Genomic DNA, 57,671 nt, shown 5'->3' on the forward strand with positions numbered 1-57,671 from the left:
GATAGAGTTACGGCGGTCATAGCGTCAGGGAAACGCCCGGTCCCATTCCGAACCCGGAAGCTAAGCCTGACAGCGCCGATGGTACTGCACTGGAGACGGTGTGGGAGAGTAGGACGCCGCCGGACAAACATTGTGGGGAAGCCCCGGACCATCAGGTCCGGGGCTTTTCTGCGTTCTGTGGGGTTGTCGCCTAGGGTGGGCTGCATGCCGTTGAACTACCAGATCGCGGAGCGCACCCTGACCAACGGGCTGCGCGTCATCGTCAACGAGGACAGGTCCATCACGACGGTGACGGTCAACCTGTGGGTGGGGGTCGGGTCCCGCCATGAAGTGGCCGGCCGGACCGGGTTCGCGCACCTCTTCGAGCATCTGATGTTCCAGGGTTCGGAGAACGTCGCCTCGGGTGAGCACTTCTCGGAGCTGATGGCCCGGGGGGGCCGGCTCAACGCGACCACGTGGTTCGACCGCACGAACTACTTCGAGACCGTGCCTCGCGGGGCCTACGAGCTCGCCCTGTGGCTCGAGGCGGACCGTCATGGCCGGCTCCTGCCCGCCGTGACCCAGGCCAACCTCGACAACCAGCGTGACGTGGTCAAGGAGGAGAAGCGCCAGCGGTACGACAATCAGCCGTACGGATTCGCCCTGCCCGACATGTACGCCCTGGTGTTCCCCGAGGGCCACCCCTACCACCACCCCACCATCGGCTCCATGGAGGACCTGGACCGGGCGAGCCTCCAGGACGTGCACGCGTTCTTCGAGCGTTACTACGGGCCCAACAACACCACCCTCACCCTGGTGGGTGACCTCACGGCCGAGGAGGGGTTCGCTGCGGCCGAGACCTACTTCGGTCAGCTGCCGCCGAGCGCGGCGGCCGGTCGCGCGCCCGTGCCTGCGTTGCCCCCGCTCTCGCACCCACTGCGGTTCGAGCGTCGGTCGGACGTCCCGAGCGACCGTCTGTTCGTCGCCTTCCGCCTGCCGGTCGACGACACCGACGAGTTCTACGCCGCCTCGGCCGCCCTGGACGCCCTCGCAGGCATGGCTTCGTCTCGGACCTATCGACGACTGGTGCGGCGGGAGCAGCTGGCCAACAGCGTGCAGGGGATGGCCTGGGGCCTGGTCGACGGGGTCTCGCTGGGGTTCGTCTCCGTGGACGTCGCGGACGGCGTCGACCCGGACGCCGCGGAGGACGTCCTGTGCGAGGAGCTGGAGCGGTTCGCTGAGGAGGGGCCGACCGACGTCGAGATGGAGGCGGTGATGGCGCAGAGCGAACGAGCCTGGCTGCACGCCCTCGCGGCCGCGGACGAACGGGCTGACATCATCTGCGGCCACGCTGCCCTGCACGGGGACGCCCAGCACGCCAACACCTTCCTGGACCGTTTGTCGACGATCACATCCGACCAGGTGCGGGCCGCGGCTGCGGCATACCTGCAGCCGGCCAACCGGGCCGTCGTGGCCTACCTCAAGACCGAGACCGGCGAAGGAGACCCGGCATGACCGTCACCCCGACCCCCGCCCGTCCCGAGGTGGCGCCGCCGGGCCCGTGGTCCTTCCCGGAGCCCACGACCACCCGGCTGGCGAACGGCCTCACGCTCCAGACCTTCCACACCCCGGGGCAGTACGTCGCGTCCGTCCGCCTGGCCGTCCCGGTCGTGCCGGCGCAGGAGGCGCGCGAGCTCGAGGGGATCCTGGCGTTGATGTCCCGGACCTTCGACGAGGGCACCGAGGACCACTCGGCGGAGGAGTTCGCCGAGCTCCTGGAGCGGGCCGGGGTCGCCCTGGGCTCCTCCACCAGCGAGTTCGGCCTCATGCTCGACCTGGACGTCCCCGTCAGGCGGCTCGACCGTGGCCTGGAGCTGCTCGCCGAGTGCGTCCAGCGACCCGCCTATCCCGACGACGAGGTCGACCGTGCCCGCCGCAAGCGACTGGCCGACATCGAGCAGGAGAACGCCGACCCACGTAGCAGGGCCGTGCGCGAGTTCGCCGCCACGTTCTACACCCCGGGCTCGCGCGCGTCGCGCCCGTCGGGTGGCAGCCCTGAGACCGTGCGCTCCATCACCGCTCCCGCGGTGCGCGACTTCCATCGCCGCCACGTCGGGCCGACCGGCACCGTCATGGTCGTTGCAGGTGACCTGTCCTCCCTGGGGGCCGAGCCAGCGCGGGCGCTGCACGACCTGGTGGAGGGCGCCTTCGGCGCGTGGCGTCCGCAGCCGGTGGCGCCGACCGGGGCCCAGGCCCCCGCGCGCAGGGAGGATGCCGGCCGCATCGTCGTCGTCGACCGACCCGGGTCCGTGCAGTCGGAGCTCTACATCGGCTGCCTCGGCCCTGACAGGCGGAACGGGTGGGGTGCCTACCCTGTGCTGAGCTTCCTCGTCGGCGGTGCGCCACAGGCCCGGGTCGACGCGGTGCTGCGCGAGGACAAGGGCTACACCTACGGGTTGCGGACCGCCTTCGTGCCGCGCGCCGATGGCGGGTTGTTCGTCGCCAGCGGCTCCGTGCGGGCGGACGTGACGGGGGAGTCCGTCGGACTGCTCCTGGACATCCTGGAGAAGGCCCGCGAGGGCTTCACCCCGGCGGAGGTGCGTGCCGGGGTCGACTTCGTCAGCCAGACCGCTCCTGCGCGGTACGCGACCGCGGACGCCGTCGCGGACGAGGCGGCCGGGCTCGCCCTAGAGAAGCTGCCGCCCCGGTGGGTGACGGAGATGTTCGACGAGACGAGGTCGCTCACGAGGGAGGCCCTGGCCGAGGCCTACGCCCGGGCCGACGTGGGGCGATGGACGATCGTCGTCGTCGGTGACGCCGACCAGGTCGCCGACCAGGTGCGGGTGCTCGGTCGTGGGGACGTCGAGGTGCGTCGGCGGAGCAGCTGAGGCGCGGGCCCCTGTGTCGGTCGGCTGGCGCGGGCGAGGCCAAGGACGTGGCTCCCCGCCCGCGCTGGGTAGTGCAGGAGTCGACGGGCGAGGCCGTCGCTCCCGCGACACGGTGGAGGCGTTGGCTGCGTCAGCCGAGCCGGCCGAGGACCTCGTCGTGCAGGAGGCCGTTGGTGGCGACGGCGTTGCCGCCCCAGGGGGCCGGTGACCCGTCGAGCGAGGTCATGCGCCCGCCTGCCTCCGTGACGATCGGGACGAGCGCCGCCATGTCGTGCACCGCCAGCTCCGGCTCGGCCGCGAGGTCGCAGGCGCCCTCGGCGACGAGCATGTAGGACCAGAAGTCGCCGAATCCCCGGGTGCGCCAGCAGTCGTCCATCAGGGCCAGGAACTGGTCGCGGCGGCCGATGTCGCGCCATCCGCCGAGCGACGCGTAGGACAACGACGCGTCGCTGATGGAGGAGACGCCGGAGACCTGGATCCGCTTGGCCGAGTAGAGGTTTCGGCCGGTGTAGGCGCCTGATCCGGCCGCGGCCCACCAGCGGCGGTTGAGGGCCGGCGCGGACACGAGACCGACGACGGGCTGGTCGCCGTCGACCAGCCCGATGAGGGTGGCCCAGACGGGCAGACCCCGGACATAGTTCTTGGTTCCGTCGATGGGGTCGATGATCCAGCGCCGTGAGCCGTGCCCGGTGGTGCCGAACTCCTCGCCCTGGACCGCGTCGCGGGGCCGGGTGCGCTTGAGCTGTCCGCGGATGAGCTCCTCGGCGTCCCGGTCGGCGTCGGTGACCGGGGTCAGGTCGGGCTTGGTGTCGATCCGCAGGTCGTCCGCCTTGAACCTGGTCATCGTCACGCGCTCGACCGAGTCAGCCAGCACGTGGGCGAGTCGGACGTCGTCGTCGTAGGAGGGGCTCACCCGCCCAAACTACCCGCACGGCGAACCCCCGACGCGGCGGGCGCGCGGGGCGAGGGTGGTGGGCCGCCCGAGCGACGGCGGCGGCGCCTAGGATGCCGACGCCGACGCCGACGGCGGGTGCGCCGTCGTGCTGCGGCGGTGCCTGCGCACGGTCAGCCAGAGACGGTGGCACAGCACCAGCGCGAGGACCCACGCCAGCCCGAGCAGCCACCCGGTCACGACATCCGTCAGCCAGTGGTGACCGAGGAGCACCCTGGACAGACCCATCGCCACGACCCAGCAGCAGGCCAGGACCACGGCGACGATCCGCGTGCGTCGGCGGCGCAGGCGCGTGAGGAGCAGATAGGTGAGGACCCCGACGACGATGGTGGTGTTGAGGGTGTGGCCGCTCGGGAAGCTGGGGGAGGTCTCGAACGGGGGGACGGCATCGACGAGCGGCGGCCGGACACGGCCGATCAGCTGCTTGCCCACCACCGTCATGGCGAGCGAGCCCGCGGCGGCGAGGGTCGTGAGGACGGCGGGGGACCACGAGCGCCACGCCCAGCTCGCCAGGACGACGAGGGCCAGCGAGAGGATCGGCATACCGACCGGACCACCGATGTCCGTGAAGGCCGTCAGCGCGTGGGCCAGGGTCGGGGTGCGGTGCTGGACGGCGAGATCGAGGACGGGGTGGTCGAGAGCCGCCACCCCGTCGCCCTCGACCACGGCCTCGTAGGTCTCGGTCGCCGCTGCCGTGAGCCCGACGATCCCCACGAAGCACGCCAGCACCGTGGCGACCAGCAGCCAGGTGGCCGCCGTCCAGCTCGAGGTCCGCGTCACGACGCGGGCGAGGGCGCGGCCGGCGGGGGTGCGCCACTGGGTCAGGTCTCGCTCGCCGATGGTCTCCTCGACGGGACGTCGCTGCTGGTCCATCCGGAGAGTCTGCGCCGTGGGGAGGCCCGGCCCCGGTGCGACGCGCTGAGCAGGCGATGTCGCCGCACGGCATCCCTGCTGGCGCACCGGGGCGAGCAGGATCGCTGGGCCCGCTGCGCGAGATGTCGACGAGCATGTTGCGGCAGGGTCGGGAGGCGCGTCGCCGGAGCCGGGTGATGCCGCGCAAGAAAAGGCTAGGCGTCCTCGCTCGCGGAGCGAGCCCGCAGCAGACGGCGCAGGCTGTCCAGCCGAGCGGCACCCGCGGGACCCGCCCGACCCGAGTCGACCCAGGCGTCGAGCCCGCACTCCTCCTCGTCGTGCGTACACCCTCGGGGGCAGTCGGCCGTGCCCGGCTCGAGGTCCGGGAAGTGGGCGACGATCCCGTCCAGCCGGACGTGGGCGAGACCGAAGCTGCGGACACCCGGGGTGTCGACGACCCAGCCCGACGCGTCCGGGAGCCGGAGCGCGATGGCGGACGTGCTCGTGTGCCTCCCGCGGCCCGTGACGTCGTTGACGTGCCCGGTCGCCCGCATCGCGTCCGGCACCAGGAGGTTGACCAGCGTCGACTTGCCGACGCCGCTGTGGCCGACCAGGACGCTGACGTGGCCGGTGAGGGCGTCCCGCAGCTCGTCGAGCCCGGACGTGTGCGCCAGCACGTCCTCGACCGTGGCACCGGCCGGCACGTCGGTGTCCGAAGGCGTGGACGTGGCGATGCACCGTGCCCCCAGCGGCGCGTAGGCCTCGATCAACGGGGTGGGGTCGACCAGGTCGGCCTTGGTCAGCACGAGGATCGGCTCGAGGCCCGCGTCATAGGCCGCCACGAGGCAGCGGTCGATCATGCGTGGGCGAGGCTCCGGGTTGGCCAGCGCGGTGACGACCACGAGCTGGTCGACGTTGGCGACGATGACCCGCTCGACCGGGTCCGTGTCGTCGGCCGTGCGCCGCAGCACCGAGCGCCGCTCGTGCTGACGGACGATCCGGGCGAGGTGGTCGGGCCCACCCTGCAGGTCTCCGACGAGCCCGACGCGGTCCCCGACGACGATGCCCTTGCGGCCGAGCTCGCGGGCCTTCATCGCGGTGACGACGCGCTCCGAGGACGTGCCCTCGCCGACGAGGGTGGTGTAGCGGCCGCGGTCGACGGCGGTGACGAGGGCCTCCACCGCGTCCTCGTGCGCCGGGCGGTCCTTGGTGCGGGGCCGTGACCCGCGGCGGTTGGGGCGGACGCGGACGTCGCTCTCGTCATACGACCGTCGGGTCACCGGCGCCCCCCACGAGGGGTGGCCCCCGCACGGGCCGGGCGCTCGGTGGAGGCCACGTCACCCGACAGGAAGGAGGTCCACCGCCGGGTGAAGTCCGGCAGGGTCTTGGCCGTGGTGGCGACGTCTTCGATGACGACCCCGGGCACCCGCAGCCCCAGGACGGCGGCCGCCATGGCCATCCGGTGGTCCGCGTAGGTGTGGAACAGTCCGGCGTGCAGCGGGCGCGGGCGGATCACGAGCCCGTCGTCGGTCTCGTCCACGTCACCGCCCAGCCGGTTGATCTCGGTCGCGAGCGCCGCGATGCGGTCCGTCTCGTGCCGGCGGATGTGCCCGACGCCGCGGATCCACGTGGGGGACTCGGCGAGGGCGGCCAGCGCCGCGACGACGGGCGTGAGCTCGCTCGCGTCGTGCAGGTCCACGTCGATGCCGTGCAGCCCACGACCGGTGACGGTCAGACCGGCACGATCCAGCTGGACCTCGGCCCCAATCTGCGCGAGGACGTCACGGATGCGGTCGCCCGCCTGCGTGGTCACCGCCGGCCAGGCCGGCACGTGCACGACGCCGCGCGTCACGAGGGCCGCAGCCAGGAAGACGGCGGCGTTGGACAGGTCCGGCTCGACCGTGACGTCGAGGGCGTTGATCTCGCTGGGCTCGACGCGCCAGGTGTCGGGCTCGGCGTCGTCGACGACGACGCCGGCGTCCCGCAGCGTCTCCACGGTCATCTGGATGTGGGGCAGGCTTGGCAGGGGCTTGCCGACGTGGTGGATCGTCACCCCCTCCTCGAAGCGCGCACCGGACAGCAGCAGCGCCGAGATGAACTGGCTGCTGCCCGAGGCGTCCACCGTCACCGTCCCGCCGCGCAGACCACCGCGCCCGTCGATCGTGAACGGCATCGCCCCCCGCCCACCGTCGTCGATCGAGGCGCCAAGGGCGCGGAGGGCGTCGAGGACGGGCCCGACGGGCCGGGTGCGGGCATGCAGGTCACCGTCGAACACGACCGGGCCGTCGGCGAGCGTGGCGAGCGGCGGCAGGAAGCGCATGATCGTCCCGGCGAGACCGCAGTCGATCGTCGCCGGTCCCCGCGGCGGCGCCGGCTCGACGATCCAGTCATGGCAGCCGGCGTCCTCGCCCTCGTGGTCCCGCACCACGACACCGAGGTCCCGCAGCGCCTGGGCCATCAGGAGGGTGTCGCGCGAGCGCAGCGGTCGCCGGATCCGCGAGGTGTCGTTGGCGAGTGCAGCCAGCACGAGGAACCGGTTGGTGATCGACTTGCTGCCCGGCAGGGCGGCCGTGGCGTCGACCGGGGCGGCCAGCGTCGGGGCCGGCCAGTCGGCCGGCCCAGCAGGGTGGGCGGGGAGAGGCGTGTGACCGACCGGATGGTCGGGGTCCGCGAGAGTCAACGGGACTCCGTTCGCTGGGGTGCAGGTGCTGCCGCCCAGCGTAGTCAATGGCGCCTACGCTGTCGGCATGTGCGGACGGTACGCAGCTAGCAAGGACATGGCGGAGCTGGTCGAGGTCCTGGAGGTCGACGAGGACCGGACCGCCGAGCCCGTGCGCACGATCGCAGCGCTGGAGCGTGGGCAGGGGGGTGGGCCCGCGGCCGACTACAACGTGGCCCCCACCAAGGCCGCTCCCGTCGTGCTCACGAGACGGCCCAAGGGTGAGCCCGAGCAGCAGCCCAGCCGCCAGCTGCGGCTGCTGACCTGGGGACTCGTCCCGTCCTGGGCCAAGGACCTCAAGGTCGGCACGCGGATGATCAACGCGCGCGCCGAGACGCTGCTGGACAAGCCGGCCTATGCGCGGGCTGCCGCGGCTCGCCGGTGCCTGGTGCCGGCGGACGGCTACTACGAGTGGCAGCGATCGCCCTCCCTGATGGACGGCAGGGGCAAGCCGAGCAAGCAGCCCTTCTACATCCACCGCGCCGACGGAGAGCCCCTGGTCATGGCCGGGCTCTACGAGTTCTGGCGCGACCGGTCCCTGCCCGACGACCACCCGGACGCCTGGCTCGCGACCTACTGCGTGATCACCACACACGCCGACCCCGACCTGGCCACCATCCACGACCGCCAGCCGCTGATCCTCGAGCCGGAGCACTGGGCGGGCTGGCTCGACCCGGACGCGACCTCGCCCGAGCACGTCCAGCCGTACCTCGACCTGTCCCTGCCCGGTCGCTTCGACGCGTACGCCGTGAGCACCGCGGTCAACAGCACCCGCAACAACGGCCCGCGCCTGCTCGACCCCGCGCCGGCCGACCAGCTGGCGGGCGTGGTCGACCCGGGCACCGGCGAAGTGCTCTGACCCCCGGTGGCGCCGGGCCTGCGGCATACGGGAATGCCACCCGCCAGGGGACCGTTGACCCTGGTGCCCGTCCCGATGTAGGAGTCGCCCCGTGCTCGTCACCCCTGTCCTGCCGACTGCCGACCATCCGGCGCTGGACATGCACCCCCAGGTGGGGTCCCCCGGACTAGGCTTGGCCCCGATGACTGAGATCGACGTGGCCACCGAGAGCCCGACCGACCGGCAGGCCCGCTTCGAGGCGGACGCCCTGCCATTCCTGGACCAGCTCTACAGCGCGTCCCTGCGGATGACGCGCAACCCCTCCGACGCCGAGGACCTGGTCCAGGAGACCTTCGCCAAGGCCTACGCCGCGTTCCACCAGTACAAGCCCGGGACCAATCTCAAGGCCTGGCTGTACCGCATCATGACGAACGCCTACATCAACACCTACCGCAAGAAGCAGCGTGAGCCCCAGCAGTCCGACGCCTCGGACATCGAGGACTACCAGCTCGCGAGAGCCGGGTCGCACTCCTCCATGGGCAACCGCAGCGCCGAGATGGAGGCGCTCGACCACCTGCCGGACAGCGACGTCAAGCGCGCTCTGCAGGAGATCCCGGAGGACTTCCGCCTGGCGGTCTACCTCGCGGACGTGGAGGGCTTCGCCTACAAGGAGATCGCGGAGATCATGGGCACGCCCATCGGCACCGTGATGTCCCGCTTGCACCGCGGGCGCCGCCAGCTGCGGGACCTGCTCACCGACTATGCCGTCGAGCGTGGGTTCGCCGCGCCCGCCCAGCAGACGCAGCAGGACGGGGGTGCGAAGTGATGGGTGAGCACATGGACTGCTCGAACTTCATGGAGCACGTCTTCGAGTACCTCGACGGCGAGATGACCGAGAGCGACTGCGAGATCTTCGCCCGTCACCTGCAGGAGTGTCCGCCCTGCCTCGACGAGTACCAGCGCGACCAGGCCCTCAAGGCCCTGATCCGGCGATCCTGCGGCTGCGAGGAAGCACCCGTCCAGCTGCGCACCCAGATCATCGCCAGCTTCACCAGCATCACCGTGGAGTACGGTCGGTAGGAGCCTCACTCCCGACCCCAGGAACGAGGGCTGCCCCGCCACCGGGTGCGGCCCTCGACCCATGTCGGGGGTAGGTGCCGTCCTGGCGGGCCGGTACGGCGTCCCAGTGGCAGAGGTCGACGACACGAGGGAAGGCATGACGAAGGCCCCCGTCCCGCATGTGCGGGGTGGGGGCCTGTCGCTGCCGCGGCCCGGTCTCAGGCGTTGGGCTTGCGGCCGTGGTTGGCGCCGTTCTTCTTGCGGGCACGACGCTTGCGAGCGCGCTTGCTCATGAGGACTCCTCGTGTCGGACGGGTCGGACGTCGCCGGTAAGGGCGCCGGTCCGCTGGCCCGGGACGGGCCTCAACGTCCCATTGTCGCACAGGGCGGCGGCCCAGCAGAAACGCCGGCGCGGGCGGCATACGGGCTCGGGTCCCCGAGCAGGCTGACGGCCCCGCGCGGGGGGGTGCGGGGCCGTCAGGACTGGGGAGGGCGAGCGGGGCTCAGCCCTTCTTGGTCTCGGCGAAGATCGCGGCGATCTCGTCGATCTTGGCGAGCAGCTCGTCGGCCTTGGCGACGTCCCACTCACCCTTGGTGCCCGAGGCCCCGGCCAGCTTGGTGGCCTCGTTCACGAGGGTGTGCAGCTGCGGGAACTTCTCGAAGTGCGGCGGCTTGAAGTAGTCGGTCCACAGCACCCACAGGTGCTCCTTGACCAGCTGGGAGCGCTGCTCCTTGATGATCGTCGCGCGGACCTTGAAGTCGGGGTCGTCGTTGTCCGCGACCTTCTCGATGATGGCCTTGACGGACTGGGCCTCGATGCGGGCCTGGGCGGGGTCGTAGACACCGCACGGGAGGTCGCAGTGGGCGTGGACCTCGACCGGGGCGAACGTGAACATCGCAAGTTCCTTTCGCGGAAGATTCGAAGCGTGACCGGACGTCACGTAGATGCCTAACCTAACCCGACGGGGGAGGCCAGGGCGATCCTGCACCTGTCTTGCAACAAGTCGCGTCGCTACGGCCGGGCGGCCTACGGCGCCGCTCGCAGCAGGGTCACGAGCCGGAGGGGCGGGTGAAGCGAGGCAGGCGGAGCAGCGGGGTGGGGACCCGCTTGAGCACCAGACCCTCGATGTCGTCGTCGCCCAGGGCGCCCACGTGCCAGGAGTCGACGCCCTCACGCGGGTTGTCCCGCTCGACCCACCAGCCCTCGCGGGTCTTGGGATCGCGGCCGGTCACGCGCTTGACCGACAACGGGCGCGGTCCGCTGTCGCCGTCGGGGAGCCGCACCACCGCGAGCCGACCGATCCGGGGACGGGCACCGAACGCCACCAGCAACCAGTCGCCCTCGTGCAGCGTCGGCTCCATCGAGCGACCGCGCACGACTGCGAAGCCGAGGTGCTTGCGGGGCATGGGACCTACCTTCGGGCGGGGGACGGGCCGGCGACCAGCCTACGCTCGCGAGAGCCGTGATCCCGGCCACGAACGCGTCACCGCGCCCGGCCCGCCGGCTGCGGCCACGACCCCGGTGCCATAGGCTCGACGACATGCTCGCCGTGTATGCCGCCCGCCAGTCCGCCGACGACCCGCTGTCCGGGCTCGAGGTGGGGGAGCAGCCGGATCCCCGGCCCCAGCAGGGGTGGACGACCGTGACGCTGCGAACCTCCGGCCTCAACCACCACGACCTCTGGTCGCTCAAGGGGGTCGGCCTGGCGTCGGAACGCCTGCCCATGATCCTGGGGTGCGACGGTGCCGGCACCACCGAGGACGGGCGCGAGGTCATCGTCCACGCCGTCGTCGCCTCGCCGGGGTGGCTCGGGGACGAGACCCTGGACCCGCGCCGGACGTTGCTGTCGGAGCTGCACCCCGGCACGATGGCCGAGCGCGTGGCGGTGCCCGAGCGCAACGTGGTGCCCAAGCCGGCCGGGATGTCCTGGGAGCACGCCGCCTGCCTGTCCACCGCCTGGCTCACGGCCTACCGGATGCTGTTCACCAACGCCGCGGTCCAACCCGGGGCCACCGTGCTCGTGCAGGGTGCGGGGGGCGGGGTCGCCACCGCGCTCGTGCAGCTGGGAGCGGCTGCGGGGCTGCGGGTCTGGGCCACCTCGCGGGACGAGGGCAAGCGCGCCAGGGCGCTCGAGCTCGGTGCGGCCGAGACCTTCGAGTCGGGAGCACGGCTGCCCGAGCGCGTCGACGCCGTCCTCGACACCGTGGGGGCGGCCGTGTGGCGGCACTCCGTCAAGTCGCTGGTGCCGGGCGGCACGCTCGTGACGGCGGGCGCCACGTCCGGGGACCCTTCGCGGACGGAGCTCGCCGACATCTTCTTTCGCCAGCTGCGGGTGGTCGGGTCGACCATGGGCAACCGAGCCGAGCTCGAGCGGCTCGCGAGTTTCGTGGCCGAGCGAGGCATCGAGCCAGCGATCGACTCGACCCACGCGTTGTCGCAGGCGCGTGCGGGCTTCGAGCGGCTGGCCGGCGAGGAGCTCTTCGGGAAGGTCGTGCTGACCCACTGAGGCCGACGGGCGTGGGCCGCCCGGGAGAACCCCTCGGGCGGCCCACGCGCGCAGCTCGTCAGGTCGAGCGGACGGTCACTTCGCGAGGGTGCCGATCCGGAACGAGGCCAGGCGCTTCTGGGGCAGGTCCGCGCCCTGGTGCTGGCCGGTGAACTGAGCGGTGCCGTCCTGCCCGCACAGGCCCTTGATGCGCTCGGGCCCACCAGGGTGCTGGCCGATCCACGAGGTCACGTCGTAGACCTGGTCGTTGATGACGGTCCAGCAGGACGTCTCGTTGTCGTGGTCGTTGACGACGGCCATGGTGTAGGTCTTGCCGGCGTCCGAGGTGCCGGTCGACGTCCCCGTGGCGGTGGAGGTGGCGGAGTCGGACGAGGTGGTGCCGGAGGCGGAGCCGGCGCTGCTCGCGGCGGACGAGGTCGCGCCAGCCGAGGTGGTCGCGGACTGGGTGGTCTCGGTGGTCGACGCGCCGCAGGCCGAGACGGTGGCGGCGAGGGCGAGGCCGATCGCGACCGGGAGGCCTACGCGGGCGGAGCGGGTCATCGTGGATCCTTCCGGGGCGGGAGACGGGGTGCCGCCCACCAACCTACGACCCGGTCCCGGGCGGCTCGGGGAGGCGCGGCGTCAGGCGGGCGCCCGGCTCAGCGCGCCAGGCGCATCCAGGCGTCCCAGCCGCCGTGGAGGACCAACCAGGCGATGAGACCGTAGCCGGCCTGTCCCGGGTGGAAGCCGTCGCCGGTGGCGGCCAGGTCGGCGGTCCACTGGTCGTGCCCCTGCAGGGGTCGGAAGCAGTCGACGAACGGGACGCCCCGCCGGGCGCACACATCGGCCTGGGCCTCGGTGACGATCTCGAGGGTGGCGTTGAACGTCGGGTCGTTGGTGGGGGTCGAGCCCACCACGAAGGCCGCGATGCCCTGAGCCTGCGCGTCGTCGAGGATGTTGGCCAGGTTGAGGCGTGACCGGGCGGTCGTGATGCCGCTCAGCACGTCGTGGTGACCGGCGCTGATGACCAGGCGGCGCTCGCCGCGCCCCCGCCACCGCGGGGGGCACTCCGTGCGCCACCGGGCGAGCACGTCGGCCGAGGAGTCGCCGCGGATCCCGAGGTTGTAGGCAGACAGCTGCACGTCGGGGTGCTGGGTCCGTGACACCACCCGGGACACCCAGCCCAAGCCCTTGGGGTCGCCGTAGCCGGCGACGAAGGAGTCGCCGATGAAGACCAGGCCCACGTCTCGCGGTCCGTGGTCGCCGTCGACCGGCGCCACCTGGGACGGGGACGGGTTGTAGGTCTGCTGGTCGCGGAACACCACGTGTGGATCCTTGTCTGTCGGTCCTGGGGCTCGCACGGAGCCGGGGAAGGACGGCGGCCGGTCAGTCGTCGTCCTCGTCGAGCCGGGCGAGCCACGTCGCCAGCCGCTCCACCGGGACCTCGAACTCCGGGAAGACGTCGACGAAGGTGCGCAGCTGCTCGGCGAGCCAGTCGAACGTGATCTCCTCGTCACCCCTGCGGTGCTGGAGCTCCTCGATGCCACGGTCCGTGAAGTACACGGTGACATTGTGCCCCATCGCGAGGAGGCGGCCGGTGCGGCATACCGGGCCGGACGACGGACGGGGCCCGTCACCCAGGTGACGGGCCCCGCCGGGGCGAACCGCAGGTCAGCGCGCGAAGGCGCGCTCCACGAGGTCGGCCTGCTCGACCGCGTGAGCCTTGGACGACCCCGTGGACGGGGCGGCCGAGGCAGGACGGCTGACCAGCCGGAAGCGACGCGTCTCGCCGTTCTGCTCCAGCAGCTCGGGGCCGGTGAGCGCGACGTAGGGCCAGGTGCCCTGGTTGGCCGGCTCGTCCTGCACCCACACGACCTCGGCGTCGGGGTAGGTGGAGAGGGCCTGGGCCATCTCCTTGGCCGGGAACGGCGCGATGCGCTCCACCGTCATGATCGCCGTCGATGTGTCGCCGGACTTCTGCCGGTGAGCGTCCAGCTCGTAGTAGATCTTGCCCGAGCACAGCAGCACGCGGTCGACCTTGGTCGCGTCGATCCCGGTCCGGTCGCCCATGACGGGCTCGAAGGTGCCGTGGGTGAAGTCCTCCGGGCTGCTCGCCGCCGCCTTGAGGCGCAGCATCGACTTGGGCGTAGCCACGATGAGCGGACGCCGCGGTCGCGCGTACGCCTGGCGGCGCAGCAGGTGGAAGTAGGACGCCGGCGTGCTGGGGAAGGCCACCGTCATGTTGTCCTGCGCGCACAGCTGAAGGTAACGCTCGATGCGGGCCGACGAGTGGTCCGGTCCCTGTCCCTCGTAGCCGTGCGGGAGCAGGAGGACCACCGAGGAGCGCTGGCCCCACTTCTGCTCCGAGGACGAGATGAACTCGTCGACGATGCTCTGCGCCCCGTTGGCGAAGTCACCGAACTGCGCCTCCCACAGGACGAGGGCGTCCGGGCGCTCCACGGAGTAGCCGTACTCGAAGCCCATGGCCGCGAACTCGCTCAGCAGGGAGTCGTAGACCCAGAACCTGGCCTGCCCCTTGCCGAGATAGAGCAGCGGGGTCCACTCCTCCGCGGACGACTTGTCGATCAGGACCGAGTGCCGCTGGACGAAGGTGCCGCGACGGGAGTCCTGTCCCGACAGGCGGACCGGTGTGCCCTCCATCAGCAGCGACCCGAAGGCGATGAGCTCGGCCGTGCCCCAGTCGATCCCACCGTTGGCGACGGAGTCGGCGCGCTTCTCCAGCATCTGGCGCAGCTTGGGGTGGACCGTGAAGCCCTCGGGGGTCGCGACGAACGCCTTGCCGATGTGCATCAGCGTGTCGTGCGAGATGGCGGTGTCGACGAACTTGGCCGGCGCCTTGTCGTCGGCCTCCTGCGCCTCGGGCCGCTCGAGGCCGGACGGGCCGCTGTCCTGTCCGGACCGCGCGGCCTTGATGGCCTCACGCGTCTCCACGAACACCCGCTCCAGCTGCTGCTGGTAGTCCTGCAGGGCGTCCTCGGCCTGCTCGACCGTGATGTCGCCACGGCCGATCAGCGCCTCGGTGTAGAGCTTGCGCACGCTGCGCTTGGCCTCGATGAGGTTGTACATCAGCGGCTGGGTCATCGACGGGTCGTCACCCTCGTTGTGACCGCGCCGGCGGTAGCAGACGAGGTCGATGACGACGTCCTTGGCGAAGGTCTGGCGGAACTCGTAGGCGAGCTCGGCCACCCGCACGCAGGCCTCCGGGTCGTCGCCGTTGACGTGGAAGATCGGCGCCTGGATCATCCGGGCCACGTCGGTGGAGTAGACCGACGAGCGGGAGCTGGACGGGGCGGTGGTGAAGCCGACCTGGTTGTTGACGACGATGTGGATCGTGCCGCCCGTGCGGTAGCCCCGCAGCTGGGACAGGTGCAGGGTCTCCGCGACCACGCCCTGCCCGGCGAACGCGGCGTCGCCGTGCATCAGGATCGGCAGGACCGTGAAGGCCTCACCACCGTGACCGAGCCGGTCCTGCTTGGCCCGCACGATGCCCTCGAGCACCGGGTTGACGGCCTCGAGGTGGGACGGGTTGGCGGCGAGGTAGACCTTGGTCTGCTCGCCCTCCTCCGAGGTGAACGTGCCCTCGGTGCCCAGGTGGTACTTGACGTCGCCCGAGCCCTGGACGGTGGAGGGGTCCTGCACGCCCTCGAACTCGCGGAAGATCTGGCCGTAGCTCTTGCCGGCGATGTTGGCCAGCACGTTGAGGCGGCCGCGGTGCGGCATACCGATGCACACCTCGTCCATCGCGTCTGAGGCCGCCCGGGAGAGGATCCGGTCGAGGACCGCGATCGTGGACTCGCCGCCCTCCAGCGAGAAGCGCTTCTGGCCGACGAACTTCGTCTGCAGGAAGGTCTCGAAGGCCTCGGCGGCGTTGAGCCGTCGCAGCACCCGCAGCTGCTCCTCGGCGCTCTGCCGGACGTGGTGCGCCTCGACGCGCTCCTGGATCCACTCGCGCTGCTCGGGATCTTGCATGTGCATGTACTCCACGCCGACGGTCCGGCAGTAGGAGTCGCGCAGGGTCCCCAGGATGTCGCGCAGGTGCATCAGCGGCTTCCCGCCGAACCCGCCGGTCGCGAACTCGCGCTCGAGGTCCCACAAGGTCAGGCCGTGCTGCTCGATGTCGAGGTCGGGGTGACGGCGCTGCCGATACTCCAGCGGGTCGATGTCGGCCATCAGGTGACCCCGCACGCGGTAGGCGTGGATCAGCTGCTGGACGCGGGCCGTCTTGTTGATCTCGTCCTCGTGCCCCACCGAGATGTCCTGCACCCAGCGGACCGGCTCGTAGGGGATGCGCAGCGACGCGAAGATCTCGTCGTAGAAGTCGTGCTTGCCGAGGAGCAGCTCGTGGATGATCTTGAGGAACTCTCCGGACCCGGCGCCCTGGATGATGCGGTGGTCGTAGGTGCTGGTCAGCGTCAGGATCTTGCTGACCGCGTGCCGGTTGAGCGTCTCCTGCGCCGCACCCTGCCACTCCGCGGGGTACTCCAGCGAGCCCACACCGATGATCGCGCCCTGGCCCTGCATGAGGCGGGGGGTGGAGGAGTTCGTGCCGATGCCGCCCGGGTTGGTCAGCGAGATCGTCGTGCCCACGAAGTCGTCCACCGACAGCTTGCCGCCACGTGCCTTGCGGACGAGCTCCTCGTAGGCCGTCCAGAAGTGCACGAAGTCCATCTGCTCGGCCGACTTGATGCTCGGCACCACGAGGGACCTGGTCCCGTCGGGCTTGGGCAGGTCGATGGCGATGCCGAGGTTGACGTGAGCCGGCTTGACCAGCGTGGGCTTGCCGTCCCGCTCGGCGAAGGAGTTGTTCATATCCGGCATCGAGGCCAGGGCCTTGACGAGGGCGAAGCCGATGATGTGGGTGAACGAGACCTTGCCGCCGCGGCTCCGCCGCAGGTGGTTGTTGATGACGATGCGGTTGTCGATGAGGGCCTTGGCCGGCACCGCCCGCAGGCTCGTCGCGGTCGGGACCTCGAGCGACGTCGCCATGTTGGCGACCACGCGGGCGGCCGGGCCCTTGAGCGGGACGACCTGCTCCTGGGCCTGGGGGCCGGTGTCCTTGACGGCGGGGATGTCGCGGGGCGTCGGCTGGGCCTGCTTGTCGCCCGGCTTCGTGTCCTTGCCGTCCTTGGTCGCCGACCTCGCCTCCTTGACGGGCGCCTTCTGCGACGCGCTCGCCGGTGGCTCCTGAGAGGCCTTCGCCGTTGCCTTCGGCCGTGACCCGGCCTTGGCCTCGGCGGCGTCGGCAGGTGCCTCGCCGGACGCGGTCTCAGGCGCGGAGCCAGACGCGGGGCGCTGGGCCGGGCGGCCCGTGGCCGCACCTGGATCGAGCGTCTGCGACGATGCCGCGTCGGCGCCCCGACCGCCGCCGCCAGTCCCCCCACCGGCCGCCGCCTTGTCGGAGGACTGCCCCGCCGTGGGGGTGTAGTCCTGGAAGAACGACCACCACGCCTTGTCCACGCTCTGCTTGTCCTGCTTGTACTGCTCGTACAGCTCGTCGACGAGCCATTGGTTGGCTCCGAAGGTGGCTGAGGAGCTCGGGCCGCTAGGGGGCGTTGTCACGGCGGTACTCGCCTCTTTCTGGATCGCGTCTACTCTGACCGGCACCTTGATCGGCCTTCACCCTATCTTGCACCCCGCGGCCCTGCCCGGCCGTCGCCGACGAGGGTCTGTCTCACCCCGACCGTAGGATGACCGCACTATGACCGAATGGCTCCTGCTGCTGGCCGCGGTGGCGCTCACCGCCGCAGCGGCGGTGTTCGTGGCGGCCGAGTTCTCCCTCGTCGCGCTCGACCGGCCCACCGTCCAGCGCGCCGTCGACGCCGGGGACGCGGGGGCGCAGCCCGTCCTCGTGGCCCTGCGCAGCCTGTCCACGCAGCTCTCCGCCGCCCAGGTCGGCATCACGCTGACCACCCTGCTCACCGGTTACCTCGCCGAGCCGGCCATCGGCGGACTGGTGAGTGGACCGCTGGCCGCCCTCGGCGTGCCGCAGGCGGCCGTCGCGCCGGTCTCGACGACGATCGCCATGGTGGTCGCCACCGTCGGCTCCATGATCGCCGGTGAGCTGGTGCCGCAGTTCCTCGGCATCTCAGCCCCCCTGGGCACGGCCAAGGTCGTCGCCGGCCCGGTCCGCGCCTTCGGGCTGGTGGCCAAGCCGCTCATCGTCGTCCTCAACGGATCGGCCAACGCCTTCCTGCGCAGGGTCGGGATCGAGCCGCAGGAGGAGCTGTCGGCCGCCCGCACCCCCCAGGAGCTGTCCTCCCTCGTCCGCCGGTCGGCCGAGGCGGGCACCCTGGACCTGGACACCGCCCTGCTGCTGACCAGATCGCTCGGCTTCGGCGAGCGGACCGCCGACGACGTCATGACACCCCGGGTGCGCTGCGACACGGTCGGGCGTACCGCCAGCGCAGCCGACGTGCTCACCCTCGCGCGTCGCACCGGCCACTCGCGGTTCCCCGTGATCGGGGAGGACCTCGACGACGTCGACGGCGTCGTCCACGTCAAGAAGGCACTGGCCGTGCCCCACGAACGACGCCAGGACGTGCCTGTCTCCGCGCTGATGGTCGACGCCCTCCACGTCCCCGAGACGATCCGCCTCGACCCGCTCCTGCTCCTGCTGCGCCGCACGAGCTTCCAGCTCGCGATCGTGGTCGACGAGTACGGCGGGACCTCGGGCGTGGTGACCCTGGAGGACGTCATCGAGGAGATCGTGGGGGAGGTCGCCGACGAGCACGACCGCCGTGGCCCCCAGGCGCGCGAGCGCCGGGACGGGACCTGGACCGTCCCCGGCCTGTGGCGCACCGACGAGGTGCGGGACCGGGTCGGTGCGGACATCCCCGAGGCCGCCACCTACGAGACGCTGGGCGGTTTCGTCATGGCGAGGCTCGGACGGATCGCCAGGGTCGGCGACGAGGTCGCGATCGACGGCTGGCAGATCACGGTCGAGGGCATGGACGGGCACCGCGTCGACCGGCTCCGGCTGGTCGCGGACGACCGGGGCTCGGATCCGCTCGACGACGGCGGCGGGGGGCGAGGGGGCGGGCCGGACGGCATACCGTCGGCCGCCCAGGAGGGGCCGGGCTCCGTCGGCCAGGCGGGGGCAAGACGATGAACACCGCAACCGCTCTGTGGATCTCCCTGCTGCTCCTGCTCGGCAACGCGTTCTTCGTCGGCGCGGAGTTCGCCCTGATGGCGGCGCGCCGGTCGCAGCTCGAGCCACTGGCCGAGGGCGGGTCGACGTCCGCTCGGCGCTGCCTCGACGCCCTGGAGCAGGTGGCCTCGCTGCTGGTGTGCGCCCAGCTGGGGATCACCGTGTGCTCCCTGGGCCTGGGCGCGTTGGCCGAGGTCGCCCTGCACCACGTGTTCGAAGGGTGGCTCGAGGCCGCTCACCTGTCGACCGCCGTGGCGACCCCGCTCGCCCTGGTGCTCGCCCTGCTCCTGGTGGCCTACCTCCACGTGGTGGTGGGGGAGATGATCCCCAAGAACCTCGCCATCGCCGGTCCGGAGCGCTCCGCGCTCGTCCTGGTGCCGGCTCTCCTGGCCATCACGCGGGTCCTGCGACCGATCATCCTGGTCATGGAGCGGGTCGCCAAGGCCGTCGTCCGGGCCACTGGCATCGACCCCAAGGACGAGCTCGCCTCGGCCTACACCGCGCAAGAGGTCGGTGACATCGTCGCCGAGAGCCACCGGGAGGGGTTGCTCGAGGCCGAGCAGCACGGGCTGGTCCAGGGCGCGCTGGAGTTCAGCGGCCGCCTCGCGGGAGAGGCGGCGGTCCCCCTCGGGGAGGTCGTCTCGCTGCCCGAGACGTCGACCCCGCAGGACCTCGAGCGGCTCGTGGCCAAGCACGGCTTCTCGCGCTACCTCGTGCGCGATCCCGAGGGGGACATCGTGGGGTACCTCCACCTCAAGGACGTCCTGTACGCCCGCGACGAGGACTTCGCCGACCCCATCCCCGCGAAGCGCATCCGGCGGCTCGCGACCGTGCGCGCCGACGACGAGGTGGAGGACGTCCTCGCCACCATGCAGCTGACCGGGCGGCACCTCGCGCAGGTCCTCGACGACGACGACCAGGTCACGGGCGTCATCTTTCTCGAGGACGTCCTGGAGGAGCTGGTCGGCGAGGTCAGCGACCAGTCCCAGAGGGCCGTCGAGCGGGTCGCGAGGACGAGGGCGGCCCTGCCGGCGGCAGGCACAGACGGGGGCACCGGGGCCTGAGGCCCCGACGTCCGTCGAGGAGAGTCCACCGGTGACCGGGCCGGCTCGGGCCGCTCAGGTGGGTTCGGCGAAGGTGATGGCAGCCCCGCCCGCCGAGCGCCTCCACGTCACGGCGAGGCCCTCCGAGACGACCGCCACCTCCAGCCTGGCCAGGCTCCGCCCCAGCTCGAGGTCGTCGGGGCAGTCCAGCCTCCCCACCACCACGTCGTCCTGGAGCCTGAGGTCGACCGGGGACACCCACGGGCAGCCCAGGAGGGCGAGCCGCAGCGCGCGACCCGCTCGTTCGGCCATGCCGTCCAGCGAGGCCGGCGTGATCCCCACGGTTGCCGCCGTCGCCGAGCCGGGGGGTGCCCCGAGAGCCGAACGAAGAGCCTCCACGTGCCCGAGCGCGAACCAGTCACCCGCGCCCGCACGCACCAGCGACCGCGCTCCCGGCAGGTCCCACGCTCCGGGGGCCACCACCAGGTGGTCCAGGCCCCGGAGCAGGGCAGCACCCACCCCGTCGGTCTTGCCCTTGACGAGGTCCGCCGCCGCGGCGACCTCGTCGACCAGCGCCCGACTGGTGACGGACAGGGGACGACCGTCGTGGTCGAGGTCGCCGCGCAGGTCGTCGGCAGGCAGGATCCCCGACAGGCCCAGGGCGAGGTCGGTCTGCCCCAGGCGCCACGGGCGCCCCGCGGTGTCGGTGACCACGACACCCACCCGAGTCAGGCCCGGCTGCTGCGCGAGGAGCGACTCGCGCAGCCGGCTCGCCGCCTGGTCGGGGTCCGCGGGCAGGGAGAGGAGGCCGCCCCCTGGGCCCGTGTTGGAGGCGTCGACGCCCGCGGCCGCCATCACGGGTCCGGCGACGCTCTCCACGACCCGCGTCACCCCGTCCGGCGTGGCACGCTCCGCGACGACCCGCCGGGTGCCGGACCGGACGAGCGCGTCCTTGCCGGCACGGTCGCCGTGCCACGGCGTGCGCAGCCCCAGCGACTTGGACACCAGCTTGCTCGACACGGCCAGCACGTCCCCGTCGACGATCCGGGTGCCTGCGGCGTCAGCGGCCGTGAGCAGCGCTGCGGCGAGGTCGGTGCCGGTCACGACCTCCGGCATACCGGGCAAGCCCGTGATGGTCACGGCCGGTGCGGACGGTGTCGACGCGGCTGGCCGGCCGCGCTCGGGCTCGTTCACGCGCGCTGCAGCCGTCGCCCGAGGTCCAGGGCCGCCCCGGCGATCACGGTGGCGGTGGGGACGTCGCTCATCATCAGGGGCCGATGCTCGACCACGAGGCCCCGATGGCGGCGCAGCAGGTCGGATGCGCCCTCGTCCGCGTCGTCCACCAGCCAGCCGTCGAGGAAGTCGGCATACAGCCCGGCCACCGCGTCGGCGGTGGTGGGCAGCCCGAGCGCGGCCAGGCATGCGTCCGCGTGCCCGCGCACCGGTCGTCCACCGATGACGGGGGACACACCCACCACGGGGGCTCGCGTGCCGCGCAGCGCGTCCCGCACTCCGGGGACCGTGAGGATGATGCCGATCGACACGACGGGGTTGGACGGGGGAAGGATGACCAGGTCGGCGGTGCGGATCGCCTCGAGGACGCCGGGCGCGGGGCGAGCCCGATCCATCCCGGCGACGACGAAACGCTCGGCCGGCAGGGCGGCCTGGTGCCTGACCCACCACTCCTGGAAGTGCATCGCGCGTTGGCCCCCCTCGGCATCCTGGTCCTCGACCACGACGTGCGTCTCGACCGGGTCGTCCGTCATGGGGAGCAGGCGCACCCCCTGGCGGGGGAGGCCCCATCGGTCACCGAGCCGCGAGGTCACCTCCGAGAGGCTCAGCCCCTGGCCGAGCCACCGGGTGCGGGCGACGTGGGTGGCGATGTCGCGGTCGCCCATCCCGAACCACTGGGGCTCGACGCCGTACGCCGCGAGCTCCTCCTGGACGACGTGCGTCTCACCGTCCCGACCCCAGCCCTGGCCCTCGTGGATGCCGCCGCCGAGGGTGTACATGACCGTGTCGAGGTCCGGGCAGACGCGCAGCCCGTACAGCGTGATGTCGTCACCCGTGTTGCCGATGACCGTGATCTCCGGTCGAGCAGGGTCCTGCCCCGGCTCGTGGGGCTCGGCGGGGAGGGCGTCGTCGAGGTGGCGCACGAGGCCGCGGAGGAACCGCGCCCCGCCGACACCTCCGGCAAGGGTGGTGATCCGCATGACAAGATTCTTTCATACACTCTTTCGGCGTAACACCCTCGTCGCTCCTCGCAACCCGGTGCGCATTCCGCCACGCCGCTGTGACATGCGACAACGTGGGTATTTGACAACGGGTCGTGCGGCTGCTGCCTGCGCAAGACGTGCGTCTGACGGGGTGCATCTACCATTCAGCCGCTTGACGGCGGGCATATGACACGCATGTAATTTCATCGTTGCATTCACCCGCAGTGATCAGTCCACGACTGAGCATGGCTACTGGGTGTGACTATTCATTACCTTAGGCATCCTGGTCGTGCGGATGACGAGGGGGACGCGACGAGTCGAGGAGGGGCCGTGCAAGAACTTCAGCTGGTGCCAGTGCTGGACGCCGCCGACGACAGCGAGCTGTCCTGGCAGGAGCGCGCTCTGTGCGCCCAGACCGACCCCGAGGCGTTCTTCCCCGAGAAGGGCGGCTCCACCCGCGAGGCCAAGAAGGTCTGCACCGGCTGCGAGGTGCGCGCAGAGTGCCTCGAGTACGCCTTGGCCCACGACGAGCGCTTCGGCATCTGGGGCGGACTGTCCGAGCGAGAGCGACGCAAGCTGAAGAAGCGCGCCGTCTGACCAAGGACGGCACTCGCGCCGTCGAGGTCCACCCGCTGCACCCACCCGCCCTGTCCACGTCCGGAGGCCCGGTGCCCGCTCCCACCCCTCGGCGTCCCGGCACCGCTTCCCTTCCCGGGGTTCGCGCGGTCGACGGCGTGCTCGTCGTCCATGACGGCGCTCCCTGGCTGGTGCGCAGCCTGGACGCCATCGCTGCCCAGACCCTTTCCCTGCGCCATCTGGCCGTCGTGCTGACCGGCCGGGAGGATGCCCTGCCCGAGGATGCGGGGCGGCGGCTCGCCGACGCGGGCATCCGGGTGCACGTCGTCGAGGCCCGCGGCGCTCGCCACCCGAAGGCCGTGCTGGCGGGTCTCGCCGACCTGCAGGCCCGCGGCGCCCTGCCCGATCCTGCGGAACGTGCCGGCGCCGACCCCGAGGCCGAGCTCGACGCCGCGTCGCGGTGGGTCTGGCTCCTCGAGGACGACTGCTTCCCCGAGCCCGACTGCCTCCACGCACTCCTGCGCGAGGCGACCTTGTCCGCCACCGTGGCCATCGCGGGCCCGAAGTATGTCGACGCGGGCGACCCCGCTCGGCTGGTGGAGGTGGGGCAGACGGTCTCCCCGACCGGACGACGGGTCGCCTCGCCGCGGCACGGCGAGCTGGACCAGGGGCAGCACGACCACCGCAGCGACGTCCTTGCCGTGGGCACCGGCGCGATGCTGGCGCGGGCGGATGCCCTCCTGCACCTCGGCGCCCTCGACCGGGTGTTTCCCGTGGCGGCGGACCTCGACCTGTGCTGGCGGGCCCACCAGGCCGGCCTGAGGGTCGTCGTGGTGCCGGAGGCCGTGGCCCTCGACGCCCGGGCGACCACCCAGGGGCTGCGGTCGCGCGACCGGATGCCGTTCGCGGGCCTGGGGCTCGACGACATCGACGAACGGTTCTCCCGCGACCACGTCCTGCGCGAGCGTCGGGCCTGGGAGCGCGAGCGCCGCGGCGCCGTCGACCGGGCCTACCGACGTGACCGTCGGGCCGTGCGACGGATCGCGCTGGCCCGCTGCCCCGGCCGGCTGGTCCCCTGGTATGCCGTGCGCATCCTGCTGGGGGCGTTGCTGCTGACGGCGGCGCTCCTGCTGCTCAAGCGGCCCCGGGCGGCCTTCGCCGAGCTGTCCGACGCGGGCGCCGTGCTCACGTCCTGGCGCAGCCACGGCTCGCGCCGGCGGGCCCGGCACACGACCGTCGTCGGGGGTGCCGGTCTGGGTGCCTTGCTGGCCCCGCACTCCCGCGCGCTGGCCGGTGTACGGGACGAGGTCTACACGGGCCTGCCGCACCTGCCGTCGGTCCTCGCACCCGAGGGCGGCGCGTCGGAGGGGCGCGGTGGGGGGCGCCCGGAGGGACTCGGACCCTCCGTCACGGTCGCCGAACCAGGTCCGGTCAGCGACGAGGCGACCGACCTCGATGCGGATGACCTCGGGGCCCGCGCCGCCCGGCACCCTGGCCTGCTCGCCGTCCTGGTGGCTGCCGCGCTCGCCGTCACGGCGTGGTGGCCGGTGGTGCGGGGCAGGGGTGGGGCGCTGCTGGACCGGGGAATGGCCGGAGGGGAGCTGCGGCCAGGGACGGGCGGGTCGGCGGCGGCGTGGACCCGCTACCTGACCGGGTGGGACCCCTCGGGGCTGGGATCCGCCTCGGACGCACCCACCTGGCTCCCCCTGCTGGCCGCGCCGGCCTGGGTCGTCGAGCACCTCCCCGGCCGCGCGCCGAGCTCTGCCCTGGGCGTCGCCGCGGCCCTGCTGCTGCTCGGCGCCATCCCTGCGGCGACGACCAGCGCGTACCTCGCCGGCCGGGCCGCCACTCGCCGCCCCTGGCCACGGGCTCTCGCCGCCCTCGCCTGGGCGCTGTCTCCCGCGCTCCTCGTGGGACTGGGTGAGGGACGCGTCGGCGCCGCCGTGCTCGGGGTCGTCCTCCCACCGCTCCTCGCCGGGCTGGCCGGCTGCGGCCAGCGTCGGCCCTGGTGGCCGGCCGTGGGAGGCACCGTGCTGGCGGCCACCGCCGCCGCGGCCGTGGCTCCCGCGCTGCTGGCGGTCGTCCTCGTGCTCGGCCTCGTCCTCGCGGCTCGCAACCACGGGCGCGGGCGGGTCGCGGGGGTGCTGGTGGCGACCGCGCCGGTCGTCCTGATCGGACCGGCGATCGCCAGCTGGTGGCACACCCCCGGGTCGGTGCTGACCGGACCCGGCCTGGCGTCCTGGGGCGGCCAGCCTCGCCCCTGGCACTTCGCGCTCCTGTGGCCGACGGCGCCCGTGACCTCCACGGAGACCGGGCTGCTCGCCGATCCGTCCCTGGCCGCGTCCGCACGGCTGCTGCTCCCGTTGCTCGCCGCCCCCGTCGTCCTGGCCGGGGTGTGGGGCTTGGCGGTGGACGGGCGCCGCATCGGCGCGTCCCGAGTCCTGGCCGTGCTGGCCCTGCTCGGTGTCGCCGGGGCCGCCGCCGCGCCGCACCTCGTCGTGGGTCAGGCCACCGACGCCGCTGGCCGCCCCGTGCCGATCACGCCCTGGGCCGGCGCCGGGCTGCTCCTGCTGACCCTGGCCCTGCTCGCGGCGGCCCTGCAGGGGGTCGAGGCGATCCGGAGGGCCGGCGCCACCCGCCCTGGAGCGTCTCGCCCGGGTGCCGCGCAGGCCCTCCGCGTCGCCGGCGGCGTCCTGGCGACGCTGGTGACCGTCACCGTCCTCACCCAGGCGGCGTGGCTGACGCTCACGCGCCTCGACCGCGCGCTGGCGGTCCCCGCCAGCCAGGTGCCGGCCGTCGCGCAGGACAGCGCCCAGAGCGCGCTGGCGGCGCGATACCTGGCCCTGGACCGTCGGGGGACGGCCATGACCTACCGCCTCGAGCCCGGGGACCCGTCGGACGTCGTGCGGGACCTGCCCAAGGATGCCGGTGCGGTCGAGGACAGCGCACGGCTGCGCGAGGTGGCGCACGCCCTGGTCACCGACGAGCCCTCGGGCGGCCGCCCCGTCGCCGACCGGCTCGCCGACGCGGGCGTCGGCTTCGTCGGCCTCGCGCCGGTGGACCCCGCGGTCGCCGCCCGCCTGGACACGACGGCCGGCCTGTCGCGGCTCACCGACGTCGAGGGCGACCCCGTCTGGCGCGTGACGCCGAGGTCCGGGCCGTCCGCGGCAGCCGTCCCCGTCTCTGCCGTGCGGGTCCAGCGGTCGGACGGCACGCCCGTCGCGACCGTGCCCGTCCGGGGCAGCGGTCCCGAGGTCGACAGCGACCTGGCGACGAGCGGCGCCGGTCACGTCCTGGCCGTCGCGCAGCAGCGGGGCTGGGCGGCCACGGCGCAGGTGCGCGCCGACGGCCGTGCCCTCACGCCGCGTGACGGCGAGCTGGCGGCATACGACCTCCCCCCGGACACCCGCCACGTGCGCATCAGCACGGTGCCGGCCCACAGGACCTGGTCGATCGTCCAGGGCGGAGCCCTCGCGCTGGTACTGCTGCTGGCCCTGCCGTTCGGCGTGCGCCGGGGCCGGGACGCAGAGGTGGTCCGGTGAAGGGGGCAGGGCTGCTGCGCGTGGTCGGGGTCGTCGTGGTGGGGGCCGCGGTGGTCGCGGGCTCCGGTGCCGTCGACGGCCGTCTCGAGGTGCCCGGAGCGCCCCGGGCCGCCATCCCCCCGAGCGCCCCGCCGGCTCGACCCGTCACGAGCCGCACCCTCGTGTGCCCCGGTCAGGAGACCGTCGGTGTGCCCGGGCTGCCGGCGGAGTCAGGGGCGCCCCCCGTGGACCTGACGGCGGTCGCCCCGCCCGATGCCGTCGCCGCGGCGCAGGGACGCGCGCTGCCACCGGGGATCCTGCAGGTGGGCCCCTCGGACCACCCGGATGCCCAACGGGTCACGGCGCCCGGCAACCCGGTCACCGCGCTGATCTCGGGGCCGAGGTCCGGGCTCGTGTCCGCCTCCCAGCGCCTGGCGCCAGCGCTGACGGCGGTCCAGCGGTCGTTGGCCACCACCGGCGAGCGCGCCGCCCTGGTGTCGGTGCCCTGCGACGTGCCGGTGACGGACGCCTGGCTCCCCGCTGGTGCCGGGCAGGCCGGTCGCCAGGAGCACCTCGTCCTCACGAACCCCCACGAGACCCCGGTCACCGTGGACGTGACGATGCACGGCGCGGACGGACCGATCGCCAGCGTGGCGGGGCGCGACGTCGTGGTGGAGCCCCGCGGACGCACCGTCGTGCTCCTCGACGCCCTGGACGGCACGCAGGCCAGCCCCACGGCCCAGGTCCACGTGCGCGGCGGCACGGTCCATGCGGCGCTGCACGACGGCTGGCTCGACGGCATCACCCCGAGGGGCGCCGACGACGTGGGGCCGAGCGCCACCGGGCAGGAGCTCGTCCTCCCCGGCCTCGTCGTCGCCGGGCCGGACGACCCCGCCGTCGTGCGGGTCGTCGCCGTCGGTGACCACGACGCCGAGGTCCGGATGACCGTCCTCGGGCCGGGCGGACCGGTGGGTGACCCCCTGCCGCCGGTGCGGCTCCCCACCGGGGCGAGCCGGGACATCGGCCTGCCCAGCCTGCCCACCGGTGCCTACGGCGTGCGCGTGTCCGCCACCAGCCCCGTGGCGGCCGCGGGCCACCTGGGTCGCGCCGACGGGCCGCGGCCGAGGGGCGCCGGCTCGGTCGCCGCGCCCGTCCACGACTTCGGGTGGGTGCCGGCGACCCCGGCGCTGGGCGACCTGGCCGGGATCCCGCTCGGCCAGCCCGGCGGCACGCGGTTCACGCACCAGCTCGCGATCACCAACCCGGGCGACGGCATCGTGACCACGACGGCGACGGTCGTCGCGGCCGACGGGACGACGGCTCCGCGCCGGATCGACGTCCCTGGCCGGGGGACCGCCTCCGTCGACGTCAGCGACGCCTCGAGCGTGTGGGTCACCGCGGCCAAGGGGCTTCGGGCGGCCGTCGCCACCAGCGCCGACGGCGGTCTGGTGACCGTCACCCCCCTCGTGGCACGGCCCCAGACGACCACGCCGTATGTCGTGACGCCCTCCCCCTGACCGGCCGGGCGCCAGCCCTCATGGATGGCCGTCGTAGTCCGGGTCCAGGTCCTCAGGGGCGACCATGAGCAGGGCTGCGGCCTGCTCCACCACCACGGCATCGACGAGCTCGGCGAGCTCCGTGCGGTCGCGCACGCGGGACTCGACGGGGCGGCGGTAGACGACGATGCGGGCGTCGGACCGGCCGTGCCCGGGGCGGGCGTGACCCAGCGGGATCGAGCCCTCCTGCTCCGCGGCCACCAGGACGTCGCCGCCCGGCACGAGCTCCACCGCGACCTCCACGCCGTCCAGGCGGCCACCGGCGCGGGGCACGAGGCGCTCGACCGCGTCGAGGACCAGCTGGTCGAACCTGTCCTCGCGGGACGTCATCTCGGGCACCGGGGGCCAGGCGAGGGGCCCGCGTCGGCCGCGGCCCCGACGGTCGCGCGCGAGCCGTCGAGGCGACGAGTCGTCGGGTGCGGGGGCAGGGATGCTCACGCCCATCACGATACGGCGCGCCAATGGCTATGCCGCAGAACGGAGACTAGGGTTGCCCACCGTGACCGTGCAGCGAACGTGCTCCAAGACCCCCTGCGGCCGACCGGCAGTCGCGACGCTGACCTACGTCTACGCCGACTCCCAGATCGTCCTCGGGGCGCTCGCGACCTTTGCCGAGCCGCACTCGTACGACCTGTGCGCGGACCACGCCCGCCGACTCACTGCTCCCCGCGGGTGGGAGTTCGTGCGCCTGGTGCCGGAGTTCGCCGAGCCGGAGCCCGCCCCAGACGAGCTGGTGGCCATTGCGGACGCCGTCCGTCGCCCGCGCCGCAGGCCGGACCCGGGGCCCGAGCCGGGACCGGGCGCGGGGGAGGAGAGCACCTCCGACGAACGCCGCACGCTCGTCGCGGCGCCCCGCACGTCCGAGCAGGCCAGGGAGGTGTCGGCCCGCGTGGCCCGGCAGGCCGGCACCGTCTCCGCGGTGGAGGTGGGTCGTCGGGGACACCTGCGCGTGCTGCGAGACCTCGGCGAAGCGGCCGACCCTGCCGACGACGCGGAGCCCGGGGGGAACTCCCCGGCCCGGTCCTGCTGACCCACGCCCCCCTGTCGGACCGGACCGGTAGGCTCCCCGTCGTGACCTCACGCACCGACCTGTCCACCTTCGTCAAGGCCTACGACGTCCGCGGGCTCGTGCCCGAGCAGCTCGACGCCGCCGTGGCCCGAGCGCTGGGCTCGGCCTTCGCCCGAGCCGTGATCCTGCCCGAGGGTGCGCGCAGCCTGGTCGTCGGTCACGACATGCGGCCGTCGTCGCCGGAGCTGTCGCGGGCGTTCGCGGACGGGGCCATGCAGCACGGCGTGGACGTGACCCTCATCGGCCTGTGCTCGACGGACGGGCTCTACTTCGCCGCCGGGCACCTGGACGTGCCGGGAGCGATGTTCACCGCGAGCCACAACCCCGCGGCCTACAACGGCATCAAGCTGTGCCGGTCGGGCGCTCGTCCGGTGGGCCAGGAGTCCGGCCTCGCCGAGGTGCGGGACCTGGCCCAGGAGATCCTCGACGGCGCGTCCGAGACCGCCGAGGGTGAGCCCGGCTCCGTCGTGGAGCGAGACCTGCTCGGTGAGTACGCCGGGTTCCTGCGCTCCCTCGTCGACCTCTCGTCGCCGCGTCGCTCGGACCCGATCACGGTGGTCGTCGACGCGGGCAACGGCATGGGTGGTCTGACCGTCCCCGCGGTCCTCGGCGACGCGGCCGGTCTCCCTGCCCTGCCGCTCGAGGTCGTGCCGCTCTACTTCGAGCTCGACGGCACCTTCCCCCACCACGAGGCGAACCCGCTCGAGCCCGCCAACCTCGTCGACCTGCAGCGGGCCGTCGTCGAGCAGGGGGCCGACCTCGGCCTGGCCTTCGACGGCGACGCCGACCGTTGCTTCGTGGTCGACGAGCGCGGCGAGGCGGTGAGCCCCTCGGCGATCACCGGGCTCATCGTGGCGCGGGAGACGGCTCGTATGACGCAGGCCGGCGCCTCCCCGTCCGACCTCACGTTCGTGCACAACGTCATCACCTCGCGCGCCGTCCCGGAGGTCGTGGCCGAGGTGGGGGCCCGCGCGGTGCGCACCCGCGTTGGGCACTCCTACATCAAGGCCACGATGGCCGACAACGCCGCCGTCTTCGGTGGGGAGCACTCGGCGCACTACTACTTCAAGGACTTCTGGTACGCCGACACCGGCATGCTCGCGGCGATGCACGTGCTGGCGGCGCTCGGCGAGCAGGACGGACCGCTCAGCGAGCTCGTCACCCGCTACGACCGCTATGCCGCGAGCGGCGAGATCAACTCCACCGTCGACGACCAGGCCGCCCGCAGCGCCGAGGTCACCGCATGGGCGCACGAGCGTGGCCTGCACGTCGACGAGCTGGACGGCCTGACGGCCACCCACGAGGCGGACGGCGACGAGCCGCTGTGGTGGGTCAACGTGCGGCCGAGCAACACCGAGCCCCTGCTGCGACTCAACGTCGAGGCAGCCGACCGGGCCACCATGGAGCGGGTCCGCGACGAGGTCCTGACGATCATCCGAGGAAAGGCGTGACCGACATGTGCGAGCCCACCACCAGCAGCACGATCCAGCCCTGGCTGAGGGAGATCCTGCGGTCCCCGGGCGGCAAGCATCGGCTCGTCGACGCCGAGGGGCCCGACGGCCCCGAGCTGCGCTGCGAGGAGCTCGGCGTGGCCTTCCCCATCGTCGACGGGATCCCCGTGCTGCTCCTGGACGAGGCCCGCACCCTCTGACCCACCCGCACCGCACCACTCCCCGAGGAGGGCCGGCGATGCCGCAGCTCGACGAAGCACTGGTCGACGACCCGCACGAGGTGCAGCGCCTCGACTCGCGGGGGCACCTGCGGGCGCTCGCGACCGCAGGTGCGCAGGTGCGTGAGGCTGCGCACCTCGCCGCCGAGGCCGGGATCGACCGACTCGAGCGTGAGGAGCGCCCCCGCGCCGTGCTCGTGGCGGCCCTCGGCGGGTCGGCGGTGGTGGGGGAGGTCCTCACCGTCCTCGCGGAGGCGCAGAGCCCGGTGCCGGTGTCCCAGCGCGCCGCGGGACCGCTGCCGGCCTGGGTCGGCCCGATGGACCTGGTCGTCGCGGTCTCGCTGTCGGGGCGTGCACCCGGGCCCCTCGGTCTCGCCGCCGAGGCCGGACGACGCGGTGCCCAGCTGGTGACGGTGGGCGCCGACGAGTCACCCCTCGCCGACGTCACCGCCCGTGCGCGGGGCCTGCACGTCCCCGTCCCGCGGGGGCTGGTGTCCTCGCGCACGTCCCTGTGGTCCCTGCTGACGCCCGTGCTGCTCGCGAGCGCCACGCTCGGCGTCGTGGACCTGCCGGCACCGGTCCTCGACGAGCTCGCCGACCGTCTCGACGCGCAGGCCGAGGCGTGCCGGCCGTCGTCCGAGTGCTTCGTCAACCCCGCCAAGATCGCGGCGCAGGCGCTGGTCGAGACGGTCCCGGTGGTGCTGGGTGACGGCCCGCTGATGGGCGTGGCCGCCCACCGGGCCGTGGCCGGGCTCGCCCGCACGGCTCGCATCCCGGCGATGCACGGCTGCCTGCCGGACGGGGCCTCGCAGGTCGTGGCGACCTTCGGCGGTCCCTTCACGGCGGCCGGTGGGCAGGGCGCGGGCAGCCTCGCCGCCGCGCGCGGCGGGCGCGACATCTTCGCCGACCCCTTCCTCGACGCCCCGGAGGAGCCGCCGCTGGGGCTGCTGATGCTGCGCGAGGGCGGCAGCGGCATACCGCCCGAGCAGACCTCGTTGGCCGAGACGGTGCTGCAGGAGGCCCACGACGTCGGCGTCCGGGTGCAGGAGATCACGAGCGGGGCCAGGCACCCGGCCGTGCGGCTCGCCGAGGTCATGGCGCTCACCGACTTCCTGAGCACCTACGCCGCCCTCGGGCTCGGGCTCGACCCGTCCACCAACCCCCACGTGGCCAACCTGCGCGCGGCGGGCCACCCCTGACCCGTCACCTAGACTTGCCGGCGGTCGGCGCAGGTGATGACCCTGCAGCCCGGAGGGGCGGCGCCAGGCCCAGACCGTCGTCATACCAACCGAAGGGACTGTCCACCGTGACGTTCGACCACCAGGTCCGCGACCTCTCGCTCGCCGAGGCGGGCCGCCACCAGATCCGCCTTGCCGAGCACGAGATGCCCGGTCTCATGGCGCTGCGCGAGGAGTATGCCGAGGCCCAGCCCCTCGCCGGCGCCCGCATAGCCGGCTCGCTCCACATGACGGTGCAGACCGCCGTGCTGATCGAGACCCTCACCGCTCTCGGCGCCGAGGTCCGGTGGGCCAGCTGCAACATCTACTCCACCCAGGACGAGGCGGCCGCCGCGATCGTCGTCGGCGCGGGCACCCCCGAGGACCCCCAGGGCGTCCCCGTCTTCGCGTGGAAGGGCGAGACGCTCGAGGAGTACTGGGACTGCACCAACCAGATCCTGTCGTGGGGGAAGGACGCGTCGGGCGAGCAGGTCTACGCCAACATGATCCTCGACGACGGCGGCGACGCCACGATGCTGGTCCACAAGGGCAAGGAGTGGGAGGCCGCCGGCCAGGTGCCGCCCACCACCGAGGAGGACTCCGAGGAGTTCGGCGTCTTCAAGGCCCTGGTGCGTCGCACCCTGGCCGAGGACCCGCAGAAGTGGACCCGAGTGGCCGCGCAGATCAAGGGCGTCACGGAGGAGACCACCACCGGCGTCCACCGCCTCTACGAGCTGGCCCGTGACGGCGAGCTGCTCTTCCCGGCGATCAACGTCAACGACTCCGTCACCAAGAGCAAGTTCGACAACAAGTACGGCTGCCGCCACTCGCTGATCGACGGGCTCAACCGCGCCACCGACACCCTGATCGGCGGCAAGGTCGCCGTGGTCTGCGGCTACGGCGACGTCGGCAAGGGCTGCGCGGACTCGCTGCGCGGCCAGGGCGCACGGGTGGTCGTCACCGAGATCGACCCGATCTGCGCGCTGCAGGCCGCGATGGAGGGTTACCAGGTCGCCAGGCTCGAGGACGTCGTGCAGACCGCGGACATCTTCATCACGACCACCGGGTGCTACGACGTCATCCGCACCGAGCACATGGTCGCGATGAAGGACAAGGCGATCGTCGGCAACATCGGCCACTTCGACAACGAGATCGACATGGCCGGGCTGGCCAAGGTCCCGGGGATCACCAAGACGGAGATCAAGCCGCAGGTGCACGAGTGGACCTTCGCCGAGGCCGGGGAGGACGGTCAGCCCGCGGGCCGGTCGATCATCGTGCTGTCCGAGGGACGCCTGCTCAACCTCGGCAACGCCACCGGGCACCCGTCCTTCGTCATGTCCAACTCGTTCGCCAACCAGACGATCGCCCAGATCGAGCTGTTCACCAAGCCGGGGGAGTACGCCACCGACGTCTACGTCCTGCCCAAGCACCTCGACGAGAAGGTCGCCCGGCTGCACCTCGACGCGCTGGGCGTGCGGCTCACGGAGCTGTCGAAGCCGCAGGCGCAGTACCTCGGCGTCGACGTCGCCGGCCCCTACAAGCCGGAGCACTACCGCTACTGACACCGGTCGTATGCCGCGGGCCCGCGCCTCCACCCCGGGGGCGTCGGCCCGCTGCGGCATACGGCCTGGTCACCGGTGCGCCGGCCCACCGGTCGACGGGGCTGCCGGGCGGGCCGAGACACGCCGCAGGTCCGTGACCCTACCGTTATCCCGGGCCCACCGTGTGTGAAGATGACGCAGGACGTCCCGCAGCGAAGGAGCACCCCGTGAAGACCCGGATCCTGGTGGTCGACGACGACCTCGCGCTCGCCGAGATGCTGGGCATCGTGCTGACCAACGAGGGTTTCGACGTGACGCACGTCGCGACCGGCAGCGCAGCCGTGCCTGCCTTCCGCGAGGTCAAGCCGGACCTCGTGCTGCTCGACGTGATGCTGCCGGGCCTGGACGGCGTCGAGGTGTGCCGCCGCATCCGGGCCGAGTCGGGTGTGCCCATCGTCATGCTCAGCGCCCGCACCGACACGACCGACGTGGTGGTCGGGCTCGAGTCCGGGGCCGACGACTACATCGTCAAGCCGTTCAAGCCCGCCGAGCTGATCGCCCGGATGCGGGTGCGGCTGCGGCGCGGCGAGGAGGTCGAGCAGGAGCACCTGACCATCGGCGACCTGTCGATCGACGTCGCCGGCCACGCCGTCAAGCGCGGCGACGAGACGCTGTCCCTCACCCCGCTGGAGTTCGACCTGCTCGTCGCGCTGGCGCGCAAGCCCTGGCAGGTGTTCACGCGCGAGGTCCTGCTCGAGCAGGTGTGGGGCTACCGCCACGCCGGCGACACCCGCCTGGTCAACGTCCACGTGCAGCGCCTGCGCTCCAAGATCGAGCACGACCCCGAGCACCCCGAGATCGTGCTGACGGTGCGCGGGGTGGGCTACAAGGCCGGCGGCTCGGCCTAGGCCATGGCCCGCACCCTCAAGTCCGACCTCGCGGCCCTGCGAGGTCGGATCGCTCGTCTCGGGGGTGGGGTCCTGGCACGCTCCTGGATGCGGCACGGGGTCAACCGCGTGGTCGAGCTGTGGAGCCGGTCCCTGCTGCTGCGGACCGTCGCCAGCACCATGGTCCTAGGGACCGCCATGCTGCTGATCGTCGGGTCCTACCTGCACGGTCGGGTCGCCGACGGGCTGACCGAGGAGAAGCTCCGGACCGCCTCCAACGACGCCGCTGCCCGGCTGCGCTCGGCGCAGGCGAGGTTCGACGACGCCGACAAGACCGACGACGCGGCGCTGCGCCAGATGGCCACCGACATCGTGCAGCAGGACAAGGCCCCGGACCTGTCGAGGGACGTGATCTTCACCCCTGCCCAGGACAACACCCGCAAGCCGCTGCCGACGGTCGCCGCGGGCGACCTCACCCTCGGCGAGATCCCGGCGACGCTGCAGGGCCGCGTGCAGGCCGACCGCGGCCACCAGCAGATCCAGGTGGTGACGCTGGCCCGCGACGACGGGGAGCTGCCGACCGTCGTCGTGGGCGCGCGCGTCCAGCTGCCGCCGGGGGTGGGCGGGTACGACCTCTACTACGCCTACCCGATGCGGGCCGAGGCCAAGGCCCTCGACATCGTGACCCGCAACCTGCTGCTCGCGGGGTCCCTGCTGATCGTGCTCATCGGCGGCGTGGCGTTCGTCGTCACCCGGCTCGTCGTCGATCCCGTGCGACGGGCCGCCCAGGTGGCCGAGCGGCTGGCCTCCGGGCGGCTGGACCAGCGGATGGCGGTCAAGGGCACCGATGACATCGCCGTGCTCGGACGGTCCTTCAACCGGATGGCGTCCAGCCTGCAGACGCAGATCGTGCAGCTGGAGGGGCTGTCCAGGCTGCAGCAGCAGTTCGTCTCGGACGTGTCGCACGAGCTGCGCACGCCGCTCACCACGGTGCGGATGGCCGCCGACGTGCTGTACGACGCCCGGGGCGACTTCTCCGCCGGCGCGGCCCGCAGCGCCGAGCTGCTCACCGGCCAGCTGGAGAGGTTCGAGAACCTCCTGACCGACCTGCTCGAGATCAGCCGCATCGACGCCGGGGCCGCGACGATCGAGCCGCAGCCCGTCGACCTGCGTCAGCTCGCGCAGGAGGTCGTCGACGACGCGGACGCGTTGGCCGCGCGCCGCGGCAGCCCCGTCACGATCGTGGCGCCGCCGCAACCGGTGGTCGCCGAGGTGGACCGGCGCCGCGTCACCCGCATCCTGCGCAACCTCGTCGTCAACGCGATCGAGCACGGGGAGGGCGAACCCATCTACGTCGAGATCGGCCGCAACGCCGAGGCCGCCGCCGTCGCGGTCCGCGACAGCGGGGTCGGCCTGCGGCCGGGGGAGGCGTCTTTGGTGTTCACGAGGTTCTGGCGGGCCGACCCGGCGAGGGCGCGCACCACCGGTGGCACCGGCCTGGGGCTGTCGATCTCGATGGAGGACGCCCACCTGCACCACGGGTGGCTCGAGGCCTGGGGCCAGCCCGGTGTGGGCTCGTGCTTCCGGCTCACCCTGCCGCTGACCTTCGGGGAGGACGTCACCGAGTCCCCCCTCCCGATGCAGCCGCTGGGGTTGCGCGTGAACCCGCCCGTGCCCGCGCAGACCACCGACGAGCTCCTCGACCCGGTCCCGGGCACCTCCCTCGACGCCGGCACGACGGGCGTGCTGGCGCTGCTGCCCGACCAGCTCACGGCGGCCCCGCCGCACAAGGACCCGACCGGGGTGAACCAGCCGTGACGACGTCCCCCCCGAGGGTCCGCGGCAGGTGGGCGGCCCGGGGTCGGCATACGGCCCGGGTCGGCGTGGTGGCGCTCGCCACGGCGGTCCTCGCGGCGGGCTGCGCCGGGCTGCCGAGGTCGACGCCCGTGGTCCAGGGGCAGGCCGTCGCAGGTGCGCAGGACGCGGGGGTGCGGATCATCCCGCGAGGCCCGGTCGCCGGGTCGGACGCCGATGATCTCGTGACGGACTTCTTGCGCCAGGGTCTGGGGGCCGACGACGACAGCAGCGTCGCCCGCGAGTACCTCACGCCTAGGGCCTCGAGCCAGTGGCAGCCGGACGGCTCGGGGTGGATCTACGACGGGCCGGAGGCGCTCGCGGTCAAGGTCACCGCGCCGGGCACCGTGGTGGTGACCGGCCGGGTCAGCGCGCAGCTCGACCGGGAGGGCCACTACTCCGAGCTGCCGCCCGGCCAGACGCGCTCGCTGACGCTGCGCCTGGTCAAGGTCGGTGATCAGTGGCGCATCGACGGGGGCCTCGACGGCCAGCACACGGTGTGGATCAGCCGGGCGGACTTCGGTCTGTACGCCAGCTACCCCATCACCTACGTCACGCCGGACGACACCGCCGTGACGGACCGCCGGTGGTTCCTGCAGGGCCCGGGACTCGTGACGCGGCTGGCGCGGGCCCAGCTCGCGCCGCCGCCGACCTACCTGCAGGGCGCCGTGCTGACGGGCGTGCCGGAGTACACCGATCTGGCGCACGGCTCGGTGTCGGTCGAGGGGGGCACGGCCCGTGTCGTGCTCAGCAGCCGGGCACTCAACGCCGACGACCGCAACCGGCGACGCATGTGGCAGCAGGTGACGGCCACGTTGACGGCCGTGGGCGGGGTCGAGGCCGTGCAGCTGGAGGCAGACGGTGCTCGGCTCAGCGTGCCCGGGTTGCCGGACCGCGCCCTGGGGGCGCAGGACGTGGACCTGCGCGACGCCGAGCCGCCGACGGGGCCGGTCCTGCTGCGCAGCAGCGCGGGGCTGGAGCGGGTCGACCCCCGTCAGCTCACGGAGAGCCGCTCGCGCAAGGAGGCGCGCGCGGACGGGCCGCCGCTGCCTGACATCGGCCCCGAGTGGTACCGCCTCGCATCGTCCGCCGACGGGACCGAGATCGCCGGCCTCGACGGCGACGACGAGGAGCTCGCTCGCTGGCGGGAGGGCCGGATGGTGCGGGTGCGAGGGTTCGCCAGGGACCTCACGCGCCCGGCCTACGACCCGGGCGGCTACCTGTGGATGGCCGGGCGCACCGACGCCGGCACCCGCGTGCTCGTGCAGCCGACCTCGGACCTGAGCGGGCGTGCGCCGGTGGCGATCAACGTGCCGTGGCTGTCCGACCGCAAGGTGATCGCGCTGCGTCCCTCCCCCGAGGGGCAACGCGTCCTCGTCGTGTCGGAGCCGTCGGGCGGCGGGCCGTCCACCGTGGGGGTCGCCGGCGTGCTGCGGCGTGACGGTCGCCCCGTCGGACTGGCCACGCCGATCACGGTCGGCGGCGGGTCCACGGACGTGACCGACGCGACGTGGCTGGACGCGGAGACCATCGGGCTGGTCGGGGCCGTCGACGCCAAGAGCGACCAGCGCGTGGTCATTGCTCCGATCAGCGGACCCAGCCAGGTGCTCGGCGCCGTGCCCAACCCCACCTCCATCACCACCTTCGGCGGCAGCCGCAGCATCGTCGTCACCACGCGGCGGGGCGCCGCCCTGGTCCGGTCCGGCAACGGCCTGGTGCCGCTGGTGTCCAGCACGAGCGACTTCGTGGTCCCCGGCCACTGACGCCGTGCCCACCTGTGGACGGCCGATCGGCCCCGTCCACAGCCTCGGCCGTGTGCGGCCCGCCCGCCGCCACCCCGTGGGACGCTGGGCGGCGTGGCGGGGGGTGGCGGGGTGGGTGCCGGCATTGACGGGGCGCGAGGGTTGGTCTCGGCCCTCGTGGATCTCGCGCTCCCTGTGGGGTGCGCCTCGTGCGGCCACCCTGGCGCGCGGGTCTGCGGCCCCTGCCGCACCGCGCTGTGGGGGTGGTGCTACCCCGGCGGCCCCCGCGCGGTGCTTCCCGACCCCTGCCCGCCGGGGCTGCCGCCCGTGGTGGCCACCGCGGTCAACGACGGCGTGGTCCGGCGCGTGCTGCACGCCTACAAGGACGAGGGTCGACGCGACCTGCGCGACACGCTGCTCGAGCTGCTCGTGCCGGCCCTCGCCCTGGCGGCGGGGGCGGTACGACCCGCCCCGCGGGAGGGCGTCGTGGTGGTGCCGGTCCCCACGTCGCCGGCTGCCCGACGCAGGCGCGGCGACCGCCCGCTCGAGCAGCTCGTGGCGGCCGCGGCCGAGGCGGTGCCCGGGGCGGCCTACCGCTCCGTCCTGTCGGTCGGCGGCCGCGCGGCCGACCAGGCGCTCCTGGGTCAGGAGGCGCGCGCGGTCAACCTGCAGGGCGTGATGCGGGTGGCCGCGGGCGGGGGCGAGGCCATGAGTGGACGTCCGGTCCTGCTCGTGGACGACCTGCTGACCACCGGGGCCACGCTCCTCGAGGCCGCCCGGGCGCTCCGGGCCGAGGGGGTGGTGGTGGCGGGTGCGGTGGTGGTGGCGGCCACCCGGCGCAACCCGCCACGCGACGCGCTGGGCATTGTCCGGCGGGTGCGCTAACGTCGGTCAACGGCTCGATGACGAGCGTGGTCCTCCCAGATGGACGGGGGTGGTTCGACACAGTTCTCCGCAGGCCCGACGGGCCTGAGTACGTCGAGCAGGTCACTCCCTAGGAGGGAAATCATGGACATCCAGATCACCGGCCGCCACGTCCCCGTCTCCGACCGGTTCCGGGAGCACGCGCAGGAGAAGCTCGACAAGATCGAGCTCCTCGCCAACCGCGATCCTCGTCTGGACATCGTCGTCTCCAGGCACGGCAGCGCCAACGGCGTGGGCACCATGACCGTCGAGATCACGTGCCGCGTCAAGGGTCCCGTCATCCGGGCCGAGGCGACGTCGGACGACAAGTACGCCGCCTTCGACATCGCGGCGGACAAGCTCCTGGACCGGCTCAAGAAGGCCAACGACCGTCGTCGCGGCAAGCGACGCAAGGTCACGACGTCGACGGAGGTGCCCGCTCCTGCCCGGCTGGTCGACGCGGTCCCCGGTGCAGCCGCCGCGCCCCCGCCGGCCGCCGACGCCGCCGACGCCGGCGCGGCCCAGGACGACGGCCCGGAGGTCGTCGAGGTCGCGGACTCACCGATCGAGGTCCGCGTCAAGCATCACAGCTCGGCCCCGATGAACATCGAGCAGGCGTTGTACGAGATGGAGATGGTGGGGCACGACTTCTTCCTGTTCACCGATGCCGACTGCGGCGCGCCGAGCGTGCTCTACCGCCGCCGCGGCTGGTCCTACGGCGTCCTGCACCTCGAGACGGAGACGCAGGTCGAGCCCGACCTCGAGAGTCGCTCGACCTGATCTCGCGCCGGCGCCCGAGGGGCGGCCCGCCACCGGTGGGTCGCCCCTCGGCGCGCCGGTCGCGATCGCTCGGCACGCCGCCCGCGGCGCCGGTCGACCCCCGTGGCATCATGCGGGCATGACGGGCATCCAGGACATGCACCCCCGCGCCCAGGCCTTCGGCGACCGGGCGCACCCCGAGCGCATCCGTGTCCTGGTCGCTGACGACCACGTGCTCTATCGCCGGGGTCTGGAGATGGTCCTCGCGCAGGAGCCCGACATCGAGATCGTGGGGGAGGCCGGCGACGGCGCCGACGCCGTCGTGCAGGCCGAGGAGCTCATCCCCGACGTCGTCCTGATGGACGTGCGCATGCCCCGGCTGTCCGGGCCCGAGGCGACGGCACGGGTGCGCGAGGTCGTCCCGTCGACCAAGGTCATCATGCTGACGATCTCCGACGAGGAGCAGGACCTCTACAACGCCGTCCGGGCGGGCGCGACGGGCTACCTGCTCAAGGACGTGCCGGGTGAGGACATCGCTGTGGGGATCCGTCAGGCCCATGCCGGCCAGTCGCTGATCTCTCCGCCGATGGCCTCCAAGCTGCTCGCGGAGTTCGCCCTCCTGATGAGGCGCCAGGAGGAGGGGCAGCAGATGCCCGTCCCGCGCCTCACGGACCGGGAGTTGCAGGTGCTCAGGCTGGTGGCGCGCGGGATGGCCAACAAGGACATCGCTGTCGAGCTGTTCATCTCCGAGAACACCGTCAAGAACCACGTCCGCAACATCCTGGAGAAGCTCCAGCTGCACTCACGGATGGAGGCCGTGATGTACGCCGTCCGCCAGAAGATGCTCGACCTGCCCGAATGACCCTGCGTGGGGGCGATCTCGGGGGCGTGGCCGGGCCGGCACCGGCCCGGCGGCTCACCCTGCCCCAGGCGCGTCGTATGGCGCTCGCGGCCCAGGGCTTCTCCCGCCCCCGCCCCGAGGCCGTGACGGCGCGTGACCTCGTCCGCGTCCTCGCGACCGTCCAGGTCGTGCAGATCGACTCGGTCAACGTGCTCACGCGCAGCCACTACCTGCCGTTCTACTCACGCCTGGGGGCGTACGACCCGGCGCTGCTGGACCGGCTCCGCGACCGTGCGCCCCGCCGCATGGTCGAGTACTGGGCCCACGAGGCCAGCCTCGTCCCGCCCAGCACCTGGCCGCTGCTCGACGTGCGGATGCGCCGGGCCGAGGACGAGTCCTGGGGCGGCATGCGCCGGGTCGCCCAGGAGCACCCCGAGCTCGTGTCCGCGGTCCTGGCGGAGGTCGTCGCACGCGGGCCGCTCACCTCTCGAGAGGTCGAGCGCGCCCTCGCTCACGACCTGCCGCGCGAGCGCGACGGCTGGGGCTGGAACTGGTCGCTGGTCAAGAACGCCCTCGAGCACCTGTTCTGGGCCGGGCGGATCACGAGCGCCGGGCGCACGTCGAGCTTCGAGCGGCGGTATGCCGCCCTGGAGCGCGTCCTGCCTCGGGGCGTCCTGCAGGAGGCGGCGGCCGGTCGCGACCGGGGGGCCGAGACCGCGCTGCGCGACGCCGACCACGTCCGCCGGCTGGTCGAGCTGTCCGCCCGCGCGCTGGGGGTCGGCACGCTCCGCTGCCTGCGCGACTACTTCCGCCTGACGCCCCAGCAGGTGGGCGCCGCGGTCACCGACCTGGTGGAGGAGGGCGCGCTCGTGCCGGTGACCGTCGAGGGGTGGCGCGCGGCGGCATACGTGCATCGCGACGCGAAGGTGCCCCGGAGGGTCCAGGCGAGCGCGCTGCTCAGCCCGTTCGACTCCCTGGTGTGGCAGCGGGACCGGACCCGGGCGCTGTTCGGCTTCGACTTCCGGCTCGAGATCTACGTGCCGGCGGCGCAGCGGGTGCACGGGTACTACGTGCTGCCGTTCCTGCTCGGGGATCGGCTCGTGGCGCGGGCGGACCTCAAGGCGGACCGGGCGACGGGGCGGCTGCTGGTCCGCGCGCTGCACTGGGAGGAGGGGGCCGCGACGGAGGAGGCCCTCGCGGCGGTGCAGCGGGAGCTGTCCACCCTCGGGCACTGGCTCGGCGTGCCGGACGTTGTGCACGAGGGCGTACACCCGGGTCGGACCGCCCGCTGAGGCGGGGTTGGGCCACGGCACGCGCACGACGGACTACCCTGGGCCAGGTGTGCGCCGATCCGGTCGGTCCGCACGCGCCATTCATCATCGAGGGAGCTCAACGTGTCAGTGATCGAGCGTCTGCTGCGCGCCGGTGAGGGCAAGACCCTTCGCCGGTTGCAGGGCATCGCAGCCCAGGTCAACGCGATCGAGGAGGACTTCGAGCGCCTCACCGACGCCGAGCTGCGGGCCGAGACCGACACCTTCCGCTCGCGGCTCGCGGACGGCGAGACGCTCGACGACATCCTGCCCGAGGCCTTCGCCGTCGTCCGCGAGGCGAGCAAGCGCACGCTCGGCAAGCGACACTTCGACGTGCAGCTGATGGGCGGGGCCGCGCTCCACCAGGGCAACGTCGCCGAGATGAAGACCGGTGAGGGCAAGACGCTCGTCGCCACGCTGCCGTCCTATCTCAACGCCCTCGAGGGCAAGGGCGTGCACGTCGTCACCGTCAACGACTACCTCGCCTCCACCCAGGCCGAGCAGATGGGGCGCATCCACCGCTTCCTGGGCCTGGAGACGGGTTGCATCCTCGCGTCGATGACGCCCGAGCAGCGGCGCGCCGAGTACGCCAAGGACATCACCTACGGCACCAACAACGAGTTCGGCTTCGACTACCTGCGCGACAATATGGCCTGGTCGACCGAGGAGCTCGTGCAGCGACCGCACAACTTCGCCATCGTCGACGAGGTCGACTCGATCCTGATCGACGAGGCGCGCATCCCGCTGATCATCTCGGGCCCGGCCGACCAGGCCACCAAGTGGTATGTCGAGTTCGCACGTCTGGTGCAGCGCCTCGAGCGCGGCGAGGACGGACGTGGCGACTACGAGGTCGACGAGAAGAAGCGGACCGTCGGCATCCTCGAGGCGGGCATCGCCAAGGTCGAGGACTTCCTCGGCATCGACAACCTCTACGAGTCGGTCAACACCCCGCTCATCGGGTACGTCAACAACGCCATCAAGGCCAAGGAGCTGTTCAAGCGGGACAAGGACTACGTCGTGATGAACGGCGAGGTCCTCATCGTCGACGAGCACACCGGCCGCATGCTCCCGGGCCGCCGCTACAACGAGGGCATGCACCAGGCGATCGAGGCCAAGGAAGGCGTCGAGATCCAGAACGAGAACCAGACGCTCGCCACGATCACCCTGCAGAACTATTTCCGCCTCTACAAGGTCCTGTCCGGCATGACCGGCACCGCCCAGACCGAGGCCGCCGAGCTCCACCAGATCTACAAGGTCGGTGTCGTCCCCATCCCGACCAACCGCCCGATGATTCGCAAGGACCAGCCCGACCTCGTCTATCGCACGGAGGTCGCGAAGTTCGAGGCGGTCGCGGACGACCTGCAGGAGCGCCACGCCAAGGGGCAGCCGGTCCTGGTCGGCACCACCTCCGTGGAGAAGTCGGAGTACCTCTCCGAGCTGCTGCGGCGCCGCGGGGTCCCGCACGAGGTCCTCAACGCCAAGCACCACGAGCGTGAGGCGGCGATCGTGGCCGAGGCCGGCCGCAAGGGCGCGGTCACCGTCGCCACCAACATGGCGGGTCGAGGCACCGACATCATCCTGGGCGGCAACCCCGAGTTCCGCGCCATGGCCGACCTCAAGGCGCGCGGGTTGGACCCCGACGAGATGCCGGAGGAGTACGAAGCGGCGTGGGACGAGGCGCTCGCAGCCGCCGAGCGGGCCACCGCCGCGGCCCATGAGGAGGTCGTCGGCTACGGGGGGCTCTACGTCCTCGGCACCGAGCGCCACGAGTCCCGTCGCATCGATAACCAGCTTCGGGGCCGTTCCGGTCGTCAGGGAGACCCGGGGGAGAGCCGGTTCTACCTGTCGCTGCAGGACGACCTGATGCGGATGTTCAACGGCCAGATGGTCGAGAGCTTCATGGCGCGGGCCAACATCGAGGAGTCGGTCCCGATCGAGTCCAAGATGGTCTCGCGTTCCATCCAGAGCGCCCAGACCCAGGTCGAGGGTCGCAACTTCGAGATCCGCAAGAACGTCCTCAAGTACGACGACGTGCTCAACCGCCAGCGCACCGTGATCTACGACGAGCGGCGGAGCGTGCTGGAGGGGGAGAACCTCCAGGACCAGATCCGCCTGTTCATCAACGACGTCGTCGACGGCTACGTGACGGCGGAGACGGGTGAGGCCTTCCCCGAGCAGTGGGACCTGGACCGGTTGTGGACGGCCCTGCGACAGATCTGGCCGGTGGCCGTGACCTGGCAGGAGCTCGAGGCGGACGCCGGCGGCAGGTCGGCGCTGCGGAGCGAGGACCTCGCCCTGGAGCTCAAGTCGGACGCGCAGCACGCCTACGACCGGCGCGAGGCGGAGCTCGGCGAGCACGTCATGCGCGAGGTCGAGCGTCGGGTCCTGCTGTCCGTGCTCGACCGCAAGTGGCGGGAGCACCTCTTCGAGATGGATTACCTCCAGGAGGGGATCGGGCTGCGTGCGATGGCGCAGCGCGACCCACTCGTCGAGTACCAGCGCGAGGGGTTCATGCTCTTCGAGGCAATGATGGACGGCATCAAGGAGGAGTCCGTCGCCTACCTGTTCAACCTCGAGGTGGAGATCGGCGAGGAGGAGGCCCAGCGGCTGTCGGACGCCGCCGAGGCCAAGGCCCAGGCCAAGACACAGTTCAAGGCCAAGGGCCTCGAGACCGACCGCCACCAGGAGCGCCTGCACTACAGCGCGCCCGGGGAGGACGGAGGCGTGCAGGAGCACGACGAGGGGGGCGCCGCCGCGTCCGGCGGCTCCCGCAAGGAACGTCGCGCCGCGAAGCGCAACCAGCGCAAGGGTCGCTGAACAGTAGGTATGACGAGCGCCCCCGCTCCGGTCCGGCCGGTGCGGGGGCGCTCGTGTGTGTGGTGGGTCAGCCCACGACGAGGTCGTCGATGACCCAGCGTCCGTCCCGACCGACCATCCGGAACGCCAGCGCGCGGACCCGCTCGCCCACCACGACCACCGCGGCCACCTCTGCGAGGCCGTCCCGGTCCTCGGCGACGTGCACGCTGCGCACGACCGGACGCCGTCCGCGCCGCGCGTGCCGGTTGCCGACGGCCTGCGACCCGCGCGCCAGGCGGGCGTACACGTCGGTGGTGGTCCAGCGCACCAGCTGGCTGACCGGCCGATGGGCCCCGAGCACCTCGACCAGGGCCTGGCTGACCTGCTGCGCCCACGCTCGCGGGGAGGGCAGGTCGGCGCTCGCGGTGGGCTGCGGCCCGAAGAACGCGTCCCGGTCGTGGAAGTCGAGCGCCAGCTCGGGCTGGCGGTCGAGGCCGGGCTCGTCCGTGAGGGGGACGGCGACGACGCCGGCGACGGTGTCCAGCGGCTCGGGGGCGATCACGGGCGCGGGGCGCAGGTGCAGACGGGTCACGGTGGCGGTCATGGGTTCCCCTGGAGCTGGGTCGCGGCGGGAGCGGTCAGGACCTGGCCCGGCAGGATCAGGTCGGGGTCGGGGCCGATGACGTCCCTGTTGTGGTCGTGCCAGGCGCGGCAGGTCTGCGCGACGGTCTCGGCGTCGACGTCGGGGGGCAGGTGCTGCTGCGCGATGGCCCACAGCGTGTCCCCGCGCATCACCACGTGACTGACCTCGGCGGTCCTGCGGACCTCCCGCTCCTGGCGGAGGGGGCGCAGCTCGGGATCCACCGGCGCCGCCCGTCCCGCGGTGCTCGGGTGCGGCGCCGTGGAGGTGGGCACGAGCTCGGGTGGGACCGGACCGGCCGGGAGGTCGGCGAGCCCGTCCGGCTGACCGGAGGAGGCTGTCGACGAGGTCGGAGCAGCGGGTGTCAACGACGAGGTTGGCGGGAGGGGCGCGGCGGTGGCCTGGAGGGTCGTGCCGCCCAGGCTGACGCCCAGCAGCACCGCGACGATCCGCGCGCGACGGACGGGGAGGAGGTGCTCCGCCGCAGGTCCGCTGCGTCCGCTCGGCCCGTCCGCCCTGGATGTCCGCCAGGCCCGCCAGACGTCGCCAGCGGTCCGGGCCAGCCAGGCGCCGACCGCGAGGGCGAGACAGGTCTCGACGGCGGCGACCAAGACGTCCGGGAGGGTCGGTGCCCCACCGACGCCCCTCGCGGCTGCGGTGACGACCTGCGAGCCCAGGACGACGGCCGACGCGAGGCAGGCCACGCCCCCGAGGGCTGTGACGCCGACGGCGAGTGCGGCGCGCCGTGACGGCACGGTGGGTGCGGGGGCCGGTAGGGGGCGGCGGGACATGGCAGGGACTCTAGGTAGTTTGCCTCCGTTTGCCTATGGCTGATGCTGAAAGAGTCGTTTGGCGAACACAGAGTGAGGCGTTCTCGACGGTTCGTGTCCTGCGTTGACCAGACCCGTCACGCAGGGCCACTGGCCGTACCCTGAGTGCAGGAGGCGACATGGATCGGTGGCAGGGCTTCTTCGACGACCTCGAGGGTCGGGTCGAGGAGCAGCGGCGCGCGGACGAGCTGGCCGGGCTCGCCGACCGGGTACGCCGTGACCGTGCCGGTGTCACGCTCGGGGCCCGGCTCGCGGGGAGCGTCGGGCTCCCGGTGCGTCTGCACGTGCTGGGTGGGGAGCAGGTGGCCGGTGACGTCGACGAGGCCATGGTCGACTGTGTCGTCCTGGCGCGCGAGGGGCGCCGCTGCGTCGTGCCGCTCGCCGCGGTCGTGCGGGTGGAGCGGCTCGGCGAACGGCCCGCAGAGCTGGCAATGGCGGGCCGACCGGGGATGGGACGCGCCGTGCGTGACCTCGCGCGCGACCGACGACCGGTCCGGCTGCACGACGTGACCGGCACGGTCAACGAGGGGGTCATCGATCGGGTCGGCCAGGACCACCTGGACCTGCTCGTCCTGCCCGCCGACCTCCCCGCCCGGCCCTCGCAGCGTCGGTCCCGCGCGACGGTGCCCTTCGGTGCCGTGGCGGTGGTGCGTCAGCTCTGAGCGTCGGGCTCGGGGTCGGGGTCGGCCGAGCCGAAGGGGTGGGCCGCCACGAACGCCTTGGTCTCGGAGTACATCCGCTCGATGTAGTCCTCGAGCTCGCTGGTCTCGACGCGCCACTGGCCCCGGCCGCCGACCTTGATCGCCGGGAGCTCGCCCGAGCGCACCAACGCATAGGCCTGGGCCGAGGAGATGTCAAGGATCTCGGCGACGTCGGCGAGCTGGATGAAGCGCTTGGCCATGGGGTGCGGCTCCTCGTGAGGCGGATGTCGGGCGGTGGGCCCCGTGGTGCCCGGCCTGGTCGAGTGTAGGGCTGGCGTGCCGGCCGTGGGTGACCGTGCTGCCGGGGTGTGGACAACGGGAGACGGCGTGCGACCCCTGTGGATGACGAACGACGCCGCCTCGCCGGATTGGCGACGATGGTGGCACGGTCGGCGCCGGCGCGCGACCGTCCACCAGCAGGAGGTCCCATGCGTCGTTCTCGTCCGTCCGACACCACCCAGGCTCGGCCCGCCGCCCGCCGGCTGCGCCAGCCCTCCTGGCGCGACGCCCGACTCGTCGTGGGGGTGCTCCTCGTCCTGGCGTCGGTGGTGCTCGGTGCCCGCGTCGTCGCCGCTGCCAAGGAGACGACCCACGCCCTCGTGGCGACCCGTGACCTCAGTCCGGGAGAGGCCGTGTCCCCGTCCGACCTGAGGGACGTCGAGGTCCGGCTCGGTGACCTGACGGGCGCGTACGTCGCCCCGGGCGCCGTGGCCCGCACCGGCCTGCACGTGGTGCAGGCGGTGCGCGCCGGCGAGCTGGTGCCGACGGACTCCCTCGGCACGCGCGAGCAGGTCGGGCAGCGTCAGGTGGCGCTCCCTGCCCCGAGCGGGTCCGTGGGTGCCCTGGTCCGCGGGACGGCGGTCGAGGTGTGGGTGAGCAAGCGCAGCGCCGTGGGAGGCACCGACGTGTATGCCGCTCCGCGCAAGGTCGTCGGTGGGGCCACCATCGCGCGGGACCCGCAGGAGGGGGCGAGCCTGATGGGCGGCGGCTCGACCGTCACCCTGCAGGTGTGGGTGCCGGCCGCGGTCGTCCCTGAGCTGCTGGCCGCCGTCGACGCCCGCGACCGGATCACCGCGGTGCCGCTGCCCGGCGCCGCGCTGCGGGTGGACTCGTGAACGCGCGGCGACCCTCGGTCCTCACCGCGCTCCCGGACGTCTGGGACGGCGCGGTGGTCGGTCGGCTGGGGTCCCGGGTCCTCGTCGGTCGCCGGTGCGTGGACCTGCCCGACCTGCTCGCCGCCGCGCACGCGCGGCTGGGGGACGTCGCGCTGGTCTCCCCCCGGTTGCGGGGGCTGGACCTGAGCGCCATCCGCGACCTGCGTCTGTGCTCGGTCGGCGTGCTCGGGGTGGTCGACCCCGGTGACGAGGCGGGGGAGGCCCTGCTGCGCCAGCTCGGCATCCGGGCGTTCGTCGGCCCTGACGCTCCCGCGCCCGACCTCTACGGCGCGGTGGTGGGAGCCCTTGCCGTCCCGTCCTCGACCGAGGGGTCCGACGAGACCGAGGAGGCCACCCCCGACGAGGTCGCCCCGAGAGGGCGGGTCGTGGTCGTCTGGGGGCCGGCGGGCGCCCCGGGTCGCACGACCGTCGCGGTCAACCTGGCTGCCGAGCTGGCCCTCGACGGCCGCGAGGTGGTCCTCGTGGACGTCGACACGCAGGCTGCCTCCGTCGCCCAGCACCTCGCGATCCTCGACGAGGCACCGGGCATCGCCTCCGCCTGTCGAGCCGCGGAGCACGGCACGCTCGACGTGACCTCGTTCGCGCGGCTGGCGCCCGAGGTCCTGCCCCGGCTGCGGGTCCTCACCGGCCTGCCGAGCGCCGACCGCTGGCCCGAGCTGCGGGCGGGTGCGGTGGAGCGGGTGCTCGACGTCGCGCGTCTCGACTGCGACGTGGTCGTGGTCGACTGCGCCTCCTGCCTCGAGGACGACGACGAGCTGAGCTATGACACCGTGGCGCCCCGGCGCAACATGGCGGCGCTCACGGCCCTGGAGGTCGCCGACCAGGTCGTCGTGGTGGGGGCGGGTGACCCGGTGGGCCTGCAGCGACTGGTGCGCGGCCTGCAGGAGCTGGCCGGGCGCGAGGTCGAGGCCGGCGTCGTCGTGGTCAACCGCCTGCGGGCGAGCGCGGTGGGGCCGAGGCCGACGGCGCGCATCCAGTCGCTGCTCGAGCGCTTCGGGGGCGTGGAGGACCCGGTGCTCGTGCCCCTGGACGTCGAGCGGGTGGACGCCGCCCTCCTCGCCGGGACGGTGCTGCACGACGTCGCGCCGGACTCTGCGGTGCGTTCGGCCATCGCCTCGGTGGCGGCGGCCGTCGTCCGCTGAGGAGGCCTGCCTGCCGGGGCACGGTGACCTGATTTCACCCTCTGTGATCAAATGTCACTCGTCGTTCCTTGGAGGGACCAGTCGTGCGGAGATGGTGCATCGGCTCACGTGACCGGGATGCGCCCCCGTAGGGTGATGGAGAAACTATGGCCTGCACGACACCGGCCTTGTAGGGGGGTAGATGACGATCCAGCACGATCGGATGGGCGAGGATCAGGCGGAGCAGGGGGACGACCGCCGCGAGCCCACCACCCGCACCAGGGTCTCCTGGGCAGCCGAGCGACCGTACGTCGTGCCGGCCGCCGTCGAGGAGACGCAGGCGGGTCGCGTGGTCGACCACGACTTCGATCCGGTCGCCCGCGCCCACACCCGCCGCGCTCGGTGGGAACGACCTGTGATGCTGCAAGCTGTCTCCGGTGACGTGCTCATCGCCGTGGGCATCACCTTCGTCCTGATGATCAACGACTGGCGATCCCTGGGCGAGTCTGTCGCCGGGGCCCTCGTGACGGGTGTGCTGTGGGGCGGTCTGCTGCTCATCCGCCGCGGCTACGACCTGCGACGCATGAGCGAGAGTACCGCCGCGGTCCAGGCCGTGCTCGGCGCGGCCTTCGGGGCGATGGCCGTCCTCGGCTTCATGTCCTACGCCGTCAAGGTCGAGCTCCCGCGCCGGTACGTCCTCGTCGGTGTCCCGGCGATCGCGCTGCTGACCATCGTGCACCGCCTCGTCGTCCGGCACACGCTCAAGCGTCGCCGCACCTCGGGCGAGGCGATGCTCCGCACCCTCGTGGCCGGCGACGGCCTGACGGCCGGCGCCTTCGCCCGTGAGCTCGCGAGCACCAAGGACCACGGCATGCAGGTGGTCGGTATGGCGCTGTCCAGCCTCGACGTCGTCCCCATGACGCGGGGGGCGCAGGTGCCCGTGTGGGGCGTCCTGTCGGAGATCCCCCAGATGGTCGTGGACCATGACATCGACACCGTCGTCGTGACCGGCGGGGGGCTGTCGGGCACCTCGCTGCGGCGTCTCTCGTGGGCTCTCGAGCGCACCGGAGCTGATCTGGTCGTCTCGCCCGGCATGGTGGACACCACGCCGTCGCTGGTGACGATGCAGCCCACGTCGGGTCTGCAGCTCCTGCACTGGGAGCGGCCGTCCGACAAGCTCGGCCGCGGTCTCGTCAAGAACGTCCAGGACCGCACCATCGCGTGCCTCGCGCTGCTGGCGGTCTCACCGATCCTGATCGCGACCGCTCTGGCCATCAAGCTCACCAGCAAGGGCCCGATCTTCTACACCCAGCAGCGGCTAGGCCAGGACGCCGAGCCGTTCACCATGATCAAGTTCCGCAGCATGGTCGTGGACTCCGACGAGCTGCGCGCCCAGCTGGTCAAGCAGCAGCACGCGTCCTCCGAGGGCAACAAGGTGCTCTTCAAGATGGCCGACGACCCCCGCGTCACCAAGGTCGGCAAGGTGATCCGCCGCTACAGCATCGACGAGCTGCCCCAGCTGTTCAACGTCCTGCGCGGCGACATGGCACTGATCGGCCCGCGGCCCCCGCTGGCCGAGGAGGCGGAGAAGTACCACGACAAGGACAACCGCCGTCTGCGGGTCAAGCCTGGGCTCACCGGACTGTGGCAGGTCAGCGGACGCTCCGACCTCGACTGGGACCAGTCGGTGAACCTCGACCTGCGCTACGTCGACAACTGGTCGGTCGGGCTGGACATGCAGATCCTGTGGAAGACCGCCCGCGCGGTGATCAAGGGCGACGGCGCCTACTGACCAGATCTGGATGGTCCGGGCCAGGTCAGGGCAGCCCGAGCTCGGCCGAGCCCCGACCTGGTCCACGCCCCGGGAGGGCGACCGCAGGGGAGGTCTGCGAGCATGGTGCCCATGACCACCCGCCTCACCCCGCTGGACGCCTCTTTCCTCTACCTGGAGAGGCCCAACGCCGTCATGCACGTGGGTGCGGTCCTGGTCTTCGACGGTGATCAGACGGCCCCCGGCCAGGAGGAGCTGCTCGCGCGGGTGAGCCGACGGATCGCACAGGTGCCCCGCTACCGCCAACGGGTGCGGTCCGTCCCCGGCGGCGTCGCCAACCCCGTCTGGGTGACGGACGAGGCGTTCGACGTGACCTACCACGTACGCCGGTCGGCGCTGCCGCGGCCGGGCACCCGACAACAGCTCGACGAGTTCGTCGCCCGTGTCCTGGCCCGACCCCTCGACCGGGCCCGTCCGCTCTGGGAGCTCTACCTCGTCGAGGGTCTGCAGAGCGGCGGCTTCGCGCTCGTCACCAAGACCCACCAGGCATTGGTGGACGGGGTGGAGGCCGTCGACATCGCCGAGGTGGTGCTGGACGACGAGCCGGTCGAGCACGAGCCGCGGGAGGCCCCCTGGGCGCCGGGCCGGGAGCCCAGCGACGTCGCGCTCGTGGTCGGTGCCCTCGTGGGCGCCGTGCGCCGCCCCGGCCGCCTGGTCGAGGTGGCGCGCAACGGTGCGAGCGAGCTGCGCAGCGCTGGAGAACGCGTCACGGCCGGCGTGAGCCAGGTGGTGTCCGCGCTCGCCAGCACCTCGCGGAGCACGACCCGCAGCCCGCTCAACGGGCCGACCGGGTCCGCGCGCCGCTTCGTCAGCGTCGACACCGACCTCGAGGACTACCGGGCGGTGCGTCGCGGCGTCGACCGCGGCGACGTCGGGCTCGAGCCCAGCGTCAACGACGTCATCCTCGCCGTGATCACGGGGGCACTGCGGACCTGGCTGGAGTCGCGGGGCGAGCACGTGACCCGGAGCACATCCGTGCGGGTGCTGGTCCCGGTCAGCGTCCACGCGAGCCATGACGACGGCGACCGCCTGTCGGCCTGCATCATCGACCTGCCCGTCGGCGAGCCGACCCCCCTGGTCCGCCTGCACCAGATCGCCTACGCGATGTGGCGTCAGGTCGACCGGGGCCGCGCGCTCGGCGCCGCCACCCTGGCGGGGCTGGCGGGGTTCGCCTCTCCCACCCTGCACTCCCTCGGCTCCCGCCTGGGGGCGGTCGCGTCGCGCAGCCTGTTCAACCTCGTGGTGACCAACGTGCCCGGCCCGCAGACCCCGCGTTTCCTCGGGCGTGCGACCATGACCGACACCTACCCGGTGATGCCGGTGGCCGAGGGGCAGGCCCTCGCGATCGGGGTCACTTCCTACGACGGCCGGGTGCACTACGGCATCAATGCCGACCGAGACCTCGTCCCGGACCTCGACGTGCTCGCCGCCGCGATCACCGAGAGTCTCGACGAGCTGCTGGATCACGCCTGACCGCCCGACCTCGCCCAGCCGCCACCCGCTGCCGTCCCACCGCCCGAGGAGCCCCATGTCCCTGCGCCGCGTCTACCTCGCTCTCGATGCCTCCGACCTGCGCCGGCTGGCCGGCGCCGAGGACGTGCGGGTCGACGATCGGCCCGCCCGTGCCGTGACGGCGGCGGTACGCCGTGAGCTCGCCGAGGAGGACGAGGAGGAGCAGGAGTACGACGCCCTGCTCGAGTGCGCGGCCGCCGCGTCGGTGCGGGCGGGTGCGTCGCGGCGGGTCGTGGCGGCAGCGGACCTGCCCGCCGCCTCGGTGCACGACGTGCCAGACGGCTACGCCGACGTGACGGTCGTGGGACCCGTGCGCCGCGAGCGCTTGGTGTCCTTGCACGTCGACGAAACCACCGAGCACGACGACACGGACCTGCTGTGGCACGACGTCACCGAGCTCGACCAGGTGATCGCTCTGGTCGAGAGCGACTGACCGCACGCGCTCGGACCGGCGTGTCCTCACCAAACCCGGTCAGGCCGGCTGGTCCCGCAGGCGAGCGTCGACCGCGGCGAGGACCCGGCGCATCCGGGCGACCTCCGCCCGGTGCCGCGCGGCGGCCAGGGCATGCTCGTCCGGGCTGCCCATGGCCTCCCCCCGCAGTTCGGCGAGGTGGACCGCGTGGGCCTGGAGCCCCGCGGCGAGGCGGTCCATCGCCTCCAGCAGGCCCTGCTCCTCGTCCGTGGCTGCGGTCCCGGCGGCCGCGCGGGCTGCCGCGAGGGCGTCGGCGACCCGCCCGCGGTGGCGGTGCAGGGCGGCGGCCAGCGCGGAGCAGGACGACGCGTCCCCGGTGGGCGCGGCATACGGGCTCATGACCGGACCAGCTCCGTCGAACGGTCGTGGAGGGCCTCGAGGCGGCAGCTGAGCCGCGCGAGGACGGCCGTCAGGGCCTCCTGCAGCTCTGGCGCAGGCTGTGCGCCGGACCAGGCCAGCTCCTCGACCGCCTCGTCCAGCACCTGCGCGAGGCGTCGCAGGGTCGGCTCGGCGGCGCTGGGGCAGGTCGGGCGGGTGGCGGGCACGGACTCGACTCTAGCGGTCCCGGCGGGCGCCGAGGAGGGCGTCCACAGGCCCCTGTCGCGATCGCAATACCGTCCGTGACCACCGCTGCGGGCGGGAGGATCCGGCGTCCAGGGGATCCGTGGAGCCACATCCTGCGGCGGGGCGGGTCGCGAGGTGCGGGGGCCGCCTGCGGGCACGTCGCCGGGGAGCTAGTCTCGGGGAGGTGCACGCTGTCGTGCACGACGTCGAGATCGATGAGGTACACACAGGCCATGTCTGCATCCTTCGACCAGACCCGCGCAGAGCTGCTGACCGCAGCCGCGGAGGTGGCAGGCCGCTCCCGGGACGGCACAACCGCCCAGCTCCTGCACCGCTACTACCGGCACACCGCCGACGAGGACCTGCGGGCACGCGCGCCCGAGGACCTGCTCGGCGCGGCGCTGTCGCACCGGGAGCTGGCCAGACGCCGAGCGCCCGGACGAGCGTCGGTGCGGGTCTTCACCCCCACCGTCGCGGAGAACAAGTGGTCCTGCGGGCACACGGTCGTGCAGACCGTCACCGACGACATGCCCTTCCTCGTCGACTCCGTCACCGCCGCGATCATGGCGGACGGGCGCACGATCCACCACGTGGTCCACCCCCAGCTCGTCGTGCGCCGAGACGCCGTGGGCGAGCTGGTCGAGGTCCTCGACGTCGACCCGGAGGACGCCCCCACGGGGGAGTTCGGGGTCCACGTCGAGTCCTGGATGCACGTCGAGATCGATCGTGAGTCCGATGCCCCCGACCTGCGCGAGGTCCAGGAACGCCTGGAGCAGGTGCTGGGTGACGTGCGGGAGGCGGTCGAGGACTGGTCCAAGATGCGTGACCGGGCTCGGCAGACCGCCGACGCGCTGCGCGAGGACCCACCCGGCCCGGTCTCCGAGGCCGAGGTCGACCAGGCGGTGCGGCTGCTCGACTGGCTGGCCGCGGACAACTTCACCTTCGTAGGCTGCCGCGACTACGCCCTCCACGAGGACGGGGACGACCTCTCGCTGCACGCGGTGCCCGGCACCGGGCTCGGCATCCTGCGCTACGACGAGCGGCAGGCGTCGGTCCCGCACCTCGTCGGTGCCGTGCGCGACAAGGCCCGCGAGCCGCACCTGCTGATCCTCACCAAAGCCAACTCGCGCTCCACCGTGCACCGGGCCGGCTACCTCGACTACATCGGGGTCAAGACCTTCGACGCCGACGGCGTCGTGACGGGGGAGCGCCGCTTCCTCGGCCTGTTCACCTCCGGGGCCTACACCGAGTCCGTGCTGCGGGTGCCCATCGCGAGCGACAAGGTGCGGGAGGCGCTGCGCCTGTCCGGCTACTCCCCGGAGAGCCACGACGGCCGCGACCTCGTGAGCGTGCTGCAGACCTTCCCCCGCGACGAGATCTTTCAGTCCGAGCCGGGCGAGCTCGCCGAGACGGCGAAGTCCATCATCCACGCCAAGGTGCGCCGCCAGCTGCGCGTCTTCCTGCGGCAGGACGTCTACGGCCGCTTCACCTCCTGTCTGGTCTACCTCCCGCGCGACCGCTACAACACGACGGCGCGGCTGCGGATCGAGGCCCTGCTGCGCGACACCTTCGGCAGCGACCAGATCGACTACACCACCCGCGTCAACGAGTCCACGCTGGCCCGACTGCACTTCGTCGTGCGGGTGCCGCGAGGCGTGTCCCTCCCGGACATCGACCGAGAAGCCTTGGAGCGCAAGATGATGGAGATCACCCGTGCCTGGGGCGACGACCTCGCCGAGGCCGTCACGCAAGAGCACGGCGAGGAGGACGCCGCCCGGATCCTCAAGTCCTACGGCCGGGCCTTCTCGGAGTCTTACAAGGAGGACTTCTCGGCGCGCGTCGCGGTCGTGGACCTCGAGCACCTCGACGCGGTGCCCGCCGACGGGCTGGGGCTCAACCTCTACCACTCCCTCGGTGCCCCCGGCGACGAGCGGCGGATGAAGGTCTACACCGAGCACGAGCTGTCGCTGTCGCGGCTGCTGCCGATCTTCACGCACCTGGGGGTCGAGGTCACCGACGAGCGGCCCTACACCGTCGACCGCGCGGGCCGCGCCCCCGCCTACGTCTACGACTTCGGGCTCAAGGCGGACTCCGCAGACGTCTGGGAGGACCACGGCGGCGACGTCCGTCGGGATGTCCAGCAGGTCTTTGCCCAGGCATGGTCCGGGGAGATCGAGTCCGACTCGCTCAACTCCCTGGTCCTGCGGGCGGGGCTCACGTCCCGCCAGGTCGTCATCCTGCGCTCGATCGCCAAGTACCTCCGCCAGGCCGGCACGACCTTCACGGCGGGCTACATCGAGTCCGTGCTCACCGGCAACCCCGAGATCAGCCGGATGCTCGTCGAGCTGTTCGAGACGCGGTTCGGCGTCGGCACCTACGCCGACGACGAGCGGGGGATGCAGGAAAGGCACGCCGCCGAGCAGGCCGTCGTCGACCGGATCACCGATGCCCTGGAGGAGGTGGCGTCCCTGGACGCCGACCGGATCCTGCGGTCCTTCCTCGGCACCGTCCGGGCCGTCCTGCGCACGAACTTCTACCAGCACCAGGACGACGGCGCGCCCAAGCCCTACCTGTCGATGAAGCTCGACCCGCACGCCGTCCCCGGCCTCCCGGCCCCCAAGCCCAAGTTCGAGGTCTGGGTCTACAGCCCCCGCGTCGAGGGCGTGCACCTGCGGTTCGGCAATGTCGCCCGCGGCGGCCTGCGCTGGAGCGACCGGCGCGAGGACTTCCGCACCGAGATCCTCGGCCTGGTCAAGGCGCAGATGGTCAAGAATGCCGTCATCGTGCCCACCGGGTCCAAGGGCGGTTTCTTCGCCAAGCAGCTGCCGGACCCGGCCGTGGACCGGGACGCGTGGCTGGCGGAGGGCGTCGAGGCCTACCAGCTCTTCATCTCCGGGCTGCTCGACCTGACCGACAACCGCGTCGGGCGGGACATCGTGCCGCCGCACGACGTCGTGCGGCACGACCCCGACGACCCCTACCTGGTCGTCGCGGCCGACAAGGGCACGGCCAAGTTCAGCGACATCGCCAACGGCGTGGCGCAGTCCTACGGCTTCTGGCTCGACGACGCGTTCGCGTCCGGCGGCTCCGCGGGCTACGACCACAAGGGCATGGGCATCACCGCCCGCGGCGCGTGGGAGTCGGTCAAGCGTCACTTCCGTGAGCTCGGGCTGGACACCCAGACCGAGGACTTCACGGTGGTGGGCGTCGGCGACATGAGCGGCGACGTCTTCGGCAACGGCATGCTGCTGTCCGAGCACATCCGCCTGGTCGCGGCCTTCGACCACCGTCACATCTTCGTCGACCCCTCGCCGGTGGCCGACAGCTCGTATGCCGAGCGCCGGCGCCTGTTCGACCTGCCGCGATCCTCGTGGGCGGACTACGACGCCTCGCTGATCAGCGAGGGCGGGGGCGTCTTTGCCCGCTCCGCCAAGTCGGTGCCCGTCTCGCCGCAGATGGGCGAGGCGCTGGGGATCGCCGATGCGCCGGCGACGATGACGCCGGCCGAGCTGATGCGGGCGATCCTGCAGGCCCCGGTCGACCTCGTGTGGAACGGCGGCATCGGCACCTACATCAAGGCCTCGACCGAGGTCCACGCCCAGGTCGGCGACCGGGCCAACGACGCCATCCGCGTCGACGGCCGCGACCTGCGGTGCCGGGTCGTGGGCGAGGGCGGCAACCTCGGGGCGACCCAGCTCGGGCGCATCGAGGCGGCCAAGGCCGGGATCCACGTCAACACCGACGCCGTCGACAACTCGGCGGGCGTGGACACCTCGGACCACGAGGTCAACATCAAGATCCTGCTCACGGGGCTGATGAAGGACGGCGACCTCACCCTCAAGCAGCGCAACGAGCTGCTGGCCTCGATGACCGACGAGGTCGCCTACCAGGTGCTGCGCGACAACTACGAGCAGAACGTCCTGCTCGGCAACGCGCGCTACCAGGAGCACGAGATGCTCCCGACGCACCGCCGGCTCATCACCTGGCTCGAGGAGCGGGGCGAGCTCGACCGACCCCTGGAGTTCCTCCCCGGTGACGCCGAGCTGGACGAGCGCGCCGAGGCGGGCCACGGCCTGACCTCGCCGGAGGCCTCCGTGCTGATGGCCTACGCCAAGCTGGCGCTCAAGGCGGACCTGCAGGCGAGCGGCCTGCCGGACGAGCCCTTCTTCGCCCGAACCCTCGCGGAGTACTTCCCCGATCCGGTGCGCGAGCGCTACGCCGAGGAGCTGCAGCGCCACCCGCTGCGCCGCGAGATCATCGTCAACGCGGTGGTCAACTCCCTGGTCAACCGCGGTGGGATCACGTTCGCCTTCCGGGCGATGGAGGAGACGGCCGCCAGCCCCGAGCAGATCGCCAAGGCCTTCGTGGTGGCGCGCGAGGTCTT

At 72.7% G+C, this 57,671-nt stretch carries 50 protein-coding genes and 1 rRNA gene (1 of these 51 running past the window's edge); 32 read left to right on the top strand and 19 right to left on the bottom strand.

Going from position 1 to position 57,671, the window contains the following annotated elements; genetic code table 11:
* The first annotated feature begins 8 nt into the window (after nt 1-8).
* The 3 genes from rrf to GGG17_RS15130 all read left to right on the top strand — a co-directional run bounded on the left by rrf (nt 9) and on the right by GGG17_RS15130 (nt 2,867).
* Nucleotides 9-125 (top strand): 5S ribosomal RNA (gene rrf, locus GGG17_RS15120).
* A gap of 79 nt (nt 126-204) precedes the next feature.
* Entirely contained in the window at nt 205-1,494 is a 1,290-nt protein-coding gene (locus GGG17_RS15125) for a M16 family metallopeptidase (protein ID WP_154594532.1), read from the top strand.
* Entirely contained in the window at nt 1,491-2,867 is a 1,377-nt protein-coding gene (locus GGG17_RS15130; protein ID WP_154594533.1) for a M16 family metallopeptidase, read from the top strand. The genes GGG17_RS15125 and GGG17_RS15130 overlap by 4 nt, the downstream gene beginning before the upstream one ends.
* A gap of 130 nt (nt 2,868-2,997) precedes the next feature.
* On the opposite strand, the gene hisN is transcribed toward GGG17_RS15130, so the two are convergent.
* From hisN to aroA, 4 genes are all read right to left on the bottom strand, one after another.
* Nucleotides 2,998-3,780, bottom strand: coding sequence for a histidinol-phosphatase (gene hisN, locus GGG17_RS15135; protein ID WP_288797680.1), 783 nt, complete (start codon nt 3,778-3,780; stop codon nt 2,998-3,000).
* An 87-nt stretch (nt 3,781-3,867) separates the two neighbouring features.
* Nucleotides 3,868-4,692: a phosphatase PAP2 family protein gene (locus GGG17_RS15140; protein WP_154594534.1), complete on the bottom strand. Its 825-nt coding sequence runs from the start codon at nt 4,690-4,692 to the stop codon at nt 3,868-3,870.
* A gap of 194 nt (nt 4,693-4,886) precedes the next feature.
* Nucleotides 4,887-5,951: a ribosome small subunit-dependent GTPase A gene (rsgA, locus tag GGG17_RS15145; RefSeq protein ID WP_288797679.1), complete on the bottom strand. Its 1,065-nt coding sequence runs from the start codon at nt 5,949-5,951 to the stop codon at nt 4,887-4,889.
* Entirely contained in the window at nt 5,948-7,351 is a 1,404-nt protein-coding gene (aroA, locus tag GGG17_RS15150) for a 3-phosphoshikimate 1-carboxyvinyltransferase (protein WP_154594535.1), read from the bottom strand. Before aroA ends, rsgA begins: the two co-directional genes overlap by 4 nt.
* 67 nt (nt 7,352-7,418) lie before the next feature.
* Between aroA and GGG17_RS15155 the strand changes: the two genes are divergently transcribed.
* From GGG17_RS15155 to rsrA, 3 genes are all read left to right on the top strand, one after another.
* Complete coding sequence (locus tag GGG17_RS15155; RefSeq protein WP_154594536.1) at nt 7,419-8,249, top strand: SOS response-associated peptidase; 831 nt, start codon at nt 7,419-7,421, stop codon at nt 8,247-8,249.
* A gap of 139 nt (nt 8,250-8,388) precedes the next feature.
* A complete protein-coding gene (locus tag GGG17_RS15160) occupies nt 8,389-9,054 on the top strand; it encodes a sigma-70 family RNA polymerase sigma factor (protein ID WP_154594582.1) in 666 nt (221 codons plus the stop codon).
* Nucleotides 9,055-9,065: 11 nt separating this feature from the next.
* The gene (gene rsrA, locus GGG17_RS15165) at nt 9,066-9,308 is read left to right on the top strand and encodes a mycothiol system anti-sigma-R factor (RefSeq protein ID WP_230083071.1); all 243 of its coding nucleotides are present in this window, start codon (nt 9,066-9,068) and stop codon (nt 9,306-9,308) included.
* 197 nt (nt 9,309-9,505) lie between these two features.
* Here rsrA and GGG17_RS17400 read toward each other — a convergent pair whose 3' ends face one another.
* The 3 genes from GGG17_RS17400 to GGG17_RS15175 form a co-directional block, all read right to left on the bottom strand.
* Nucleotides 9,506-9,580, bottom strand: coding sequence for a 50S ribosomal protein bL37 (locus tag GGG17_RS17400; protein WP_372490264.1), 75 nt, complete (start codon nt 9,578-9,580; stop codon nt 9,506-9,508).
* 210 nt (nt 9,581-9,790) lie between these two features.
* Nucleotides 9,791-10,183, bottom strand: coding sequence for a superoxide dismutase, Ni (gene sodN, locus GGG17_RS15170; protein ID WP_154594538.1), 393 nt, complete (start codon nt 10,181-10,183; stop codon nt 9,791-9,793).
* 154 nt (nt 10,184-10,337) lie between these two features.
* A complete protein-coding gene (locus GGG17_RS15175; protein WP_154594539.1) occupies nt 10,338-10,694 on the bottom strand; it encodes a S26 family signal peptidase in 357 nt (118 codons plus the stop codon).
* 134 nt (nt 10,695-10,828) lie between these two features.
* Between GGG17_RS15175 and GGG17_RS15180 the strand changes: the two genes are divergently transcribed.
* Nucleotides 10,829-11,794 (top strand): zinc-binding dehydrogenase, encoded by a 966-nt coding sequence (locus tag GGG17_RS15180; protein WP_154594540.1) that lies wholly within the window; start codon nt 10,829-10,831, stop codon nt 11,792-11,794.
* 75 nt (nt 11,795-11,869) lie between these two features.
* On the opposite strand, the gene GGG17_RS16725 is transcribed toward GGG17_RS15180, so the two are convergent.
* The 4 genes from GGG17_RS16725 to GGG17_RS15200 form a co-directional block, all read right to left on the bottom strand.
* Nucleotides 11,870-12,334: a cytochrome b5 domain-containing protein gene (locus tag GGG17_RS16725; protein ID WP_230083072.1), complete on the bottom strand. Its 465-nt coding sequence runs from the start codon at nt 12,332-12,334 to the stop codon at nt 11,870-11,872.
* Nucleotides 12,335-12,432: 98 nt separating this feature from the next.
* Nucleotides 12,433-13,095 (bottom strand): GDSL-type esterase/lipase family protein, encoded by a 663-nt coding sequence (locus GGG17_RS15190; protein WP_375804531.1) that lies wholly within the window; start codon nt 13,093-13,095, stop codon nt 12,433-12,435.
* 64 nt (nt 13,096-13,159) lie between these two features.
* Complete coding sequence (locus GGG17_RS15195) at nt 13,160-13,336, bottom strand: DUF6104 family protein (RefSeq protein WP_288797674.1); 177 nt, start codon at nt 13,334-13,336, stop codon at nt 13,160-13,162.
* 108 nt (nt 13,337-13,444) lie between these two features.
* Entirely contained in the window at nt 13,445-17,353 is a 3,909-nt protein-coding gene (locus GGG17_RS15200; RefSeq protein WP_311966740.1) for a multifunctional oxoglutarate decarboxylase/oxoglutarate dehydrogenase thiamine pyrophosphate-binding subunit/dihydrolipoyllysine-residue succinyltransferase subunit, read from the bottom strand.
* A 139-nt stretch (nt 17,354-17,492) separates the two neighbouring features.
* On the opposite strand from GGG17_RS15200, the gene GGG17_RS15205 reads away from it, so the two are divergent.
* Both GGG17_RS15205 and GGG17_RS15210 read left to right on the top strand, forming a co-directional pair.
* Nucleotides 17,493-18,902, top strand: a complete 1,410-nt coding sequence (locus tag GGG17_RS15205) for a hemolysin family protein (RefSeq protein ID WP_154594542.1) — start codon at nt 17,493-17,495, stop codon at nt 18,900-18,902.
* Nucleotides 18,899-20,005 carry a hemolysin family protein gene (locus GGG17_RS15210; protein ID WP_154594543.1) on the top strand — a complete coding sequence of 369 codons (1,107 nt, stop codon included), beginning with the start codon at nt 18,899-18,901 and terminating at the stop codon, nt 20,003-20,005. Before GGG17_RS15205 ends, GGG17_RS15210 begins: the two co-directional genes overlap by 4 nt.
* A gap of 54 nt (nt 20,006-20,059) precedes the next feature.
* Here the strand turns inward: GGG17_RS15210 and GGG17_RS15215 are convergent, their stop codons facing one another.
* Nucleotides 20,060-21,124: a coenzyme F420-0:L-glutamate ligase gene (locus GGG17_RS15215; protein ID WP_311966741.1), complete on the bottom strand. Its 1,065-nt coding sequence runs from the start codon at nt 21,122-21,124 to the stop codon at nt 20,060-20,062.
* A gap of 50 nt (nt 21,125-21,174) precedes the next feature.
* Nucleotides 21,175-22,197 (bottom strand): 2-phospho-L-lactate transferase, encoded by a 1,023-nt coding sequence (gene cofD, locus GGG17_RS15220; protein WP_154594544.1) that lies wholly within the window; start codon nt 22,195-22,197, stop codon nt 21,175-21,177.
* Between the two features lie 333 nt (nt 22,198-22,530).
* Here cofD and GGG17_RS16085 point away from each other — a divergent pair, with 333 nt between their 5' ends.
* The 3 genes from GGG17_RS16085 to GGG17_RS15230 all read left to right on the top strand — a co-directional run bounded on the left by GGG17_RS16085 (nt 22,531) and on the right by GGG17_RS15230 (nt 27,814).
* Entirely contained in the window at nt 22,531-22,797 is a 267-nt protein-coding gene (locus GGG17_RS16085; RefSeq protein WP_288797670.1) for a WhiB family transcriptional regulator, read from the top strand.
* Nucleotides 22,798-22,934: 137 nt separating this feature from the next.
* Nucleotides 22,935-26,318 (top strand): glycosyltransferase, encoded by a 3,384-nt coding sequence (locus GGG17_RS15225; protein ID WP_195849254.1) that lies wholly within the window; start codon nt 22,935-22,937, stop codon nt 26,316-26,318.
* The gene (locus GGG17_RS15230) at nt 26,315-27,814 is read left to right on the top strand and encodes a DUF5719 family protein (protein ID WP_154594546.1); all 1,500 of its coding nucleotides are present in this window, start codon (nt 26,315-26,317) and stop codon (nt 27,812-27,814) included. Before GGG17_RS15225 ends, GGG17_RS15230 begins: the two co-directional genes overlap by 4 nt.
* 18 nt (nt 27,815-27,832) lie before the next feature.
* On the opposite strand, the gene GGG17_RS15235 is transcribed toward GGG17_RS15230, so the two are convergent.
* Entirely contained in the window at nt 27,833-28,291 is a 459-nt protein-coding gene (locus GGG17_RS15235; protein WP_288797668.1) for a metallopeptidase family protein, read from the bottom strand.
* Between the two features lie 61 nt (nt 28,292-28,352).
* On the opposite strand from GGG17_RS15235, the gene GGG17_RS15240 reads away from it, so the two are divergent.
* The 13 genes from GGG17_RS15240 (at nt 28,353) to secA (ending at nt 44,462) form a co-directional block, all read left to right on the top strand.
* On the top strand, nt 28,353-28,883 hold the full coding sequence (locus GGG17_RS15240; protein ID WP_288797667.1) for a DUF3499 domain-containing protein: 531 nt from the start codon (nt 28,353-28,355) through the stop codon (nt 28,881-28,883).
* Between the two features lie 41 nt (nt 28,884-28,924).
* Nucleotides 28,925-30,373 (top strand): phosphomannomutase/phosphoglucomutase, encoded by a 1,449-nt coding sequence (locus GGG17_RS15245; RefSeq protein WP_288797666.1) that lies wholly within the window; start codon nt 28,925-28,927, stop codon nt 30,371-30,373.
* A gap of 5 nt (nt 30,374-30,378) precedes the next feature.
* Nucleotides 30,379-30,573 carry a Trm112 family protein gene (locus GGG17_RS15250; RefSeq protein WP_154594588.1) on the top strand — a complete coding sequence of 65 codons (195 nt, stop codon included), beginning with the start codon at nt 30,379-30,381 and terminating at the stop codon, nt 30,571-30,573.
* 38 nt (nt 30,574-30,611) lie between these two features.
* Nucleotides 30,612-31,790, top strand: a complete 1,179-nt coding sequence (locus GGG17_RS15255; protein ID WP_154594549.1) for an SIS domain-containing protein — start codon at nt 30,612-30,614, stop codon at nt 31,788-31,790.
* Between the two features lie 107 nt (nt 31,791-31,897).
* Nucleotides 31,898-33,370 carry an adenosylhomocysteinase gene (gene ahcY, locus GGG17_RS15260; protein WP_288797665.1) on the top strand — a complete coding sequence of 491 codons (1,473 nt, stop codon included), beginning with the start codon at nt 31,898-31,900 and terminating at the stop codon, nt 33,368-33,370.
* Nucleotides 33,371-33,576: 206 nt separating this feature from the next.
* A complete protein-coding gene (mtrA, locus tag GGG17_RS15265) occupies nt 33,577-34,257 on the top strand; it encodes an MtrAB system response regulator MtrA (protein ID WP_288797664.1) in 681 nt (226 codons plus the stop codon).
* Between the two features lie 3 nt (nt 34,258-34,260).
* Complete coding sequence (gene mtrB, locus GGG17_RS15270; RefSeq protein WP_283809828.1) at nt 34,261-36,054, top strand: MtrAB system histidine kinase MtrB; 1,794 nt, start codon at nt 34,261-34,263, stop codon at nt 36,052-36,054.
* Entirely contained in the window at nt 36,051-37,853 is a 1,803-nt protein-coding gene (locus tag GGG17_RS15275) for an LpqB family beta-propeller domain-containing protein (protein WP_154594550.1), read from the top strand. The genes mtrB and GGG17_RS15275 overlap by 4 nt, the downstream gene beginning before the upstream one ends.
* Before the next feature lie 156 nt (nt 37,854-38,009).
* On the top strand, nt 38,010-38,717 hold the full coding sequence (locus GGG17_RS17290) for a ComF family protein (protein WP_154594551.1): 708 nt from the start codon (nt 38,010-38,012) through the stop codon (nt 38,715-38,717).
* 123 nt (nt 38,718-38,840) lie between these two features.
* Entirely contained in the window at nt 38,841-39,515 is a 675-nt protein-coding gene (hpf, locus tag GGG17_RS15285) for a ribosome hibernation-promoting factor, HPF/YfiA family (protein WP_154594552.1), read from the top strand.
* A gap of 118 nt (nt 39,516-39,633) precedes the next feature.
* A complete protein-coding gene (locus GGG17_RS15290; RefSeq protein WP_154594553.1) occupies nt 39,634-40,356 on the top strand; it encodes a response regulator in 723 nt (240 codons plus the stop codon).
* A complete protein-coding gene (locus GGG17_RS15295; RefSeq protein ID WP_154594554.1) occupies nt 40,353-41,627 on the top strand; it encodes a winged helix-turn-helix domain-containing protein in 1,275 nt (424 codons plus the stop codon). The genes GGG17_RS15290 and GGG17_RS15295 overlap by 4 nt, the downstream gene beginning before the upstream one ends.
* A 102-nt stretch (nt 41,628-41,729) precedes the next feature.
* Entirely contained in the window at nt 41,730-44,462 is a 2,733-nt protein-coding gene (gene secA / locus GGG17_RS15300; protein ID WP_311966742.1) for a preprotein translocase subunit SecA, read from the top strand.
* Between the two features lie 67 nt (nt 44,463-44,529).
* Here secA and GGG17_RS15305 read toward each other — a convergent pair whose 3' ends face one another.
* Nucleotides 44,530-45,045, bottom strand: a complete 516-nt coding sequence (locus GGG17_RS15305; RefSeq protein ID WP_154594555.1) for an Rv3235 family protein — start codon at nt 45,043-45,045, stop codon at nt 44,530-44,532.
* Nucleotides 45,042-45,872, bottom strand: coding sequence for a LysM peptidoglycan-binding domain-containing protein (locus GGG17_RS15310; protein ID WP_154594556.1), 831 nt, complete (start codon nt 45,870-45,872; stop codon nt 45,042-45,044). Before GGG17_RS15310 ends, GGG17_RS15305 begins: the two co-directional genes overlap by 4 nt.
* A gap of 158 nt (nt 45,873-46,030) precedes the next feature.
* On the opposite strand from GGG17_RS15310, the gene GGG17_RS15315 reads away from it, so the two are divergent.
* Nucleotides 46,031-46,573, top strand: a complete 543-nt coding sequence (locus GGG17_RS15315; RefSeq protein ID WP_154594557.1) for a hypothetical protein — start codon at nt 46,031-46,033, stop codon at nt 46,571-46,573.
* On the opposite strand, the gene GGG17_RS15320 is transcribed toward GGG17_RS15315, so the two are convergent.
* Nucleotides 46,564-46,812, bottom strand: a complete 249-nt coding sequence (locus tag GGG17_RS15320; protein ID WP_154594558.1) for a helix-turn-helix domain-containing protein — start codon at nt 46,810-46,812, stop codon at nt 46,564-46,566. The two genes, GGG17_RS15315 and GGG17_RS15320, sit on opposite strands and share 10 nt — an antisense overlap.
* A 228-nt stretch (nt 46,813-47,040) precedes the next feature.
* Between GGG17_RS15320 and GGG17_RS16090 the strand changes: the two genes are divergently transcribed.
* The 5 genes from GGG17_RS16090 (at nt 47,041) to GGG17_RS15345 (ending at nt 52,684) form a co-directional block, all read left to right on the top strand.
* A complete protein-coding gene (locus GGG17_RS16090) occupies nt 47,041-47,727 on the top strand; it encodes an SAF domain-containing protein (protein ID WP_195849255.1) in 687 nt (228 codons plus the stop codon).
* On the top strand, nt 47,724-48,929 hold the full coding sequence (locus GGG17_RS15330) for a CpaE/TadZ family protein (RefSeq protein ID WP_311966743.1): 1,206 nt from the start codon (nt 47,724-47,726) through the stop codon (nt 48,927-48,929). Before GGG17_RS16090 ends, GGG17_RS15330 begins: the two co-directional genes overlap by 4 nt.
* A gap of 181 nt (nt 48,930-49,110) precedes the next feature.
* Nucleotides 49,111-50,700, top strand: coding sequence for a sugar transferase (locus GGG17_RS15335; RefSeq protein ID WP_154594559.1), 1,590 nt, complete (start codon nt 49,111-49,113; stop codon nt 50,698-50,700).
* 111 nt (nt 50,701-50,811) lie between these two features.
* On the top strand, nt 50,812-52,212 hold the full coding sequence (locus GGG17_RS15340) for a WS/DGAT/MGAT family O-acyltransferase (protein ID WP_154594560.1): 1,401 nt from the start codon (nt 50,812-50,814) through the stop codon (nt 52,210-52,212).
* Between the two features lie 55 nt (nt 52,213-52,267).
* A complete protein-coding gene (locus tag GGG17_RS15345; protein WP_154594561.1) occupies nt 52,268-52,684 on the top strand; it encodes a DUF6912 family protein in 417 nt (138 codons plus the stop codon).
* Nucleotides 52,685-52,723: 39 nt separating this feature from the next.
* On the opposite strand, the gene GGG17_RS15350 is transcribed toward GGG17_RS15345, so the two are convergent.
* Together GGG17_RS15350 and GGG17_RS15355 are read right to left on the bottom strand one after the other, a co-directional pair.
* Nucleotides 52,724-53,062 (bottom strand): hypothetical protein, encoded by a 339-nt coding sequence (locus GGG17_RS15350; protein WP_154594562.1) that lies wholly within the window; start codon nt 53,060-53,062, stop codon nt 52,724-52,726.
* Nucleotides 53,059-53,268: a hypothetical protein gene (locus GGG17_RS15355; RefSeq protein ID WP_154594563.1), complete on the bottom strand. Its 210-nt coding sequence runs from the start codon at nt 53,266-53,268 to the stop codon at nt 53,059-53,061. Before GGG17_RS15355 ends, GGG17_RS15350 begins: the two co-directional genes overlap by 4 nt.
* A gap of 252 nt (nt 53,269-53,520) precedes the next feature.
* Here GGG17_RS15355 and GGG17_RS15360 point away from each other — a divergent pair, with 252 nt between their 5' ends.
* Nucleotides 53,521-57,671: the 5' portion of an NAD-glutamate dehydrogenase gene (locus GGG17_RS15360; protein WP_154594564.1), read on the top strand. 727 nt of this gene lie beyond the right edge of the window; 4,151 of the gene's 4,878 nt are visible here — the first part of the coding sequence; it begins with the start codon at nt 53,521-53,523; its stop codon lies off the right edge, out of view.

The sequence above is a fragment of the Arsenicicoccus cauae genome (assembly GCF_009707125.1).
Taxonomy (GTDB): Bacteria; Actinomycetota; Actinomycetes; order Actinomycetales; family Dermatophilaceae; genus Arsenicicoccus; species Arsenicicoccus cauae.

Excerpts from the sequence above, each read along its gene's own strand:
- GGG17_RS15125 (WP_154594532.1), top strand. The coding sequence starts at position 205 with ATGCCGTTGAACTACCAGATCGCGGAGCGCACCCTGACCAACGGGCTG.
- GGG17_RS15130 (WP_154594533.1), top strand. The coding sequence starts at position 1,491 with ATGACCGTCACCCCGACCCCCGCCCGTCCCGAGGTGGCGCCGCCGGGC.
- GGG17_RS15140 (WP_154594534.1), bottom strand. The coding sequence starts at position 4,692 with ATGGACCAGCAGCGACGTCCCGTCGAGGAGACCATCGGCGAGCGAGAC.
- GGG17_RS15155 (WP_154594536.1), top strand. The coding sequence starts at position 7,419 with ATGTGCGGACGGTACGCAGCTAGCAAGGACATGGCGGAGCTGGTCGAG.
- GGG17_RS15160 (WP_154594582.1), top strand. The coding sequence starts at position 8,389 with ATGCACCCCCAGGTGGGGTCCCCCGGACTAGGCTTGGCCCCGATGACT.
- rsrA (WP_230083071.1), top strand. The coding sequence starts at position 9,066 with ATGGACTGCTCGAACTTCATGGAGCACGTCTTCGAGTACCTCGACGGC.
- sodN (WP_154594538.1), bottom strand. The coding sequence starts at position 10,183 with ATGTTCACGTTCGCCCCGGTCGAGGTCCACGCCCACTGCGACCTCCCG.
- GGG17_RS15175 (WP_154594539.1), bottom strand. The coding sequence starts at position 10,694 with ATGCCCCGCAAGCACCTCGGCTTCGCAGTCGTGCGCGGTCGCTCGATG.
- GGG17_RS15180 (WP_154594540.1), top strand. The coding sequence starts at position 10,829 with ATGCTCGCCGTGTATGCCGCCCGCCAGTCCGCCGACGACCCGCTGTCC.
- GGG17_RS16725 (WP_230083072.1), bottom strand. The coding sequence starts at position 12,334 with ATGACCCGCTCCGCCCGCGTAGGCCTCCCGGTCGCGATCGGCCTCGCC.
- GGG17_RS15205 (WP_154594542.1), top strand. The coding sequence starts at position 17,493 with ATGACCGAATGGCTCCTGCTGCTGGCCGCGGTGGCGCTCACCGCCGCA.
- GGG17_RS15210 (WP_154594543.1), top strand. The coding sequence starts at position 18,899 with ATGAACACCGCAACCGCTCTGTGGATCTCCCTGCTGCTCCTGCTCGGC.
- cofD (WP_154594544.1), bottom strand. The coding sequence starts at position 22,197 with ATGCGGATCACCACCCTTGCCGGAGGTGTCGGCGGGGCGCGGTTCCTC.
- GGG17_RS15250 (WP_154594588.1), top strand. The coding sequence starts at position 30,379 with ATGTGCGAGCCCACCACCAGCAGCACGATCCAGCCCTGGCTGAGGGAG.
- GGG17_RS15255 (WP_154594549.1), top strand. The coding sequence starts at position 30,612 with ATGCCGCAGCTCGACGAAGCACTGGTCGACGACCCGCACGAGGTGCAG.
- mtrB (WP_283809828.1), top strand. The coding sequence starts at position 34,261 with ATGGCCCGCACCCTCAAGTCCGACCTCGCGGCCCTGCGAGGTCGGATC.
- hpf (WP_154594552.1), top strand. The coding sequence starts at position 38,841 with ATGGACATCCAGATCACCGGCCGCCACGTCCCCGTCTCCGACCGGTTC.
- GGG17_RS15290 (WP_154594553.1), top strand. The coding sequence starts at position 39,634 with ATGACGGGCATCCAGGACATGCACCCCCGCGCCCAGGCCTTCGGCGAC.
- GGG17_RS15295 (WP_154594554.1), top strand. The coding sequence starts at position 40,353 with ATGACCCTGCGTGGGGGCGATCTCGGGGGCGTGGCCGGGCCGGCACCG.
- GGG17_RS15305 (WP_154594555.1), bottom strand. The coding sequence starts at position 45,045 with ATGACCGCCACCGTGACCCGTCTGCACCTGCGCCCCGCGCCCGTGATC.
- GGG17_RS15310 (WP_154594556.1), bottom strand. The coding sequence starts at position 45,872 with ATGTCCCGCCGCCCCCTACCGGCCCCCGCACCCACCGTGCCGTCACGG.
- GGG17_RS15315 (WP_154594557.1), top strand. The coding sequence starts at position 46,031 with ATGGATCGGTGGCAGGGCTTCTTCGACGACCTCGAGGGTCGGGTCGAG.
- GGG17_RS15320 (WP_154594558.1), bottom strand. The coding sequence starts at position 46,812 with ATGGCCAAGCGCTTCATCCAGCTCGCCGACGTCGCCGAGATCCTTGAC.
- GGG17_RS16090 (WP_195849255.1), top strand. The coding sequence starts at position 47,041 with ATGCGTCGTTCTCGTCCGTCCGACACCACCCAGGCTCGGCCCGCCGCC.
- GGG17_RS15335 (WP_154594559.1), top strand. The coding sequence starts at position 49,111 with ATGACGATCCAGCACGATCGGATGGGCGAGGATCAGGCGGAGCAGGGG.
- GGG17_RS15340 (WP_154594560.1), top strand. The coding sequence starts at position 50,812 with ATGACCACCCGCCTCACCCCGCTGGACGCCTCTTTCCTCTACCTGGAG.
- GGG17_RS15345 (WP_154594561.1), top strand. The coding sequence starts at position 52,268 with ATGTCCCTGCGCCGCGTCTACCTCGCTCTCGATGCCTCCGACCTGCGC.
- GGG17_RS15350 (WP_154594562.1), bottom strand. The coding sequence starts at position 53,062 with ATGAGCCCGTATGCCGCGCCCACCGGGGACGCGTCGTCCTGCTCCGCG.